The organism is Burkholderia cepacia ATCC 25416 (assembly GCF_001411495.1).
Lineage (GTDB): Bacteria > Pseudomonadota > Gammaproteobacteria > Burkholderiales > Burkholderiaceae > Burkholderia > Burkholderia cepacia.
This window is the reverse complement of sequence record NZ_CP012984.1, coordinates 1-57,671: the sequence shown is the minus strand read 5'-3', so window position 1 is coordinate 57,671 and position 57,671 is coordinate 1. Positions and strand designations below refer to the sequence as shown.

Genomic DNA, 57,671 nt, shown 5'->3' with positions numbered 1-57,671 from the left:
TCTTCGCGATGCTTGGCTGCGCGACGTCGAGCGCGCCGCGTTCAAACAGGTCGCGAAAGCCCGCGACGCCCGACGCGTTCTCGCCCGCCGCGATCGGCACGCCGGCGCCGCGCACACGCGCGATGCCGTCCGCGTCGTCGCAAGGCCACACCGGTTCCTCGATCCAGCCGAGCCGCAGGTCGGCCAGCTCGCTCACATGCCGCAGCGCGTCGCTCGCCGTCCACGGGCAGTTCACGTCGACCATCAGTTCGCTGCCGGCCGGCAGTGCCGCACGCGCGGCCGCGATGGCCGCACGTTGCGTCTCGTGCAGCTTGATGCGCCGAAACCCTTCGTCCGACGCCCGCCGCACGTGGCGCGCGACTTCATCGGGGTCGTTGTCGTAGTTGACCAGGCTCGCATACACGTCGATCTCCCCGCGATGGCCGCCGAGCCAACGATATAGCGGCACACCGGCCGCCTGCGCGGCGAGGTCGTGCAGCGCCGTGTCGATCGCGGACAATGCGTACAGCACCGGTCCGGTGCGGCCGAACGCATGCAGCGCGCGATCGGCCGCGTCACGCAATGCGGCGATCCCGTGCCGCGTCGGCTCGAATTCGGCGCCCTTGAACCAACGGCCAACCGGGCCTTCGAGCGCGGCGAACGTGACGGGATTGATCAGATGACCGAATGCTTCGCCCCAGCCAACGCGCCCTGCGTCATCGGTGAGCCTGACCAGCAGCGACTCCATGCGACGCAGCGAGCGGTCTGCGGCGTTATACGTGTCGGCGACGGTCGGTTCAACAGCGGCGACGGGACGGCGGCCCGCATCGAATGCGAGCGAGATGCGAATGACTTCGATGGTGACGATTTTCACGAACGTATTCCCGGTGCGGCGAGTCGGGGGAAACTATGCGGCCGACGGCCGAAAGTGCGATGTGACGGACGACAGCACTCGTGCGAGATCGTTCGATTGGGCAACGTCGGCCTTCACATTGATCAGTCATCGTATAACTAAAGCCGTCTTTTCGCAAGCCATCTCTCAACACACATCTGCATACTCACTGGGATCTATCACATCCATCACATGTGACATCTTATGACTAATGGTGAACGGAAAAATGGAATCCGATGCTTCGCAAAACTAAGAGCGGCGGCATGGTTTGGCGCATCAGGCGAGACCAAGGCGGAAGCTCTATCGCAACTCGACATTAGGGCGTCCGTCGTCACTCCCCTGGACGTAATAAAAGCGACCCTGCTGCATGCGACCGCCTATTCGGGTATTCCGCATCGTCTCATCGCGTTCAAGGCCGCGCATGAGGTGCTGGTGGCGGAGGGGGTGTTGAAGTAACGACGCGGTTGAAGCCGGGGGTTCCGTCATCGGACACCCCGGCATGGGCGAGCGCTCGCGCCCGCCGTCATCACAGCGCGTTCGGCGCCCCCTTCCCGTCAAGCACCGCCGCGACGTTGTCGAGCGCGGTAAACCCCATCTGGTCGCGCGTCTCGACGGTTGCGCTCGCCATGTGCGGCGACAGAAACACATTGTCGAGCGCGGCAATGCGCGGATCGATGTTGGGTTCGTTCCGGTAAACGTCGAGCCCTGCGGCGAACAGCCGATGCGACGTCAACGCATCGTAAAGCGCATCCTCGTCGACGAGACTGCCGCGTGCCGCATTCACGAATACCGCACCGGCGCACAGCAAGCCGAATTCGCGGCGGGTCATCAACGGCGTGCCGCCGCCGGGCACGTGCAGCGTGAGGATGTCGCACTGCGGGAGCAGCGTGTCGAGATCCGCGCAATAGCGTGCACCGGCCTCGATCTCGGGCGGCGCGGGACGCCGGTCGGTATAGACGATCTTCATCCCGAAGCCGCGAGCGCGCTGCGCGACCGCACGGCCGATCCGCCCGAAACCGACGATTCCGAGCGTCTTGCCGTTCACGCGCGTGCCGAGCATGTCGGTCATGCCGAACGACTTTCCCCACCCCGCGCGCACGATACGCTCGTACTCCGATGCACGCCGGCACGCGGCCAGCACCAGCAGCATCGTGAAATCGGCCGTGCAGTCGGTCAGCGCATCGGGGGCGTTGCTGACCGCAATTCCGCGTGCGCGTGCGGCAGCGACATCCATGTGGTCGTACCCGGCGCTCGCGTTCGCGATGATCTTCACGCTCGGCGGCAATGCTGCGATGTGCTCGGCCTGCAGCCCCGATTTCTTGCCGATCAGCACCGCCGGCGTCTCGTAGCGGTTGCAGAACTCGACGACGGACGGCGCGTCCATGTCGGCGTCGGTTACATAGGCGTTGAATTCGGCCGCCGCACGCGCGGCCACCGCGGCGGGAACGCGTCGCGCAACCAGCAGCTGGGTGCGATTGTTGTCAGGCATGGTCTCGTCCTTGGTTCGGATAACGGAACACAGCCTACGAAGCGCAGTCGGCGCAGGTCAATATTGATTGGTTCGATCAACATGTCCGCGCGGCATTGAGCGACCGGATGATCGACCGATTCCGATCATGTCCTCTGCCATGCGCGATGCCGTGCCGGCGCGCGAACAGCGCAGCCGCGAACTCAGGAAAACCCTGACGCCAGCCTGTCTGGACGGGGCGGTTGATATTGATTGAAAGAATCAAGATTGCTGCGAAATCGTCGCCGCGCAATGCTTTTTGCATGTTCAACGGACTGAAGACGAGGGCGTGAAAATGCAGGCAGAGAAAAAAATCGCGGCGGTGACGGGTGCCGGCACCGGCATCGGACAGGCCGCTGCGGTAGCGCTCGCGCAAGCCGGCTTCAGCGTCGCGCTGCTCGGCCGGCGCATCGATCCGCTACTCGCGACGCAAGAGATCATCGAGCTGGCCGGGGGCGTCGCAGCGGCGATTCCAACCGACGTGTCCGACGAAACGTCGGTCGATGCGAGCTTCACGCGGATTGCGCATGACTTCGGCCGCCTCGACGTGCTGTTCAACAACGCGGGCCGCAACGCAGGCGCCGTGCCGCTCGACGATTATTCGCTTGAGTTCTGGAACGACGTGGTCGCCACCAACCTGACCGGCGTGTTCCTGTGCGCCCGCGCCGCGTGGCGCCAGATGAAGCGCCAGACGCCGCAAGGCGGCCGCATCATCAACAACGGTTCGATCTCCGCGCACACGCCGCGCCCGCACACGATCGCGTACACGGCCACGAAGCACGCGGTCCTCGGCATCACGCGTTCGCTTGCCCTCGACGGTCGACCGTTTAACATCGCCTGCGGCCAGATCGATATCGGCAACGCCGCGACCTCGCTCACGGAGCGCATGGACAGCGGCGTGCTGCAGGCCGACGGCCGCATCGCGCCCGAGCCGCGCGTCGACGTCGTGCATGTCGCGAGCGCGATCGTGCAGATGGCGAGCCTGCCGCTCGAAGCGAACATTCTGAACATGACGATCATGGCAAGCGCGATGCCCTTCGTCGGACGCGGCTGACCGGACGCGCGCCGGCACACGCGGCAGGTGCACCAGCACAACCATCACAAAACAGGAGACGACATTGAAAACCGCTGAAGAACAGGTTTCGGTCATGCGCGGGTTCGACGCGCACGCAGGCGCCGCCAGGCGATCGCGGGTGCGCTACGGCGTGCTGTCGATGCTGCTGGTGGCCACCGTCCTCAACTACGTCGATCGCTCGGCGCTCGGCATCGTCGCTCCGGCGTTGTCGAAGGATCTCGCGCTTACCCGCGTGCAGATGGGCGAGCTGTTCGCGGTGTTCGGCCTCGCATACTCTATCGCGCTGCTGCCGGCAGGCGTGCTCGCCGATATGCTGGGCTCGCGCGTCGCGTATGCGCTGTCGCTCGTCGGATGGTCGCTGGCGACGCTCACGCAAGGGCTCGCGCACGGCTATCACATGCTGCTCGGTTCGCGGCTAGCGATGGGCGCGCTCGAAGCGCCCGCGTTTCCGTCGAACGCGCGCGCCGTGACGATGTGGTTCCCGGTCCAGGAGCGTGGCTTCGCGACGAGCGTGTACGTGATGGGTCAGTACATCGGCACGCCGCTCTTCACCGGGCTGCTGCTGTGGATCTCATCCGCGTTCGGCTGGCGTACCGTGTTCTTCGCGACCGGCGCGTTCGGCATTCTGTTCAGCGTCGTCTGGTACCGGCTCTATCGCGATCCGTCGCGCCATCCACGCGTCAACGCGGCCGAGCTGCAGTACATCACCGAAGGGCAGCCGGTAGTGACCGCGCGCGACCGATTCGACTGGTGCATGGCGCTGCGCCTGCTGGGCTATCGGCAGATCCTCGCGATCTGTCTCGGCAAGTTCTGCAACAACACGCTGCTGGTGTTCTTCACGACCTGGTTCATGACCTACCTTGTCGAGGAACGGCACATGTCGATGATCAAGGTCGGTTTCTTCCAGGCGATGCCGTTCATCGGCGCGACGCTCGGTATCCTTATCGCGGGCTATTTGTCCGATCTCTGCATCCGGCGCGGCGTATCAATGTCGTCGTCGCGCAAGGCGCCCCTCGTGATCGGTACCTTCCTCGGCGCATCGATCGTGCTCGTCAATTTCGTGCAGTCGAACGCGCTGGTGATCGCGATCCTAACCGTCGCGTTCTTCGCACAGGGAATCGGCTCGATGTCGTGGGCGGCGGTGTCCGAGATCGCGCCGAAACGCTATGTCGGGCTCACCAGCAGCATCACGAGCCTCGCCGCGAATATCGCAGCCGTCACCACGCCGCTGATGATCGGCTACGTGACGCAGCACACCGGCAACTTTTTCTGGGCGCTGAACCTGATGGGTGCGATCTGCCTCCTCGGCACGCTGTCGTACTCGGTGCTGCTCGGCAAGCTGTCGCGTATCGAGCTCTGACCCGGTTCGCCCCCTTTTACGCTCCACTGCACGTACCGCACACGACCATGATCGAATTCAAATGGGATCACCTGCAACTCTGCTCGGCTGATGCCGAGGCCACCGCCGCGTGGTTCGCGCGCTGCCTGAACGCCGAAATTGTGCGGCGCCCCGGCCGCGTCGACCTGCGGATCGGGGCGATCAACCTCTTCATCACGGCGCTGCCGGACGCATGTCCGGCGATCGTGCCGGACGGCGCGCGCATGCAAGGGATCGACCACTTGGGCGTGCTTGTCGAGGATCTGGATGCGGCTTACGCGCATCTGGTCGACAACGGCGCGGAGATCGTCCAGCCCGTCACGCGGATCCGCGCCGGCGTGCGCGGCTGTTTCGTGCGCGCGCCCGGCGACATCCTCGTCGAGGTGCTGGAGCGGCGCCCGGCCGAGATGACATTCAACTGAACCCGGTCTATAGTCGGCGCAAGCGGCCGCGCACCGGCCGCATCCTCATCACGACTCCCCATGCAGAACTGGATCACCCTGACGGAAGCGGCGCGGCGGCTCGGCGTGCGGGCGCAGACCGTCTACGCGTACGCGAGCCGCGGCAGCATTGCCGTGATGCAGGATCCCGACGATCCGCGCAAGAGCCTGTATCGGGCCGAGGATGTGGTCGCGCTGTGCCGCAAGAAACAGGTCGGCCGCAAGCGAGCGGCGCTCGCGGCCAGCACGATCTTTGGCGCCGAGCCGTGCATCTACAGCGGCATCACCACGTTCTCGAAAGGACGCGCGTGGTATCGCGGGCGCGACAGCGTTCAGCTCGCAGACACCGCCACGCTCGAGGAGACGGCCGCGCTGCTCTGGCAGGCCACCACGCCCGTGTCGTTCGATCCGCCCGCGTTGGCACTACCGCCCGGCGAGCGAGACCGGCAATGCGCGTTCACCATGCTCGCGACGCTGGCCGCGCACGGGCACTCGACGCTCGGCCGTCTCGACAGCGCACTGCACATCGAGGCCGGGCAGCTCGTTGCGATCGTGTCGCGCGCGTTCGGCGCGCACGACGATGCCGGCGCAAGCCCGCTTCACACCCATCAGCGGCTCGCGGCCGGCTGGGGCCTCGACAGCCATGGCGCAGACCTGTTGCGCCGCGCGATGGTGCTGGTCGCCGATCACGAGATCACGAGTTCGGCATTTGCCGCGCGCATCACCGCATCGACCGGCGCGTCGCTGGCAGGCTGCCTGCTGACGGGGCTCGCGACGTTGTCGGGGCCGCTGCACGGCGACGCGTCGGGACGCGTACGTGCGGTGTTCGACGACGTGCAACGATTGGGTGCCGAGCGCGTCGTCGATCATCACCTGAAGTCCGCGATCCCGATTCCCGGTTTCGGCCATCATCTTTACCCCGACGGCGATCCGCGCGCGGACGCGCTGCTTGCGCGGCTCGATCCGCCGACGGAACTCGCGCACTTCGTCGACAAGGTCACGACGCTCACCGGCCAGCGGCCGACCATCGATGTCGCGCTGGCGATGCTGTCGGTGCAGCTTCAGTTGCCGCGCGATGCGGCGTTCGGGCTGTTCTCGATCGCGCGCAGCGTCGGACTGCTCGCACACTGCATCGAGCAGCTGCGCGTCGGCAAGGTGATCCGGCCGCGCAGCCGCTATACGGGGCCGACGCTCGACGATCGGCATCTGCGGCCCGCCGCTGACGACGACGGCAAACAGACGAAAGTCGGCGTGATCAACAAGAACCGCCTGTTCAAGGTGGTGGAGTAACCTGCCGGACAACCGTAAACCAGATTTAGATTATCTCCGTTTGCGAATAAAAGTTGTCACTGGCCGCGGCTGCGAAGACCGGTGTCAACTCCTCCGCGGCGCCGTCAGTGGCGGTCACGCGTTGTGCCAAACCTGAACTTGAACCGACAATCGTACCGTAGCGATAAGGTTCCCTATCCTGCTTGCGCATGCAGCCCAACGTCAGGAGCTGTACGAGACAGCGAATGGCCATTCTGGCGCGCCGCGAACGACTCTGAACGACCCTGAGCCGCCGTACTGGCTCAGATAACTGTAACGACCGCTTTCAAAGTGCAACTGCCACTGCTCCGCGGAGTGATGGGCGCTTCATCGGCCGGAGCGGTCACCCGCGTAGAGGAACTGACGAGACCGCGCTGGGCCAGTAACTGGGACGTTTGTTCTTAAATCCACTCAATCATCGGGACCGTAATGAACCACCAAATTGATCAATCTGGCTGAGCGCGATAGTGTGGGCTTCTATCACTGTGGGTAGTCGGGTCTTGATGGCTCACTTCAATGAGGGCCGTGAGGCTGAGTAGTTCCGTGCGCGTCGCCCTAATCGAGTAAGGACGCAAGTGATGGGGTTTTGACAATCCACCGAGCGTTCATCCACAGAGCAAGCAAGCCGGGACTCGGAGGGTGCTCTCCAATCGGGGGTAATGAAAGTGTCTCCAACAGATAGCCATCCAGAGCGGTTTCACTGCCCCTCTCGAAGCACGTCATCGCGATCTTCATCTCCACTCCACTTCGCCGACCAGTTTCAAACTCCGCGCGCAACAGTTTGGGTCGGAAGAAGCCGCCGACTAGCCCTGACTGCAATTTTTCTTTCGGCGCGATCACCAACACCGGATACCGCACACTTGCCCCAACGATTGAGGCGGCAGGGTTACTGCGACCTTCTTGCTGTTCGGCGCAGATATCGTGAAGGAAACGAAGAACCCTATAGTCAACATGATTCTCAGCGTCAAGTAGGCTCAGCGGTTTGGGGACTATGCAAATAATGCTGTTACCACCCGCTGTACCGTTTGACATGATGTACCCAGCCGGCAGGTTCGCCTCCAAGCCACCATCGAGCAACCGTCGGTCGCCAACTCGCAGCGATCTAAATAATCCCGGCAACGCAGCCGATGTCATCGCCGCGATACGTGCGTCCAAAGGGGGATGCTCGCCTTGCATCAGTTCTGCATGCCTGTTCCCTTTGGCGATCGAGAACGTAGCTAGTCTCCCCCAATCCCATGCCGGGGGTTGCTCGTTGACCGCCACATCCGCCATGCAGAAATAGCAATACCAGCTCGCACAGGTTTCGACACTTGGCAGCATCCGTGCTGCCCAGCGAATCGGGAAAACTCCAGGGATTCGGTCGATAAGGCGCAGCCGTGCGGTGAATCCCAAAATCGGTAGCAGCAGGAGAAGACACAAAAGCAGATGAAAATACCAGCGTCCAGCAACCGCGATCCAACCAGGGAACGCTAGCCAGCGGCTTGCTACAAGCGCAGCCGCCGTAAGAAACACCCCCCCCAAAAAGCAACTCGCGACAAGCGCAATTCGACGGGCGAACGCCAGCCAGTGGCTCAGCATGTGCGCCGCCACCTTGTCCGTGGGCGCAGTAGATGCCCATAGTGCATTAATCGCACCCGCACTGGTGCCGAACATCGCAGTAGGTTTAATCGCTCCGGACTCGATAAGCTCGGCGAGGACCCCCGCTTCCCAAGCCCCTTTCGCCCCTCCTCCCTGGATACAGATGCAGGACTGCCAGCGGTCTCCATTTATCGCCCCACGTGCCTCATGCTTCCAAAAATCACTCACTTTCTCGCACCCCGATTATTCTTTGTTGCGCAGCAAGCTACGACAGCTCTGCTGAAGCAAAGGGCAGATTGCCCGACGGTCCGGGAATTTTACATATTGCGGACGGACGTTGGCCGAAGACGCACCGGCCACCATCATGGTCGAAATGGCTGGTTGCGGGGCACAGCCGCCGGCCGAACGTCCACGCAGCCGTCCGATCAAACGTCGCTTCCTGGCCGAACGCGGCCGGCCGCCGCCCTGTGACGCACGACCGGCGCAGATCGACCCACAAGCGACCTTCGGACTTCTCCAAAGCAGCCTTTCGACGTCGCTATATGCATGCGTCCGACAAGATGCTGTGTCTCGGCCACGAAGCTTCCTTTGATAAATTCAGTCTGGCTGATCTCCGAGGATCTCAGGAACAAGCGAGTTGCTGGCAACGAATGCCGCTCACGGGATCTGCCTGCCCGGACCGTAGCGATGCGGTCAGGGAGCGGTCAGAGAGCGCGCATACCCTAAACCTCGCGTCATAGAAGGCAGGGCCAGCGTTAAGCGTGCGCAGCATCTCCGATAGAACAAAAGCAGATGACACAGCGCCGACGAACGGAACCGCGACTGACTTGCCTGCGACCAGAACGCGACCGCATTCGTCCGGCGCAAGCGCGCCGTAGCCCTGGTTCGCCTCCGCCCGGCGACGCGCCCGTTCTTCCCTTTCCCGGCGCGCCTGCGCGCTCTCAAGTGGCCACAAGTCAGCCGCAGGCCGCCGGTTCGGCCACGTATGCACAGCTACGGAATCGAAAGTTCCGACTTCGCCGCCCAAGCCCGAATCGAAGATCAACGGAAAGCCCGCTTGGGTTAACCACTGACGCGCCTCGTTGTCGTCGAATCCCGACAGCGCAATCACGGGCTCACGATCACTTCGACGATAATTCCCATCTACGAACCGCTCAATCAGCCGGGTATCGAATCCGCGCTTCATAAGCCATTCCGACACCACACGGGTCTTGGGGTGTCCGAGCGTGTCGCCATTCAATAGAGCGCCCGTTTCCAGATTCGGCGATTCGACCAGGTCGTCGTCGCATAGATAGATTCTTGAGCCTTTGGTGGTAGAAAGCGGCAGACATGCGAGTGCCCAAAGGTAGGCTTGTCCAAGGTGGCCCAACCCGAAGCAGGAAAGCTCCACCGGGGCTTCGTCAATGGCGCCCCCAATCGAGTCGGACGAATCATCCGGCAAGTCCGGTCGCCACAACGAAAATCCGATGGCGCGGCGTGCAGCCGCTACGCTAATACGCGCGAACGAAGCAAACACCTCGCCCACCGCCACGGCTGCAGCGGCAAGCGGTGCCAGCGCACACCATGGACGCTCAGGAAGCCGCGCGACCTGCGCCGCAGGCCCGACACTCACTTTCCAGCCATCAAAGGTAATGCGTAGGGAAAGCCTTCGCGGGTTCGCATCACCCAGCAGGATGTGAACCCGGTCGGGATCGACGCCTTCAAGGTGACGCTGCCCACCGAGTTCCTCCAGCGCGTTCCCCAGCGTCGACTGCAAGCTGACGCGCACGAGTGTCCGTGCCGCCCATACGCTGTCCGGCGCGATCACCTGCACCGGAGCAGCAAAGCACTTTACGGCGAGATTTACCACCGTAAGGAGCGCCACCTGCTTTGCATGGGAATTTGCAACGTCGGCGCCGACTACGATTTGCAATCGGCGACGTTCGTAACAGTTTCGACCTCTGAGCCGTTACTTGAGAACTGCTGCGTTGATACTACAGCGCCGGTGCCATCCGTCATCGTTGCCGAATAGCTGCCATCCGAATTATGTACGTAAGAAATGTTCGATATGACATTCCCGTTCTCGTCCTTGTATAGTGCCGAACTAACTTGACTCCCAGCGAAAGTCATTATTTCAGAATTGCCCGAAGCAAATGAAATTGTGGCCGAAGACAAATTTCCATTCGAATAATTAACCACCAATCCATTGTCTGGATCGGGGGGATTGGTTTTGATTCCATCAAGACTGGCGCGGCCGTATTCATCCTGGAGGGCACCAGGACTTGCTTGGTAAAACTCAGGATAACTCTGTCCACTGACGGCCGGGAAAGTCCCCATCACACTGGAAGCCGCCTGAGTCAGCGCAGAAAAAGCGTCTGCCGAGGAAGCATTTTGTAAGTTTTGACTACTCCAAGCACTATCAAGTGCTTGCTGAATTCGACCGTTTGCGTATCCAGACCCATCGCCATCAATAGTAAAAGCACTTCCGGTCGCCGCCTTGATTTGTTGCTGGACTTGATAACTATAAGCAGCCGACATATTTTCAGTTGCCATACCTACAACTGCGGCTGCATTTCCATAATTTTGATCACCTGGATTTAAGTTCGCAATAGAATTATATAAGCTTTGACCAGTAGTGAAATTTGCATACTTCCCCATTTCCCAGGTAAGAGCGGAGACGTAGTCGGCCGGGCTGGTATCTTGCGGATTAGAAATCTTCAATCCAAGAAGAATTTGCACCTGATTGTTAGGATTAACAATCGTTTCCTTTCCATTGGAAAATGGATTATTCAAATAATTCGCCGGCAAATATGCTCCGATCGGCGCAACGGTTCCTGCCGCAATGTCCGAATCATATTTATTAATCGATCCCACCAGTATCGAACTACTATTTATCATGTTCAAAACGGCCTGAGAGGGAGGATTTCCACCCCAAATCGCCTCAGTTCCATTGATTTGACTCATTTGCAAACCCCTTAAAAATTTTGCTGAAAAAGTATCGTTTCAGTGCACTTTGATGCCATGTTATTCAGGGAGGACAGGAACCAGACATTTACTCCACCCTTTCCGAGATAGCGATATGCAAATCCCGATGGCACATATTCTGAGCTCTTGCTCGACGATTGGAAGTTTTGCACAATGTCTGACTGTGTAATGCAAATCTTCGTCGTATCAATGGAAATTTTTGCGGAAACCGCTTCAATCCGATTGTCATTGCCCAGTTTCTCAACATAGTTTGCAGAACAAGGCAGTCTCCCATTTTTACTCGAATCCAAAAACCATGGCACATCATGGTAAATAAATTGCCGAATAGTCACCGGTCGCTCTGGAGGCGATGCCACTCCACATCGTTCGAAAGAAAATGGAGCAATGATCACTTGCCCACTTTCCATCTTCATGCCGATAATTCGAGAAAAGAGAGATTGATTGGAAAGATCTGCTTGATCAGCCACCTCATGGATTCGAGACAGGGGCGATCTTTCGTCGGCTAAATTTTGACTTCGAGCATCTTGTTGAAACCCGAATATCACAAGCATCACCCCGAAGATTGAAAGGGAAATTTTTATTTGGCTGTATTTCATATTATTCAATAATTTCTGATGATCTTATATAAATTTTCGGAAATTAACGCTTTTAAGCAAGCATCTACACCAACCAAGAATTTAGCGACATTGATTCACGGGAGCGCAATCAGTTTCAATTGCAAAATGAGCCTAAAAATTTCCTCATCAGCTCCGCACTGAGCTCGGAGCCCGTGAATTCATTCTCAACTTCCGCAGGATTCGTCCCGCAGATCAATTTTCAACACCACACCAGAAACAATCACTACTACATTATTGCCAATCGAAGCATTATCAACGACACCAAATATCCTCAAGCGCTACACCATCCATTAATCGAAAGTGAGCGGAACGCCGAATTTTCTACTGATTGATCCGATCAATTTATCAGCAGGCGCCGCCAGCAGCAACGCCTCATACGAAACATCCCGTAACGTTTACGTTACATAATATTTCATTTTGCCTTTCGTTAGAAAAATAGGTGGTATTTGAAAGACATGGTCACGACGTTTAAACCGATTAATTCCTGGTAGTTTTCTATGTTTAAGAATTCGTGATTTTCGAGATACATCGGAATAGAAGGTTATTTGTAATTATTGGACTCGAAGGCAACCTTTGTAATTCAACGGCTCCGGAGGTTGCTGTAGGAGTTCACAATCAATGCTAGCCGTGCTCAACAGAGCGCTAGCAATGTTCACTAATACTGCTAGCGTAGTGTTTTGCTCAACCTAAGCGGTGGGCATCGATAACGTGATATCGCCCGCAGCGCGGCGTCGAAATTCGGAGCTCTGGCGAAAATCGATTGCGGAACAGTCTCGAGCAGGCTGTGGTGCACCCGACAGTAGTCGGCTGACGGATCGAGCCACTCCCTCTTCCACCGTGATGCAGTCTGCCCCCGGTCGCCCTACCCGGCTGCCTTGGCTCTAATGTGCTGGCGACCGGATCTGCGAGGAAACGTCGACGCAGGCGATATACGGTGGTGCAGTGAACGCCTAATAGCTGTGCTGCTCGTTCAGCCTGCTGCCGGGAAAGCACGCCGTTGCCAAGCAGTCGAAGCACGGACGCAATCTTCGCTGCTCGAGCGGCCCGCTCTTCGATCGAAGCGTAAGCCCCCGGTAAAGGCACCGAGGCTCGTGAGGTACCGCTGATCAAGCCGCGGCGAGCGACCAGCGATGCGGAAGCAGCGACGCGATGTCGTCGGCACGATGCGTGGGCAGTCGGGTGAGCACGTCTTTCAGGTAGGCGTACGGATCATGGCCGTTAAGCTGCGCCGACCGGATCAGGCTCATGATCGCGGCTGCACGTTGCCCCGCGCGCAGTGAGCCGGCGAACAGCCAGTTCGAGCGGCCAGTCGCCCATGGTCGAATCTGGTTCTCCAGCCAGTTATTGTCGATGGGCACGTGCCCGTCATCGAGATAGCGCGTGAGCGCTTCCCAACGCTTCAGGCTGTAGTCGAGCGCCTTCGCGATCGCCGATCCTTCGGCAACGAGCTTGCGCTGGGTCACCATCCAGGCGTGCAACGCATCGGCAACGGGCCTGGATCGCTGCTGGCGGATGGCCTGTCTTCGATCAGGCTTCAGTTCGGCGACGTCACGCTCGACGTCGTAGAGTGCGCCGAAGTATTTCAGCGCCTGCTCGGCGATCTGGCTCTGGTGGTTGACGTGCAGCTCGTAGAATTTCCGGCGCGCGTGAGCGACACATCCGATTTCCGTGATGCCCAGTTCGAATCCAGCCTTGTAGCCGCCATAGTCATCGCACATGAGCTTGCCACGCCACACACCCATGAACTTTCGGGCATGTTCGCCGGCACGGCTGCCGGCGAAGTCGTAGACCACGGCCTTCAGATCGGCGAATGGCGTCGTGCTGTACGCCCACAGGTAAGCCCGATGCGTCTTGCCCTTGCCGGGCGACAGCATCTGCACCGGCGTCTCGTCGGCGTGCAGCACGTCGCGCTGCAGGAGCGCTTCGCGAAGCGCATCGACCAGCGGTTGCAGCCGTACGCCGCAGATGCCGACCCACGCGCCGAGCGTCGATTGCGGGATCGCCAGGCCCGCGCGAGCAAAGATGCGTTCCTGCCGATACAGCGGCAGGTGGTCGCCATATTTGGCAACCAGCACCTGCGCCAACAGCCCGGTGGTCGGGATACCCTTGTCGATGACGTGAGGCGGGACCGGTGCCTGGATCAGGGTCCCGCAGTGCCGACAGGCCCACTTGCCGCGGATATGCCGCTCGACTGTGAACACGCCTGGCGCATAGTCCAGCTTCTCGCTGATGTCTTCGCCCACGCGCTCCCGCTGGCAACCGCACTGGCACGTGGTGTCTTCCGGCTCGTGATGGATGTCCGTACGCGGCAGTTTCGATGGCAAGGGCACACGCTTCGGCTGTTGCCCAGGCCCAGCGGCACGCGTGGCCGGTTGAAGCTGTTCGAGCTCGGCTTCCAGTGCCGCCAGGTCTGCATCGATCGCCTCGTCGAGCAGGCTCATCTGTTCGGTATCAAGCTGCTCGCTGCGTTTGCCGAACTGCAGGCGCTTGAGCACGGAGAGTTCGTGCGTCAGTTGATCGATACGCGTTTGACGGTAGTGCAGTTCACGCTGCGTCTCGCCGACCTGGGTCATCAACTGAGCGGCCAGTGTGCGCAGTTGCTCCGGGCTAAGGGCATCGAGGTCGGCGGGCAGGTTCATACGGCCCAGTCTGCCAGAGCCGGCACCGCCACGGAAGCGAAACTGTTTACGGCACCGACGACGCGTTACACCACGCAGATGACGTGATCGTGCGTCAGGGTCTGCCACGGCAGCCCCGTCACGAGCGCCCGCAACTGTTCGGGATTCAACGCGACGGCGATTGCTTCGTGGCCGTTCGTCCAGACGAACCGGCCCTTGTTCAGACGACGCGCAGCCAGCCAGATTCCGAAGCCGTCATAGACGAGTACCTTCATGCGCGTCGAATGCTTGTTGGCGAACAGGTAAGCATGGTGAGGGCGCGCTGCGCCGAACACCTTCACCACACGCGCCAGAATCGTATCGGCGCCGGCACGCATATCCAGCGGTTCGGTCGCCAGCCATATCGCGTCGATGCGGATCACCGCAGCCATCCCTGCAACCAGAGCGCACAATCACTGGCCGACGATAACGGCCAACGCACGGTCACCGTCGCCGCACCCCGACGTACCTCGATCTGGATCTCCGTCGCCCCAGATGCAGCCCCGCACGTCTCAAGCTGTAACGGCACAAACTCTGCCGATGGCGCGCTCATCGACTTGCGGGCAGCTTCGGCCGCATCCCGTTCTTCCTGGGCGGCCACCCAGCTTCGCAGCATGTTGGCATTCAGGCGGTAGTGCAGCGCTACCGCCGCGATCGACACGTTTGGCTGCATCGCCGCACGGATCACCTGTGCCTTGAACTCCTTGCTGTGCCGCCGACGTCGCGTCGGTTGCACAACCTCCTGCATCACCTCGGTCTCATCCATCGTGTACATCTGTCCATTAAAAATTTAGATGGACACGATCCTCGCCTTCGCGCCTAACGCGATCAAGATGACTTCCCCGGGTGCTTACATCGAAGCCATATGGATCCCTATCAATCCACGCGACACGTGCAACGTGCTAGCAACGTTAGTGAACATTGGCCAAGTTTCTGTTGCAGAAACGCAACGGCCAAGCAGCCGCCAGAAAGCTTCAAAAAGTCCCTGTTCGCCGAGGCTTCTTTGAGAATTTCCGCTAGCAACGTTTCTGAACACGGCTAGCGCTAATAATGAACGCCTACAGCAGGCGTCATTTGTACCGCCTCCGCGGCGCCGAGAAGCCAGCTAGCTCAAGCTTTCTCGCCGGAGCAGTATAAGGACCTTCCGGTCGAGCAGCGGCAAACCTACGTTGCTGGAGCACTCGATACCGTCCGCTTTTTCGCGCCAACCCCGGAGTTCAACGAACTCTACAACACCTGTCTGTCCGGTAGGACCGTTGCACAGGTGACATCGGTAGTCGACGCTCGCGCGAGCCATCCCGAGCCGATAGATCAAGGTCTTATGCCATTAATCGTGAATAACTCGCTTGCAGCGGATTGCAATCGCCGCGGATTCAAGCAATAGCCGCGGGCCGGTCGTCAGCGAGATTCCGCGACCGTCGACTGCCGCACGCGGACCGCGGCAAGCCCAGACTTGGCATCGAGGACGGCGACAGCGGCCGCGTGCCCTTACGGACGAATGCCCTACGGGTCGCCCAGCATTCAATTTGTGACACCCGAATGCTGGACTGCTCCGTACAGTGCGAACCGGGCCGGACTTTACTCCCGGTTCCCGCCTCTACCCTCCGCACGCAAACTTTCATTCAAAACGTATCGCTCGGTTTTGTTCCAGCCACTGCAGTCGTCTGTCGACTTCGAGCCGGGGAGATATCGCGACGAGCTTATCGAGTATCGTTGCCAATTCCGTTGAACGGCCGCTGGCCCCCGGACCCAGTAGGATCCAAAGGAACTGCAAACAGGCATGGGCTCCAGTGCCTTCCATCGAGGACTCCTCAAGCTGCGATACTGCGTAACCACCGCCATCCAGTGGCGTTAGAAAATGGCGGATACTCAAGAATGCTTCTTCGAACACCGCTCCGGTGCCGACGCACAGCGCGGCAAGGTCGCTCGAAACTGACGCTCGCTTAAACCGCGCCTCGCGTGGCCAGACCGCATGAAAGATCGGACCGACAAAAGCGCGCCAGGTGCGCTCCGGCGAGTGCCCAATCTGCGCAACATAGATTCGCATGCACTGCGCGGCGCCGGCGAGAACGGTATGCGACGCACTGTATAGGAGGCGGCGAACCTCTTCCGTGGAAATAGGCGGCTTCCCGGTGCCCGGACTCATCCGCCAGCTAACCAGAGGATGCAGAAACCTGGAAGCAACGTGCACGGCGGAATGTCCGGTGGTCGTACCTGCCTCGATCGCCGCCTTGAACAGCGGGCGCTTGTAGGCCCGCGTCGCGGCGAACGACAGCGGGGCGCCACCCAGCAGCACCGATCGTAGCGCAATACCCTCGCTGTCATCACGGGACAGTCGTTCCCTGAGCGGTCCCAACGCAAGCCTCCAATCCGTATGTAGGATAAAGCCCGCGTTGTATGCGCACGCACCACGTCCGAACCATCCGGCCGCTGTGTCGGACCCGATTACCACCGCGAGCCGTTGACGGTCATCCCCGGCAATTGCACCATTCGCGTTGCGGTGGTCGAACCTGAGTAGCAGAAGCTCCGCGAGTCGTCCTGACGCACGATTGATCAGCCGGTCGTAAAACCTACCGGCGTCGTCTTCCGCAAGGGGTTCCTCGTGTTGTTCGCAGAGTCTCCACAATCGGTCCCACCACTGGCCCGCGCAGTATCGTTCCGAAACCTTTGTATATGCCCTGAGCAAATAGCTCAGCGCGGACAACAGGGGAGCTACAAAGTCATCTTCAGCGGCGCAAAGGCGATCAAATGCCCGGCGAACAAGGCCCATTGTGTCCGGCTTCACCTCGGTTCTCACCACCGTTAGCGTCGTGAGCGCCTCCAAAAAATCGTTCCAGAGGTCGAGGTTCTCGTTCGAGAGTGCCGCTGCATTCAGGAGCTCAAACGCCGCGGCCGGTTGTGCTGCGCAGTACGTGGACCAACTCAATCTGGACGAAAAGTCGCGATCGTTACGTAACGTCCGCGCGACGCGAAGTCTGTCATCGGGCTCGGCGTCGATCAGCGGAGCCGGGTCACCCTGTACTGAATGCACTCCGGTTGAATAGCTTCCAAATAGATCGGCTTCCTCATAATCGCCGGTGATGAAAGGGTAACGTAACGCGATAGCGTCCAGTTCTGCGAGCCCCTCAGCTGGCAACACGCCAGCAAGCCGGATCGCGGTTAGCATCAGCCAAACCCGGTAGTCTTTCGCCTGCGGACGCCAGTCGGCACCCTCGACCGGGTAGTCCTGATAAAGTGAGGGCGACTCCCTGAGAATACGCGAGACAATCTTCGCGACCGCCCCTTCTTGGGCTTCGCCGAGTCGTTCTCGCATTGCCAAAACCAGTTCCCGGTTGATATACCAGAAAGCCTTCTCCGGCAGTTCGAGAATCCCGGAAGCCGCTTCATCGGCAGTGAAAAGCGGTGTGAGCCTTAGCGCGTTGACCCACATTCGCAGACCTAGGAGGCCGGGCATACGCTTCCATGATTGCGCCAGCGAGCGAGCGTATTCCGGATCCACCGGTGTGAGTCTCGCGATGAGCGCCGAGAGTACGACGCACAAATGGACGCATCCGTCGTGATACTGGTTCTGGTCGTGCGCCTCGACGGCTGGCACATTCCCATCCAGTGCATCCCATTCGGAATTGACGATATCCAGCTCAACTGCGGCGGCGATAACATCTGACAGCGCGCCATTGCATAGCTCGGCTAGCCTGTGCTCGCGCCCCTTTACCTGAAGTACTGCGCTCACAACTCTGTCCATGTCGGACGGATCGTCGAGGGAAAGCGACACGGTAACAATATCGCGAAGCACCTTTGGCGCCTGCCGAGCACTTTCCCCGGTCGGCCACCACCGCGCCTTGAGCTCGACCTGGGGCGTGATCGCCTTGACCGCATTCCGTAAATCCTGATCGTCATGAATCGGCCCTTCCAGCGCCTGCGCGAGTCTGAAATGATGCATGATCACGTCATGACGCTTTGGCGGCATCTGCGCGAGCACCTTCCACGCCCGCGCCCACGGCTGTGGCACCTTCTGCAGCGCGAGGGCAAGGCGCACGCCGTCGGTAAATAACCGACCGAGTCTGCTTTGCCAGTGAATTGCGGTCTCGAGGCGCTTTCGCTCGGTCAGCGCTTGGAAGCACCAGTTCGCAATGATCTTCGGCGCATCATCAGGCTTCCAGAGTCCGGACGCGTTGAAATACTCGAACCACTCTGGATCCCCGACCGTCGCTGCCACCACATCCCACAAGTCGCTCTTTCCCTTGAGCAGCCATTCGGCCTCCTCGCGTTCAGTTGCGGTAACTGAAGCGAATGATCTGGCGAAAATCTTGGCTCGTTCGCGGCGTGCGAGCCGCGGTCGCTCGACCAGATCGGCCAGTTGGCCAAGATCCTCCCAAAGTGCATTGTGTGCGTTACCATCATCACGCCGCTTCCGGTAGGGGATCGGCACGACCGCGATTGTGTCCCAGCGTGCTTCCGTCTCCGCGGCGTCATGTTGGTAGGAGTCGAGCGCGTAGACCGATCGCAGATCGTCGAACCGGTCCCTGTCGCCTTCCATCAGGTTCAGAAAATATCGAACCGGCGCGTCGTTGGCGCTGTACCCAACAAGGACGAGTGTCTTGCACCGTACAAGGTCAAATAGAAAGCGTGACGCCCAACCCGACCGCATGTAGGCGTCACCGTATTCGGCGCTTGTAAGCACAAGCGGCGTAGCCTCGAGGCCTACAACAGCGTCCCGGATCCGGCCGTGCAGATGAACGATACCGTGACATCCATCCGTGCCGGGCGGAGGCAACGCCTGCCCTGCCAGACTCCAAATCTTCCCGCTCCCAATTCCTTCAACCTCATCTAGCGCGCGCTCGAAAAGACCTTCGAAGTTGGTTGTGACGAGCAGCAATCTGTTATCGCTGGCCCGCGATAGTCGAAGCAACGTCTTGTGGTGCTGCAAATCCGCTTTCGCCGAAGCGAGAATATCTGCTACCTCCTCATGAATTCGCTGCGGATTGACGAGGCGACGCGCCACGGCGCCGAGTGCCTCCTCGTATCGCCAGTGCTCGATAGCGAGCGACTCCGCTTTGGTTGGCACGACGCCGACACGTTCGTAGACCTGGGTGACGAGGCCTCCAAACGTCGGCAACTGAGGTGCGCTGACACCCGCGCCACAAAGAAGCACGACTTCGCCAGCGAGCATGCGGTCCACAAGATCGTTAGGAAACGCGGGGCCGTCGTCAGAGAATCGGAGTGTCAATTCAGTTATTCCTTATTCTTGATTATCGTGGACGCTCCGCGCGGCCCGTCGACGGCGAGCAAAGCAGTCGTCCTATTGTCGATACGAATTTGAGCCGCAGTTGTTCTGCGGTCAAGTAGATCATTGTGGTCTGCAGCGATGCCCGCTGGCACTTCCGCTAAAACGCCCAAATTCACTATCGTGACCTGAATTTATCCCAGCCACGGTAGAAGCCCATGGCCGAGCGCGACGCCGGCGGCCAGTATCGGCGTACCGACCATGTGCAGGAATTTCCTGTTTCGTTCAAAATCCGTATTGGTCGTCTCTCCAGCGCCGAAGCGCCTAGTAGTGGTGCTCAGGTAATACGATCAGGTCCGCCTCGGCCGCCTCGGCCGCCTCGAGCGCGCGCTCTATCTGCCCACGCAGGATCAGGTTGCCATGTAGGCCATAGAAGTACCTGGCGACGCGATGGCCGATGCGCCATCAAACTGCGTCAGCTTCCGGAGAAACAGACGTGCTCGCAGCGAACGCCGCGAACCGTCAAACAGAGAGTGATCTTCTCCGCGTTCGCGGTTACTCGCTCTCTATATCGATTCCCGACGTTGAATTGTGGTCAAACGTGCCAACGTCCTCCACCGGCATTTCGTCTGAAGCGACATTGCGTAGGACTGCAGCGTCATGCGAGCTTAGCCCGTTCAACAACCAAGGTGGCGCGCTGCAATAGAGAATCTGTCCTTTGAACTCTAATGCCGTCGCCTCGGTTCGCGCTCGTGCACACGCATTTTCAATAACGCCAAATAGCAACTCGAGTGCGGCTTCGCCTTGAGCGCGAATTGCTGGTGCGCTCTGCAATGCGTTCTTGGCAGTCTCCGCCAGATTCTCCGGGCAACGCCTATGTCGCGCCAGTCCTCCGATGACAAATTCGGTCACTTCGATCAGAAAGCCAAATTGCCCGCGCCCCGAGTTGGTCAATTTACTGAGAAAATCCAAGGACACGCGGAGCGCAGAACCGAAGTCAATGTCGTCCTCCGCCAGATGTGTTCGAAGCGAAGTGACTGTGGCGCGGGCCCATTCCGTGCCTTGGTAGAGTGCACTGATCAAGTCGTCGGCCGTCAACGAGATGAAGTTACGACCACTCCAGAACATTTTCATGCATGCCGCCGAGTATTCCCGATCACGCATTCGGCCTGACGCTCTGCACGATGCAAGGAGCGCTTGCGGCCATACGCCCGCGAGTCCGAAACTTGCCCCAATCAACCGCAGTCTCGCGTCCAGACACAGCAAAGTTGCGTCCAGCTCCATGCCCAGCGCTAATGTTGCCGCCTCCTCGGTCGAAATGACGTCGCGAAACCCCTGTGGGGCTCGGTGCCAATCTGCCGGGCCGTATGACGGTCGAACTTCACAGTACGTATCGATCGCGTCAACCACGTCCTGCAACATTGCGGTGCGTCGACCCCAGTCTTGCTCAGTCACTTCGACGATCGCCAGTTCGCCATTGTGTTCGATCGCGGTACCTGAGGCGCGCACGCGCTGTGACTCCTCAAGCTCATCACGTAGAAGCCCATAGGTCTTCGTCGAACAATATAGCTTCGGGAGGCTCGACAATGCGTGTAGGCAGTCGAGCCGCCCCAGTTCGATCAAAGTCGCGGCATCAATGACATAACCCGCATCGCTCCGAGACAACAAACTTTCCGCTTCGGCACGATGTGCCTCCGAGCCACCGCCGACATCCAACTTTGCTTCTTGGTTGGGCCATCCACAGACTGCGTCGACAACGCCGCGCCCCATCATTCGGCACACCCCTCCGATAGTAAAAGGAGCCTTTCGATACCCCTCCATGATTTGTCGACCGACTTCCGAGCTTCGGTGGAGCTGCGCCTTCAACTGGGAAAAATCCAGAGCCCCGTGTTCGTCTTCGGGCAGGTTGATTACCGAAACGTAGGATGACTGGGTAATTGAGCCCTTCAGCATTTCATGGGTGGTGTCGAGCAGGCGACGATACGCCGATCCGATCGTCACTACCTTGAACACCTTCGGCTCATCGAATGTTTGAGCAACGGCGACCTCGCTTCCAACAATTGCGCCAATAAAAGGGGCAACGTCCGTTGATGACGCGGAACGGAATTCGTCGGCATCTGGAAGTCCGTCGAACCCGATAGGATCGACAGCTCGGGTAAAGGGTCGCCCCGCATTGTCGACCACCGTAAAGTAAGTCCCCTCCTCGATCACGGGTCGACTAACTTCGAGGTGCGGCAGCGCTTTGTGTACGGCGAGATGGCCGGCCAAGTGCGCTGCCGCCACATCGACGTCCGCCATATTCAACCGGCGCATGCGATAGAGACGTCGGAGGCCGCGTTCCTCGAATCCATGACTCATTTCACATGTGGCAATTTGTGTCAACTCTCGAGAGGTGCCTTCGAGCAACTCGGGAATTTGATCCAGCACGGACAAAAGCTCCCCATCCGAGTCCCGAGCGGCCGTGGTCAGCCGAAACAACCAACTCATCGCTTGGCCGGGGTAGTGCCTCAGTTGAACCAATGAGAGCTGCTTGAGCAACGCCCAATCGCCGACTTCCTGACCGAGTTCCATGGCCAAGTGCCGCGCACCGTCGTTTTCGATCCAGCTCTCGTGAAGGGAGTCGAGAAGTTGCCGGGCCTTCGCATACGCACCGAGGCGCATGTAGCAAAATAGCAGATCGCTATGAAGCTCACTGTGCACCCCGGACCTTAGCATCGCAGCGTATATCTCGGCACATTCCTCAAATCGTCCAGCTTGGAAATAGGCCATCGCTAACATATAGCGCTCCTGCTCTACGCCCGTTTGGTTCACGAGTGTGGCCGCGCGGGCGAGCAGACTATCTGCCCGCTCCAAGCGGCCGGCGCGACGAAGCATGTCCGATCCGACCGCAATCGCAGCAATAGACGTCGATGTCGATAGGTCCTGGGCTTCTAGCTGTTTCATAACCTCATCGTGACGTCCGTCCTTCGCAAGCGCTTGCCACAGCAATACTCTGATCGATTCGACCGCGCGTTCGCAATCGGTCGGCAAGTTAGCCGCAGCCTCGATTGCTCGCTCAATCGGTTCGAGTTTTCCTACATTTGCACATGTCTGAGCGAATGTGACCAGGGCATCGGCGGGCATCGCGTGGAGTGAGGACAGCCCAACCTCCAAAGCGCGGTCGATATCACCACCGCCGCGATGGGCCTCGATCTCCAAACGGATAAATTCCGACCCGTCTATCGATCTCGCGCGCGCCTCACGCAGCAGATCTAAGGCGTCGTTGGTCCGCTTCAAAAGGACATAGACGTAGCCAAGGTTGACCACCGTCGCTTTCAGTGTCGCTGTTGACTGGACCGTCCACAGCTTTTCGTGCCGCGGCTCGAACGCCGCTGCTACGTCGCCCAGCGCATTCAACTCCGCCGTGTCAAGCATGCGAAAGGCGATGTTGAGCGGACTAGCCGCCACCCACTCAAGCGTATATCCCAGCGCCCTATCCCTGTTGAAGAAGCTTACGTCTTGAAGGTCCAACGCCTTTCGAGCTGCCGCGGCTGCTCCATTGATATCTCCGGCTCGGTAGCGGCTAAAGGCAACCAGTTGAAACGCGTCGGCCTCTTGGCGGTACTCACAAGGAATCGCGTCCTCCGCTAGCGACCCGCCTCGCACCAATTCCGCGTTTTTGGCGATTAACCAGACCGAAAGCGACTGCGGGAATCGCTCGAGCGCCTCGTGGCCAGCCTTTTCCGCCGCCGCGAAATCGTTCGCTAGCAACAAACCGCGCACCCGTGCAGCGGCGAGCTTGTCGTCGTCATCGCACAAGGCAGCTGCCTTTAGAAAATCAGCCGCGGCGTCCTGGTCACGGTCGAGATTGAAGCGGCATGTCCCGCGCATGAGGTACCAACGCGCGCGCTGATGCGCATCGAACGGTTCCAGATCCTCGCCGAGCTTTCCGAGGTCATTCAGCGCATCTCGGTACCGGCCTTCCCGAATTCGAGTATTGAGTTGATCGAGCTGTCGGGAGATGAGCTTGTTTTCGGATGATTCGCGCGAGGCAGGAATCGCACTTTGACCTCCCGTATTGCCCGTCGGTAGCGTCGCCGTTGAGATACCGACTGCCACGCCAACGGGAGAAGTGCCGTGATTCCACGCACCAGCATGCGCGCCGAGAGTGTATTGTTGAGCGCTTGCGTCGCGGATGATCTTGAACGCGCGAGCGAGGTCATCGCCAATCACCTCGGCCAAGGAATCGAGCGCTATCCCGCCTGCGCTCGCATTGAGTGACATACACGATGTCACAAACTTCGACCAGACGTGATTGGGATCGGCAGTGTAGCCACTGGACAGCAAACTCGAGCGAATCAGGTTGACGAGTTGCACGTGCTCGGGAGTGCCGTCTTCCTTTAAGTCATGCGCGAGGAAGCTCACATGTTGAAGGAACGTGTAGAGTTCCTCGTCGTCAATCGGTCTTCGCGCAAAACTCGCGACAACGGTTTTGAATGCAGAGACGGCGTTTCGCTTCAGTGCATTGCTAACCCCGACCGCATCGATTTTTTCGAGCCACTCTCGACTCGACAGCGACAGGCTTGCCGCCTTCGCAACTGCGGTCGCACCGCTCATGTGATGACGCCCGTCGGCATCATGAACGATAACGATGCGATCCTTGCCTCTTGAGAACAGCTCCGGTTGCTGATAGTCAAGCCAAGCCCCCCCGACTGCATCTTGGAAAGCTTTGGTCGACCGTCTTGCGGTCAGTCCTGATTTCATTTGGAAGAACACGCGATGCCGGTGACCCGCCGAGTTCTCGACTGTGCAAACCAGATCGTCCGTTTGCGGTCCATGCGCGCGTGCCTGGAAGCGCAGTTCTGCGATGACCCACCCTTCAGCAATTCCCGGGGAAGGCGCACCTAAACACATGTGGATCAGCTTGACAGCCTGGGCACGATTTTCGAATGTGACTCCCTGCCCTCCAGTCGACGCTGAACTCGCGGCCGATTTGGCCATTCCTTCGGTAGAGGACTTGCGTTGTGAAGACTTTCCCGGTCGACGTGTCTGTTTTTTCGTATTCGTATTCGTTTTCATGTTTTGATCTCTGCCCGCATTGCTTTGCCGCTACTCGCCGCGTCGCGCTGCCAGTCACGCGTGATACTTCGCCGCCTCCTGGCACATCCGTTGCTGTTCGACGAGCACCGGCGAGCCCTCGCGCAGCGCGATCGACACCAGGTCGTCACGCATGGTGCGCAACAGGCGCTCGACCTCGAGCGGTTCGTGCTCGTCCAGGTCGAAGTAGAGCCGCGCGATCGCGGCGATCGGCAGACTTTTCACGCGCGCGCAGCACGGTGAACTCGGTACGCGTGTAGGTGCGCGGCACTGGTAGGTCGAGCTGCTGGGGGCGATTGGCCACGGGATCGTGACTCCTCAGAAATTGCTAGCGCCGGGCGATGGTTGATCGGCGGGATACAGGATGTCATCCGTGATGCGGCCGGCGACCCCGTCGAGGTCCGGGAACAACACGCCGCGATTGATGCCGGCCCGCTGAAGCTGCCCGCGGATAGTGCCAAATGCCTCGCCTGGAATGCGGATGTATCGCAGTCGGTCACGAAACCCGGGGTTGGTGTCGAGCGCGAAGTATCTCGTGTCGAGGCCACTTTGCTTCCCGCGATGCACCGTGAACCAGCCGTCCTGGGCAGCGATACGGCGAGAGACATGGCGCGGCTTCAGCAACCGCGTTCGGCCGAGTCGGAGCGGATCTTTGCTCTCCTCGGGCGAGATCAGGTCGTCGTGCACGACGGGCAACATCCACACGGCGCCCGGCCACACGCCACGGCCCTCCTCGCTTTCACACGAACGGTACTCGCACGGTTGCTCGACGGCCGGTTTTTTTACTGCGAACCAGAGGGCCGACAACGCACTCCCCGACCAATCCAGCAAGCGGGTGGGCATCGCGTGGTGTTGCGCGATCGCAAGCCAGTCGGCGTTCGTCAAGTCCACGGTCGATTCGACGTGAGGCAGGGCACGCTGCTTGAACTCGTCGAGCATGCGTTGCTCGGTGTTGGGCCGCAACCGCAGTTGGTATGGTGCGCGTCCAATTGCGGGCACAAGCCGCCACGACTCCACCTCCTGGCCGCGAAACAGTGGGAAATCGAGGCTGATCACGTCGACGCTGGCAAGCCACTTGTCGACGTGTTGTAGAAAGCTCACGAGGTCAGTCGCTTCCCCGACACATTGGGCATCGCGGAGATTCGGATCGAGACTGGATGAGGTGCTCATCGGTGAGTCCTTTGTTCGTGGGTCAGGGTACCGTCATCCTAATGCCCTTTTATTCCACTAGATCCCGCCACGGAATAGAACCACTTAGACAAAGAGTATCGCGGTGCCCTTTGACGACACAACTACACACGCCCTGACTCACTTGCTAGAGTTTCTACGTAGAAACTGTCGACTACGAGGTCCACACACGGATCACGCATTGGCTGCGCCAACTCACAGATTTACCCGTGCATATCAACCGCCGGCGTATTCGCCACGACAGGCAGAAAACGTTCAGCATCAGTCCGATTCGATCGGCAAGTTAAAGGAAGGCGTGCCAACATGCTGCACCTGCTCCAGTGCTTCAAGATAGCGATGGACCGGCACCGCAGCAAGTTGCTTATCATGAACACGAAGCAACGCTTCGAGTGCAGTCCGTTCCGCGTCTGTAAAAGTCCACTTGCCACCCCGCTCTGCCCGCGCAATGCATTGGTTGAGTGCGAAATCCGCGGAGCGATACAGTTCCGCTTCGCCGTCGGAACGCAAATAGAGCGCGAGCGCGAGTATATTGGACAGCGTGGCGATCGACTCGATATCACCACTGCCGCCGCAAAGCAGCGCAAGTGCGAGGTGGTGCTTGAGAGAAAGACGACGGACTTGGTCAACCGGAAGAGGTAGTAGTTGCGCCTTCGTCAGTGGCCGTCGGCGCACGGTAGAGTGTTTTCGCATAGCTTGATTGCCGTGCCAGCAACATCAAATTTTATCGGGCGACCGCTTCATCGTATTCGCCGATCCGCGCGTGTTTAAGCACTTCGGAACCTCGGACGGGAAGTCACGCCTTGCGGCCCCGGCGCTCTAGTTCGATCCTGGTACGTTCCAATTCTCGCGCGAATGTGGCCTCATCCGGGAGGACCGTCTGATACTCCGCTGCGAGTATCTTGTTCGGTAAGTTGTCGAGTGCATAATGCGCCTCGGCCGCGCCTTTTTCAGCACACAGAATCAAGCCAACCGGGGGGTTTTCGCCGGGCTTCATCCAATGTTCACGCGCGTAGTTGAGGTAGAGATGCATCTGCCCCGCGTCCGCATAGCTGAAGCGCCCGACCTTCAAATCGATAATGAGCAGGCATCGCAAGCGCCGGTGAAAAAACACGAGATCGACTCGAAACCAGGTGTCATCGATCCGTAGACGCCGTTGCCGACCTATGAACGCAAAGTCATCGCCGAGCTCGAGGAGGAAATCCGCCAAGTGCTGGATCAAGGCCGCTTCGAGATCCGACTCCGAATATTCGTCCTTCATGTCAAGAAATTCGAGGACGAACGGATCGCGGATCGCTTCCTCAGGCGATAGAAGATCGCCGGGTTGCGCTACAGCCACCTTTCCGAGCAAGGACGCCTTGTTGCGTGACAGCACCAGCCGCTCATAGAGCTGACTGCTGATCTGACGGTCAAGCTGTCGCACAGACCAGCCCTCACGCAACGCTTCAGCCTCGTAAAAGTCGCGAGCAGCTTGCGTTTTCACCGCGAGGAGGCGAACGTAGGCGGACCAGGGCAACGGAAAAGCCTGAGCGATAGAATTTAGCTCAAACGCCACGCCCGGCGGCGCCTTCACCGCCGCCTTGGTTGATTTTGCAGACGCTGTCGGGACAATCCGGGCGGGCGTGGATTGTGCAGACAGTGTCTGCACAATCCGATCCGCAGGCCACGTCAAGTAAAAGGCGCGCATCTGTGCGAGATTGCGCCATCCGAAGCCGCGACCGAATCGCTCTGACAGATCGGCGCCCAAACGGCGGATCACCGCCTCGCCATAAGCGGCCCGTTCCTCCCCGCCCTGCTCGAACTCAACGATTCGTCGCCCGATCTCCCAATATGTCGCCGTCATCAGGGCGTTCACCGTGCGAGCCGTCGCTTCGCGCGCCGACGCGACTATATCGGCAATTTCACGGTGTAGTCCCGCATAAGCGGCCTGCCCGACATCACGCTGCGTCACAGTGCGTTCACCACGTCCTTGAACGCCTTGCCAGCGGTGAACTTCACAGTATTCGCGGCCGGGATGGCAATCTCCGCGCCCGTCGTCGGATTACGTCCCGTGCGGGCGGCTCGCTGCCCCTGCGAAAACGCGCCGAAACCGATCAGCTGTACCGATTCGCCGCGACTCACCACGTCCGTGATCGCGTCCAGGACCGCCTGGACGGTTTTGCTCGCGTCGGTTTTGCTGACGCCCGCGCCCGCTGCGACCGCGTCAATGAGTTCCTGCTTGTTCATGAACAGCCTCGGCAACAAAGTCAAAGCTGCACCCTACCTCATCCCGCTGCACACACGCAAATCGCTGGCGATCAGTGCAGCAATACCCTCCAACTCACTGGCATCCGTCCCCACCACTGCCTGCGGCGGGCAGCCCACCAATAAACTCCGGCTTACACCTGTCGCAGCCACGCTCGCCAAGAGCAATCGCGAACGTTTTTCGCCCGGCCAGCGCTCACACAACTAGCGGGCCGGTGCGGGTGTCATCACTCGCGCAGACTACATGGTCCGGCTTCCGGTGTCACACAACCTGACTGTTTCTCCAGCCGAATCTGCCCGGCCGACCTGCGCGGACCACGGCATCGGTTCGTGCCGCGTCTCCTGCCTCCCGTCTGCCCGCCACCGGCAGCCGGGCCTAGACTCAACTTCAGTTGTGTGAGCGATGGATTCAGCGACATGAATGCAGGGGTCCCGAAATAAAGGGTAACATAGCCCTTACTATGTTACCCTTCACTTTATTGGCCGATTCGCCCCATTTCCGAGCGAACCTGGCGCTCACGCTTGTCCGGCAAGGCTCACCGGCCGGTAACCGGGGATTGGGGACGGCTCGTCGCACGGCGCGCCCAGCCGCGGTCGAGGCCGAGCTGACGCGGCCGCGCCATAGGACTCGTATCAAACAACACGCTTTCCGTATTCCCTCGAAGCCGCCCATGACGACCACCGACGATCCCGACGTGCTCGATGTCGAGTTCCGCGAGCTGCCAGCGGCGCCGCGCCGCGCGACCACGCCGGCCGCGCGCCGCAAGTCGCGCTCGCGCGCCGCACGCCGCGATGCCGCCGCCCAGCGCCGGATCGGCCTGCAGCACCTCGCCTTCTTCCGTGGCTATCTGGAAGGACTGGATCTGGCCGAGCTGGCCGACCAGTACCTCGAATTCGGCCACGACGCGCGCAAGGCCGCGGCCACGCGCACCTGGCTGGTGACCGCGTTCGTCGCCGCCGCGCGCAAGCGGCAGGATTTTGCGACCGCCCGGCTGCTCGCGATCCGGCCGGCCGCGCTCGCCGCGACGCCGGCGGCCGACGCCCCGGCGCAGGCCGCGCCGTCGCTGGAGGACTTCGCCGCCGAGCACGATCCGGAGGGCTTTTACACCGAGAAAGAGCTGCTCGACCTGTTCGCCGCCCGGCATGCCGGCACGGACACCGACGCCGGCGCGGCCCTGCGTCGGCAGCAGCGCAACGCCCGCCTGCGCGCGCGCCAGATGGCGGCGCTCGAGGCGCTCGCGCGCCTGGTGGTCGAGGACCCGCGCCCCGAGCATCACGTGCTCGGCTGGTTCGACACCGCCGTCGCGCTCCGTCTGGCCGACGTCGGCCTTACCACGATCGGCAAGCTGGTCGAGACGATCAACGCGCTTGGCTACCGCTGGTACCGCCGCGTGCCACGCTTGGGCGAAGTCGGCGCGCGCCGCATCACCGCATGGCTCGCCCACTACGGCGACGTCGCCGGCCTGCAACTGGCCCCCGGCGTGCACACCCACCCGTCAGAATCCACCCTGCCCGGGCAACGGCTTGCCGCGGCCGGCCCCGTCACCGCGATCGTGCCGCTCGAGCGCTTCTTGCTGCCGCCCGAGCTGGACGGCTCGCACGGCACCCACCGCAATCTGGTCAAGAACAACAGCCGCGCCAACAACGACCGCGAGGCGATCGAATTCTGGCTCGCCGACTACGAGAACCCGCATACGCGCCAGCGCTATCGCACCGAAGCCGAGCGGCTGCTGCTCTGGGCGATCTTCGTGAAGCGCAAGGCCCTGTCGAGCCTCGACACGGACGATGCGCGCGACTACATCAACGGCTTCCTGACCGATCCTCAGCCTGCGAGCCAATGGGTCATGACCGGCACCGCGCATCGCGGTGATCTGGGCTGGAGGCCGTTCCGCGGGCCGTTATCGGTCAAGAGCCGGCAGGACGCGCTGTCCGCGCTCAAGAAATTCTTCGGTGAGCTGGTCGACGCGCAGTACCTGGATCACAACGCGTTCGCGAAGGTTCGCGTGTTCACGGGGTCGACGCACGACGACGCCGGCAACGAACGACGCGTGGCCGCGAAGTCGCGCCTGCAGATCGAGCGCGGCTTGACATCCGACGCCTGGCGCTTCGCGATGCGCGTGCTCGACGCGATGCCGGACACGGCTGCGGCAACGCGCATGCGCTTCGTCCTGAGCTTCGCGTACAGCACGGGGCTGCGACGCGCCGAGTTATGCGGCGCCTTCACGGACGATGTGCAGGAGCGCTACGCCGGGCCGGAATTGGGGACGATCCGTTTGCTGCGCGTGGTCGGCAAGCGCGCAAAGGAACGCTTCGTGCCGCTGGTGCCGGCGGTGTTGGACTTGATGGGCGACTATCTGGAGTCCCGCAGCCTGCCGCGCGACCCCCTCGCCTGCCCTGCCACCACTCCGTTGATCCCGGCGCTGCTGTCGAATGCCGAGATCGGCAAAATCCGGCGCGCGGCGCAGGCTAGCAAAACCGATCCGGCGCCTGAGCTCGCCGCGCGCGCTCGGCAAACCGGCCCGATCCATCCGATTCAACTTTATAAGGCGGTTAGGCAGTTTTTCGCGATGGCGACTACCGCGGCCCTGCGCGAGGACTCGCCCCATGCGCGGGCCTTCAGCGCGGCCAGCCCGCACTGGCTGCGTCACACGTTCGTATCGCATGCACTGGCCAATGGCATGAGCCTCGAGAGTGCGCGAAATTTTGCCGGTCACGATTCGCTCGACACCACATCGATCTACGCAACTGCGGAGCTTGGCCGCCAATACCGAGAGGCCGAGACCTTCCTTAGATTGGCTACAGCTTAGCGCGGCTCCAGTCATCAGAATCGACTGATGGCAAATCGCCCAAGAATCGGAAGTATCTGCGAGACCAACATTGCTGTTATGACCGCCAGTCTGAAAGTGTTCGCCGACACATCATCAACGGTGCCGATGACGAACCATCTTCGACTTCTCCTAGATTAAATCGGAGTTAACTCCATGGGAGTTATCGAACTACCAGATGATCTACGACTTCCGTCCTTACAGGCCAATGATCTCCCAGATAATCCTGGACATTGCGACGGAGTGTACGCTGCGGCCATCTGCGGGCGCGTACCGAAAAGTCAGTATATAAGGAAAAAATCGAAGGTTTGCCTCCCAATCCGAAAACGACGAGATATCAGTCGGCGTTCCATCCTCTCCGCCGGCGAAACGGGTTGTGATTGCGTCCGTCGTGCAAGCTGGTCGCAGTTTCAACGTAGAAACTGGATTTGACCGCTTACGCTATCACGCTCCGCATGCGCGCTTTGTCGGTTGACCAATGTCAGTAACCGCTTGGCCCATTCAGTTTCTATGTAGAAACTGCCCCCACGAGCATCAGATTAGAAGTTTCCGAGGGGTAGCACCGACGACATCGATCGCAGTTTCAACGTAGAAACTGGATCCGCGAACATTCGGCGTCACGCTCAGTATGCGCGCATTGAAGATTGATCCCGACGTCTGCAATTGCGTGGACGACTCAGTTTCAATATAGAAACCGAACGCCTTCTGAGCATCCAAAAATAACGCTCCGATGCGCCGCTCCGAGGGTACCGACCGCAAAAAGTTGCCTACGAGCCCGCAGTACGCGACCGCAGTTTCTACGTATAAACTGCCCATTGCAGCGCCAGGACGTAAGGCCAAAAACTGCGCACGATTCAAAGAGGTCGCACAAGGGAATGGCAACTGTCCCGTTTGCGTTCGATTCACGACCCGTCTGCCGCACCGTTAAGCCGCCAAAGGTGCTGCTGGCAATACCCCAAGTTTCTACGTAGAAACTACCCCCTGGGAAGTACGCCACTCTACAAGTTTCGGTTGATCTGTCTCTCCGGAGCCAAGAATTTCTCATAATCGCGTCGTTTTTCTTGATGTTTTTCGGGTGGCATCCTAATATCCCTGGCAGCCCGCTGGGCGAGCAGTTTCTACGTAGAAACTGCTCCTGTCCGAGCACCGAGTGCATAAGGAGAACGCATGGCCGCGAAAATTATTGCCGTCTTCAACCAGAAGGGAGGGTCGGGGAAAACAACGACCTCGACCAATATCGCAGGTGCCTTCGGCCTGCGAGGCTACCGAACTATGCTCGTCGACTTGGACGAGCAGGGCACCGCGACACTCTCAGTCGGCGCAGCTCCAGATGATCGACCGTACCCAGCGGCAATTTCGAACCTGGCGCTAAGTCCTAGGCCGGATCGGGAGATTGCAAAGTACGTGAATGACTATGATTTTATTGTCATCGACTGTCCGCCCGCCATCAAATCGGCTGCGCCTTCTGTGGCCCTTCTTATTTCCGATCTGGGACTGATTCCCATCGCAGCCTCGGGCGGCAACCTCTGGGCGGTTCAAGAGGCAAAGAAATTAGGTATGGAGGCCCAGATCCGCAACCCCGATCTCAAGCTTCGTTCATTCGCAAACATGAACCAGAACGTCACGATCGTGAAGCAGATCTTCGAAGCTGCAGCTGGAGACGATGAGCTTCCCATGCTGAAAACGAAGCTCGGCTTCCGCACCGCTTACAAGGAAGCAGAGGTATCTGGCGCTACTGTCCTTCAACTCCGCTCGGCCAAGGCCGCCCACAAAGAACTGAATGATCTTGTCGACGAAATTCTTGAAGTTCTGGAGGTGCGAGCATGAGCAAGAAAGACTTCTCTGCGGCGCTTAATGCCGGTGTAAAGCGCGACCAGACAATGCGAGAGACGGCGACACCTTCGAGGTTCGACCGCGTTGATGAAGCATTGAGCGGCCGAAGCAGCCTATTGGATCAGCCCAATGAGAATGTCGCAGCCCCGACAAGATCGGCTGCAGAAGCGTATTTGGCAAGCCTGGAGCAAGCAGGGAAGGTACAGGCGCGGTATATAACAATGCCAATAAGCCATATCGACGATAACCCGCTCAACAGTCGCACTATCTACAAAGAAGAGCTCATCGCCGCTCGCGCAGCCTCAATGGCCCGAGATGGCCAACTCGTCCCCGTGCTCGCCGGACGCCACCCTGACTTTCCGGATCGCGCAATCTTGATCGACGGCCAGTTCCGAAAGCTTGGTGCGCTCCGAAATCGCTCCGAGACGTTGGATGTGAAGCTTCTCGAAGGCCTGGACCCGATAGATTTCTACCGTCTTGCTCGAGCCGCAAACAACGAGCGCGAGCAGGAAACGATTTTGGACGTCGCACTCGGGTACAAGAAACTTCTCGATCAGGGTCATGCAAAATCGAATGACGATCTGGCGGCCTTGGTGGAGGAGGGCAAATCCAAGGTCAGCAAAATTCTCGCGCTTCTGGATCTGCCGCAGTCAGTCCTGGACGTGATCGGTTCGCACCCCAAACAATTCGGCCTATCAACTAGCTACGAGCTCACCCTGTTCCTCAAGGCATCGGACGAGAAGCGCACCTTAGGATTTGCCGAGCGCATTCGTGACGAGGAATTGCCGTTTCAGAAGGTGAAGGCTATACGCGAAAGTCTAGAGAATGGCCGGGCACCACGGAAGTCCCTTTCGCGACAGTACAAGGTGTCAACTGTTGAAGGGGGCGAGATCGGTACGATCAAGGAATGGGGCGACGGGAAGGTTCGTCTGGACCTCGCTCTAGGTTCAGCCGAAAAAGCCGAGGCATACGTTGCGGCCTTCAAAAAGCTCCTTGCCGAAGACGGCCACCAACTGAAGTAGGCATGTGCGACACCCACGTATGTCCGCCGGTTAGGCAACGCAGCTAGATTGGCATTCATCCCGTGCCGTACTACAAGCAATATAGCGCGACGGAGTTACTGCGAGACCGTCGCGCTTCAGTTTCCGGCAGTTGCCGCTGCACTTGATTCTTCAAAGGGCAACTCGCCATCCAGCGCTAGGCGGCTTTGCGGATTCTGGATGAACTTAAAATCGAGCGAATTCACAGCGCGCCCGAGCTTCACCGGTGTCCAGGAAATTACAAGGTCCGCTTTTGCGTTCAGCTCGTTCACAGCGGTTTCAATCACGCGGCGCTTGATGTCGGCAAAGCGGTACGTCGCCGGGATTTCAAGCACGTGCCGGAAATCTTCCAACGTGATCAGGAGCCTGCCCCGATCCCGCTCTCGCATCAACAGTTCGAGTAGCCGCCATGAGTAAAGTGACTGTAACCCTCGGGCAAACTCAAGTTGATACGAGACGAAACGCCGCTGCAACATGAAGATATGGGGGGTTAAATCCGGAGAGAAGGAAACTTCTGCCCATCCTTCTCGTTCGTGGTAAACCGCCTTCCACACCCAATTCAGTACCACCTTCCTCGGGCCATCCATATACGTCAGTTGACGCTTTTGAAGACTCGCACAGCCTTCCTTCAGTCCCTCATACGCAGCGGTTGCTTGCTTTTCGCCCGACCGCGGAGCAAGTGCTGCAAGGGCGGCAAACTCGTCGGCTCGAACACGAACACTCACATAGCCGTTACCCTTACCATGCAAGTACGGTGACTTCTTGCTGTCTATGCATCGCAGCGCCGCCATCATGACTCGCTTCTCGTTAAGGGTCAGGCCTTGCTGAGCATTGACCAGGGCTCGGCTCATGGCAACAGTCCCCCGCACTCGGCCATCACCGTCCAGAGGAGGTTCGTCCAAGGGCGCGATCTGGAAAGGTTCAAGCTCAACGATCTCGACCTGGGCAGGCTCGGACTGGTTTTTTGCCTTTTTGTTCACAAAGGTGACCTTCAGCGGAGAGTGTCACAATTATAAGGTGACATGCTCAGGGTGCAAGTCACCGTTGTGGATAACGGTCGAAATTTGTCACTGCCAGCCCGCTTTGCGTCTCCTTAGGGTCGGATTGCGTCACCACCAGGCCGGTAAACGTCACAGTTTCTCGACTGTGACGCCCCGCAAAGCCATAACTGACAAGCCTGTGCGAGACAGGGCACAGCGTTTACAAAAGGTTTTACAAACGGTTCTACAAACTGTCTTACAAAGAGCCCCGATTGAAAGTTGTTCCTATACAACAAAATCCCCCCACACCGACTTGCAGCGTATGCCACACCGCTGAAAAGTGACATTTTCCGACCTCAAAGCCTCTGCAGCGCCTCCAAACCACAGCCGATTCGCCACAGGGAAGGGTTTGCTAGCGCAAAAGGTGACGCTTTCCGACCCGACCAGCCAAAACGTACTAAGTACTCACTCACCTTTTGCCGAGTTGGTCCGCTTCCCAACGATGGGTCAGACTGCCAGGTCGGAAAACGTCACCTTTGCAGCAGATCATGAGGGTCAGTCTGACGACCCGGGACGGTTCATCGTCGAAGAAACCATCACGGCAGGTCGGAAAAAGTCATCGAAAGCACGGGACCTTGGGTCGGAAAACGTCACTCTTCGCGCGAATGCTAGCGGACGAAATAGGATTAAAGCTGCGACCGTAGGTCGAAATATGTCACTTCTCAAAACAACTAGCGGGTCGGAATTTGTCACCATCAGTTTCGACCTCAGGTCGGATCGTGTCACCTTTTCGAACAACGTGCCGGGTCGGGAAACGTCACTTTTGAGGTTTGGGCTCAGAAGGTCGGAAAATGTCACTGTTCGCGGTAAGTCAGCGGGTCGGAATTCGTCACCTTTAGGGACTGTAGCGGTGGGCCGGAATATGTCACCTCTCGATAGACCGCGGGTCGGAAAACGTCACCATTGCATTGCGAAGACTAATTTCGACCTCGCAGTCTGCCGAAAGGACCAGGTCGGAAAATGTCACCGATCGTGTGGCAACTACCTCGAGGTCGGAATTTGTCACCCGATCGGCAAGTACCGTCAGCGTCTGCGAGGAAGGACCGACGGAAGGAGAGCGTTCAGCAGATCCTGCAGTAGGGGAAGATGGGGAACTACGAGATCGATTTGAGGCACATCGATTCTGAGATGCCTGCCGTTTGGCCCAAGCGACAATCGAAGTTCAACACCGTCTCCGGCTTGGACTACGCCCGTAGACAGTATCGATATCACTTTCGATGGAGCAATGTTGGCCGGCACGGATAGAGCCCTTCGCGTGACAAGATCCTTACCGACTTCCCGGATCAGTTTCGTAGCGATTTCTGCTGTCCGGTACGAGACTTGACATGGCCCGCCGAACGAGGCGACCACTTCGGGTGGAAGCAAAGAGGCTTGGATAGACCGTGTGACAATTGCCTTCGACACGTTGAAGTCCACAGCCAGCGTTGCTTGACTCGGCCAGAGCCGCCGATCCAACTGCACCCGATAGAACGTGCCCAGCACAACGGGTGGAGAGCCAGCCCTGCGGAGATCCTCATGTCGCGCGATCGCGGCCAGGCGATCGCGCGGGATGCCTGCTTTCTCAGCGGCCGAACTATTACACGAATTGGAACAGGTCATAGGAGTCGACGATCGTTGATCGTCATTGTTGTTGTTTCTAAGAAATGTCCCTCAACCGGTTGAGGGGCGCATCTGGATTCCTCGAACGAGGACTGGGTCGAGAATCGTGCAAAAACAATGATTTGCGAATGCCTGCCGTCTCGTCACCACCAGAGTGCTGCGTGCAACGCGTGCAACAACGGCGAACTAATTCTATCGGCGTGTTCATAAACGCAAGACCCAAAAGCTCGTGATTTTCATAGGGCTTTTTTCCCTACGCCCCTCAACCAGTTACGCGCTGTGGCTCCGATTGCCAGCGTTTCCTGGTGTCGCGAAAAGGTCCCTGAAATCACAGCTCTTTTCCCACGTGCCGTTGTCGCCCCGGCTGTTCCAATTGATCCGTCCCAATTGGAACTCCGTGATGCGACTCCCCCGACTCTTTCCCCGTAGCAAGAAGCAGGTCGCCCTGTCGCCGGCGCCCGGCCACTACTCGAACGACGATCCCGAAAAGATCATCTTCGATCAGGGGACACGTCTGCGCGTCGAAGCCAATCATTGGAAGACCTTCTGTTTCGTCCTCGCCATTATCGCGGGCGGTGCGGTGTACACCCGGCAGCCGCCACCGTCGGTTGTGAGGGCCTATGGTGTCTCGTCGGATGCTGGCGGTAATCCGTTGGTCAAGCAACTGGCCGCGTACAACCCCGACGATCAGGCGAAACGCACGGCGATCAAACAGGACGTCGAGCACTGGTTCACGATCGAGCCGGTTCTCACCGACGATATTCGCACCTCCCGCCTCGCCAAGAACATCAACGCCGTCAAAGCCAAGATGGTCGGCAACGCGAAGAACCAATTCGCGTCGTGGATCAGCGACGACAAGCCGTTCGACCAGATCACGACCAATCCGAAGCTGGTCCGTGAGCCGAAGGTCACCAACGTCTCGCTGCTCGAGGATTCGACCGTCGTCGTCGAATTCACGACCTCGACCCGGCAATCGCCCACCGACAAGCCTGTCGATGTCCGCTTCGCGCTGACGATGCGTTACCAAATCATTCCTCCGACCGCGGAAGACGTCCTTGGCACGAATCCGTACGGCCTCTACTACCCGTTCTTCACTCTGCAAAAAACAGGCGCATGAAACGACCACGTTCCCTCTTGACCTGGGGCACGCTCGCGTTGATCGCGGCGTCGGCCAATGCGTTCGCCGCAAAGACTGCCGCGAGTCCTGTTTCGCCGATTCCCGGTTTCGATGTCGGCAGCATCATCGGCGACGCGATGAGCCCGGTGAATCCGTACAACTCCGGCGCTGATCCCATCACGATGCCCGGTGACGCGCGCATGGCTGTCTTTCCGTACAGCCGTGATCAGATCTACCGCGTGATGACGGCGCCGCTGAAGCTCACGACGATCGAGCTGGAGCGCGGCGAGAGCCTGATCAGTGAGCCGGCGATGGGCGATTCGGTCCAGTGGGTCATCGATACGGACGGCGCAAACCACGTGTACGTCAAGCCGACGAAGCCCGGTCTCGTCAACACCCTGCATCTGAGCACGAACAAGCGCGAGTACGAGCTGACCCTCGTATCGTCGCCGCTCGGAGGCCTGTTCTATCAGAACGTCCGCTTCAACTACCCGAATTCGCTGATGGCGAAAGTGCGCACGCGCGGGAATGCCGCCGGCAACGATCGCGATGCCGACCACGCTGGTCAATCGGATTCTGGGCCGATCGGTGTGCCGCCCGACAAGCTGAACTTCGAATACACCGTCTCCGGCACGAGCTCGCTCAAACCGGAGACCGTCTTCGACGATGGCACGTTCATCTGGATTCGGATGCCGCCGCGTACCCCGTATGCCGTGCCGACCATCAACGATGGTGGCGATATCGTCAGCCCGAACTTCATCCGCCGTGGGCCGTATATCGTCATCCAGCGACTGGCTGACGAAGTGAAGCTCACGCGACCAGGCGAAGAAGTGACGATCACCCGCGGTCGTCGCGGTCTCTTCGGTTTCTGAGGTCGGTATGGCAAAGCAGATCGATCCGAGCAGCCCGGAAGAGAAAGCCTTGTTCAAGGGCAAGGTGCCGCGCAACATCATGATTGCGATCGGCGCGATTGCTGCTCTTGGCATTGGCTCGTTGGGCTTCTACACGCAGACGGTTGAGGCAAACAAGGCGGAGGCCGACGCGCTGAAGGCCAAGCGTGAACGTGCGGCCGAGGCGGTCGACAAGGGCGACCGCGACAAAGCTGACGTCGACAAGATCATCGAGCAGCAGCAGGCCGAAGCACGTCGACGCGCTGCTGAAGCAGCGGCGGCTGCAAGCGCGGCAGCCGCCGCGAGTGCGAAGAAGCCGACCCTCTCGGCCGACGCTGTCCTGCCAAGTGCTGGCACCAGCGAACTCAAGGCGGAGAACGACCAGGACACCATCTACGTGTCGCCGATCTTCCGTCCGGGCGTCAAGGTCAAGGACGCCCAGCCGCAGCAGCCGCAACTACCGAACGGCATGATCTCGCCGCAACAGATGCTGCTCCAGCAGGCGGCCGCTCAAGACGCTGCCATGAAAGAAGCGACGGCGCAGGCTGCACTCGCATCACGCGGAGGGCAGGCGGCAGGACCGATGACGACGCAACAACGCGACAACGCATTCATGCACGACGTCGCGCAGCTGAGCGAGGGCGACAAGGATTTCGCGCGAACTGGATTTGTCGGCCAGTCGCACGGCTGCACGCTGTCGCCGCCGGCAAAGATTCCGGTTCTCTCGAACGAAGCGCTCAACTCGGATCGCCCTGGCACCGCGTCGCTGATCGTCGAAAGCGATGTGTACGCGAACAACGGTGACGGGCGTTGCCTCGTTATTCCGTGGGGCACCACGATCGTTGCGCCCTATAGCTCGGACATTCAGCCTGGGCAGGAGTCGATTCTCGTCGCCGGCGCGGAGATGCGGCTGCCGAACGGCAAGCACGTCCCGTTGTACGGCGCACAAGGTGCCGACGGCGATGGCACGGCCGGCTTCAGTGGTGACGTGAACAACCACTTCTTCAAGATTTACTCGACCTCGTTCCTGACTGCCATTCTGGTTCGCGCCTTCAGCAATAGCGATCAGAGCACGACGTCTGGCCCGCTTGGCGTCACCACTGTGGGCAGCACGGGCGGTCAGATCGCGGCGCAAACCGCACAGTCGGTGCTCGATCGGTACAAGAACATTCCGCCGACTATTTCGTCGAAGCCGGGCAAACGACACTTCATGATGAAGATCAATCGCGACATGGTGCTCGAGCCGTACCGGGAGCCACGATGATCAAGCGCATGGCTTTCGCGGCCGTAGTGGCATTGGCGAGCGCATACGCGCATTCGGCGGTGATCGCGCAGGTGATCAGCCCGGTGAGCGTCGTCATTCAGGATGGCGCGGTGCGCCGCGTGGCGATGCTGCCGGGCAAGCCGGTCTATTACTGCGGACTCGATGCGTTCGTCGAATGGGCATCGCCGTTGATCGGCCAGCCCGTACGAAGCTCGGGCGAAGCGGGCATCACGGTCGCGATCGACGGCCACGATGTCGCACTGGACGACCTTTTCATCGACCGCGGTTGGCTCCAGCCGCTCGTGCTGGATGACGGTGCGCAGGCAGCGGTTGCGGAGCGGCGAGGTGGGTGGGCCTGCTCCCGTGCGGTCGTCCCGTTCGAGCTGCTGCACACCAACGTCGATCCCAAGATCCTCGCCGGCATCGCGCTGAATGAATCGAACTACCGCGGCCGCGCGTGGCCGTGGACGCTGAATGTCGCCGGGCAGGGCTTCTTTTTCAAGTCGCGTGAAGAGGCGTACAAGGCCATCGAGGCGCTGCTCGCTGGCGGTCGAATGGATTTTGACGTCGGCCTCATGCAGGTGAACTGGCGGTATCACGGCAAGCGTTTCGCGTCGGCGTGGGACGCACTCGCCCCGGCCACCAACGTCGCGGTGGCCGAGGCGATTTTGACCGAGAACTTTGCGCGGACTGACTCTGTGGCGAAGGCCGTCGCTTATTACCACAGCGCGAATCCCAATCCCGGTCGGTCATACCTTGCACGGTTCGTTCGACACCTTTCCCTGATCGAGGCAGGCCTGTGAAGCACACGACCAAGATTCTCGCGTGCGCCGCGTCGGCGATCGTGTGTGCCGCCGCATCGGCGGCGAACACCGATCCGTTCGACTTCGACTACGACATCCTCGGCGGCATTTCCGAGCGACCGGCGCTGATCTTCAACGACGGAGCGAAGACCTATATTCAGCCACGCGCGGGACAAATTATCGTTGCTGAAGGGGGCCATACCGAAGGCCCGTACGTGGTCGTCGAAGGGACGCCGGCGTCGATCACCTACAAGGTCGGCGCCCATTCGGCTACCGCACGCTGGAAGAAGGCGAACACCTTCATCGGCGGGACCGGCGCACTCGCCGCGATGAAGGACGATCAACCGGCCGGATTCGATGGCTTCACGAACCGCCTGGTGTTGATCGGTACGCGCTCGGCGCTCGCGCCGGTTCGCGCGCTTCATGCGTCGATGCCGGTCGGCAACGTGGTCAAGTCGCTCGTTCCGCAGGGGTGGACGGGCTCGGCGCAGAAGGACGTCGACCTGACGACCTCGGAGTTGTTCGCGACGCGCGATGGCGAGAACTGGATGCAGGCGCTCGATCGTTTGATGACGCAAACCGGGCTGTACGCGGACGTCGATTTCGGTGGGCGGCATGTGCGGCTGCATCGCGATGCGCCGAAGTCGGCGGCGTTGAACTATGCGTCGTCCGGCGGCGATGCCGACGAAGCCGGCATGAATCGCGTCGTCGCGCGTGTCACAGCCGAACCGCCGCCAGTGTCGCGGCTCGCCGAGCGCTTTGGCGCGCAGGCGATCCGTGATGGCGACGACACGCATACGCAGATCCGCTTCACGGCGAAACCGGCGAAGACCGTCACGTTCAAGACGCCGGACGGGAAGGCGTTGCGCACCAGCTGGGATGAGGTCAAGAGCGTGATGACGATCGACCGCGCGGAACGTTTCATCGTGGCCGACGCGACAAACCGCGTCGAGGTGACGCGCGACGCGAAGACGGTCTACGACTTCGATCAACCGAACGCGGCAAAGCTCGAAGCCGTGTTCGACCGCGAGGGACGCACGTACTTCAAGTTCGCGGAATCGGTCGTGCGGGTCGGCGTGACGGACGCGCGGAACCTGGGCATCGGCGAGCAGAAGGGCCGCTACTTCATGTTCGAAGGCACGTCCGACCTGTTCACCGTGACGGCCGACGGCAACACGATCCGCGTCAAGCGCCGCAAGGAAGTCACGTATCGCGAAGCGCCTGACGCGACGCTGCAGGCGAGCGGGGGGGCGACGCCATGAAGCACATCGTATCGATCGTCGCTGCCGTGATGGTGATCGCCGCGTCGCCCGCCCACGCAGATTGCCTTGATGACGCGGCCGCGTTTCACCGCGTTAATCCGCGGCTGCTGCGCGTTATCGCGCAACACGAATCGGGCATGCGGCCCAACGCCGTCAACCGGAACACCAACGGCAGCGAAGACATCGGCCTCATGCAGATCAACACGTCGTGGCTGCCGACGTTGTCCCGCTACGGCATCCGTCGCGAGCACCTCTTCAACAGCTGCGTGAGCGCGTATGTCGGGGCGTGGATCCTCGCGTCGAACGTGCGTCGCTTTGGGCCGAACTGGAAGGCGGTGGGGGCCTACAACGCGGTCACGCCGTCCAAGCAGCTCGTCTACGCCAGTGCGATCTATCGCCGCTTTATGCAACAGGGTCGGTAAACATGCAGAAGACACATTCGAAGCAGGCGCGAGCACGCGCGATCGTAGCGGTAACGCTGGCCGCCCTGAGCGCCGCGGCGACTGCGACACCCCAAGCAGCGACGAGCTCGATCGACGCGGATGGCTGGCAGGTACTCGCATCGGCGCCGAAAGCGGCACCGGCCGCGGCCGACAGCATAAAGCGGGAGCAGTCGCTGCAGGCGCCGCCGAGCACCAGCCCGCCCGCGCTGTCGACAGACGTCGCGGCTGTCGAGTCGCCGGGCGCGGGTGCAACTGCCGCGAGCGGCACGCTGACCTTCTCTGTGACGCCGGCGGACGTGAATCTGCGCGACGCCCTCGACCGCTGGCTGCAGCAGCAGGGCTGGCAACTGGCGTGGAAGATCGACGATGACCTGCCGCTCGAATTCAACGCGTCTTTCACTGGCGACTTCACCTCCGTCCTGCAGCAGGTGATGAAGGCGACGAACCACATGCGCACGCCGACGCGCGCGTGCCGCCACTCGAACAACGTCATCCGCGTGATCGCACGCGCGGGCAACTGCCAGGACTGAGAACCATGCGTGTTCACCTTATGAAATCCGCGGTCGCGATGGCAGCCGCCCTGATGGCCGCCGGCTGCGCCGTGACACAGCAGGACGTCAACGACAGCTACGACGCGGCACACCGGACGATCTCCGACGCGCTTGGCAAGGGGCCGGCGCCGATGGCGCTCGTCGAAGACGTGCCGACCGCGTTCCTGGGCGACCGGCTGGTGCCGCTCGCCTACGAGGCGACGCTGCCGGCGGTGTTCCGCGACAAGACGGTCACGCTTCCTGCGAACCTCGGCATCAAGCAGATCGCCACACTGATTTCGACGGCGACCGGCTATCCGGTTCACCTGAGCCCGGACGTGTTCGTTCCGCGCGACTCGCTGGTACCGGGCCAAACGGAGTCGAAAGGGCAGAACAACGCCGCGCGAACCGAAGAGCCGATTTACCGCCAGGCGTTCTCCGGCAAGACCGGCATGTACATGAGGAACATGACGACCGACCTGGGGCTCGACTGGTCGTTCGACGGCAGCACGATCAACGTGAGTCGGTTCGTCACTCGCATGTACCAGATCGCCGCGATCCCGGGCAAGGTGTCGATCAAGTCGACGATGAGCAAGGGCATGGACACGTCGACCGGCAATCAGTCGGGTAGCGGCGGTGGCGGTAGCTCCGGCGGCAACACGGGTTCGTTCTCGGCGCAGACGTCGACGGGTCGCGAAGGCGACTTCGATCAGATCGCTGCGATCACGGCGGAAATCGAGAAGCTGAAGTCGCCAATGGGGCGCGTGAGCGTCAACCCGCAGAGCCGACTCGTGATGGTGTACGACACCAAGGACGCGGCCGACAACATTGGCAGGCTGCTCAAGCACGAGAACGCAATCTCCACGCGCCAGGTGGCGATTACGGTTCGGACGCTCCAGATTGCATTGAACAACGGCAGTCAGGCGGGTATGAATGCTGACGTCGTGTTCAACGCGATGCACGCAGGCCTCGCGCGCTACGCGATTAGTTTCACATCCCCGACGTCGCTCGCGACGGGCGGCGGCTCGGTCGGCGTGTCGGTGCTGCGCCCGGACGCGCCGTTCTCCGGCACGAACGCGGTCGTGAACGCGCTGAACCAGTACGGCCGCACGGTGCAGGACAACACGATGACCAAGATGACCCTCAATGGGTTGCCGGTCTCGATCGCATCGTTCAAGAGCGATGACTACCTGCGATCGACCACGCCGTCGTCCGGCTCGCTGACAGCCACGTCCGGCGGTGTGCCAGGGCTGACGCCAGGCACGATCACGACGGGCGACTTCGTGAACGTACTGCCGGCCGTCAACGATCACAACCAGATCGTGCTTGCGTACTGGGCCGATGCGACGACCTACACCGGGTTCTCCCGGCTGGCGTCGACTCCGAAGGCTATCCGCCGCCAGTACGCCGACCTGGCACTGGCGTTTCGAATTCTCACTCACCTTGACCGGCTTCTTGCGCTGGTGAGTCAACCCACTTAAAGGAGTGTGTTATGTCTGGTATCTCGGCCGGAAGAACCGGTTCGGATGTCGCGTTGTCGCAAGCGTTGTTGCTCTATACGAGCAAGGACGGTGCGCATTTTGCGACAGCCCACGCTGTCATCGCTGACCGCAAAAGCGGTCGACCCGTCATTGGCGCCGGTCGGCCGCTCGACCGGAAGGTGCTTGTTCAAACGCTTCAGCAGCTCGCCGAGCACGTCGCACCGCGGGCGGAGTTTCTACCAGCGACAGTGCTCGGGGTGTCGCCTGAAGCAGTCACGTGGTGGTGTCCGCCAGCGATGCGCCGGGTGTTCTTCGAATGCGAGAACCTTGGTAAGCGAAGCGCCGTTGTGCCGCATCCGGGGCTGGTGTTCCAAGCCTCGAATCTTGGCTTTCGCGTGTTCGCGGTGGCATGCAGCGATCGCCCCGTTCGCGAGACGCCGTTGTTCGAACCGCCGTACTTCAACACCTGGGACATGGGCCGGATCTGCATCGGCAGCGCGCAGGTTCCTAAGCGTGTGGATGTGGCGTCGATCGATGGCTGGGAAGCCGGGTTCTTCGATTCGGCCTTCACGCATCCGAACGCCGGTGGCAAACGGATCGAGTACAAGGACGGCGAGTACGCGTTCTGGCGCGACATGCTCGACGGCAAGTTCGGCGAGACGTTTCCTCTCAACGCGCTGGTGCCGATGAGACGGACGCTCGAGCAGCTGGTCAACGGCCAAGTCGGGAGGGGCGCATGAATCCGCTCGATACCGTTCTCCAACAGTCCTTCCCGTCGGTGATGGTTCCGTCGCGGGAGGCCGTTGTCCCGATGACGCGTTCGGGGGAACGCCTGCTCATCACATCGGATGGCGTCTATCTCGAAGTCCTGCGTCCATGGGTGCGCGTGGTGCGTCGCATCGCGCAGTACGCAGTCTCGACAGCTGTCCCGTACGGGAAGGTCGAAGAGACGACGGCGCTCTTGTGCGGGCAGATTCCTGCCGCGCTCGTCGCGGAGTTTCATGCGATGGCCCGGGCGGCGCTGCCAAACGAGGTCGGCGCGTGGATTGTCTGGAACAGCGAGACCGGTGCGTTCCGCATCGTTGCGTTGCCGTCGCTGTCGCACGGGCCGGGGCATCTGGTCTATGAGCGGCCGCGACTGGCAGACGGTGAATGGCTGGTAGTAGATTGCCATTCCCATGGCACGGGCCGGGCGTTTTTCTCACGCACGGACAATGAGGATGACCAGCACGACGTGAAGTTTGCATTCGTGCTGGGCCATTGCGATCGTACGCCGTCGGTCGCGCTGCGGCTTTGCGCGAAAGGCATCTTCGAGAAGTTCGAACGCGTGCCCGAGTCATGGGCGGCCACGCTGACGACGGTGGTGGTGTGATGAGCGAGTTGATCATTCACAGTATTCCGGCCGACATGATCCGCCGGCCGTGGCGCGTCGTGGTTGTTGGAGCAGGCGGGACTGGGAGCGCGTTTCTTCCCAGTCTTGCGCGGCTGCATCACGCCATGATCGAGCTCGGCCACCCTGGCGGGATCGAGTGCACGGTGTACGACGACGACACGGTTAGCGACACCAATGTCGGGCGGCAGGGGTTCTATCCCAATGACGTCGGGCATTACAAGGCGCTGCTGCTCGTGAATCGGCTCAACAACCTGATGGGAACAAACTGGGTTGCGGAGCCGCGTCGTGTCGACTCATCGGTGCGTATTGTGGCCGATATCGTGGTGGGTTGCGTCGACTCACGCCGCGCGCGGCACGCCATTATGCAGGCCGCGAAGCGGGGGAGCTGTCATTACTACCTCGACTGCGGCAATGAGACGGATCGCGGCCAGGTCATTCTTGGCGAACTCGGCCGGGCCCGGCACGACAGATTGCCCCACGTGGGTGATCTGTTCCCGGACCTGCTGAACGCGCGGAACGACAAGGACGACGACACGCCATCGTGCTCGATGGCCGACGCGCTGCGCAAGCAGTCGTTGGTCATCAATCAGGCGATTTCGGTCCAGGCATTCAACCTGCTCTGGACGCTCTATCGGAGGGGGTCGTTGGCGTACTCCGCAGTGTTTGTGAATCTGGCAACGGGAAGAACGAATCCAGTGCCCATCGATCCGGTGGCTTGGGCGCGCTTCGGGTATGACGCGCCAAAGCCGAAGAAGGCGAGGCGTCGGAAGGGCGTGGACCCGATGGATCCGCATATGCCGTGGTAACTTGCCAACACAACTTCAACCAGCGCCTCCCGAGTAATCGGGCAGGCGCTTTTTTTTCGTCCAGAGGAAAGCGGGGCGGTTTTCCCGACGATTCCGGCCGCTGCTGGTGGCGCGCGAGCCTACACTGATCCTGTTTCTCGCGCGTCTGCGCATCGACCCCTTCGCATCGGCTCTGCGGTGCGTATTTCTCTCGCCGACCATGTGTTGGCTTCCCTGTCAGGGCAATTTCCCTGACGGGCGATTGCCCTCTTTTTTTGAGGCAATCGTCATGTTCAAGCTTCTCATCTCCGTTCTGCTCCTCGCTTCGTTGACCGCGTGCGCTTCGTACGACTTCGGTTCTCCAGACGTCTACCAGCGCTACGACGTACAGCGCGCGGGAGAAATCGAGGCGGCCACGGTCGTCAGCGTGCGCGGTGTCACGATCAGCAGCGAGTCCGACCGTTCCGGGCTGGCATCGTTGTTGAGCGCGGGCGTTAGCGCATTTCTCGGTTCGCGCACGATCGGCGGTGGCAACGGCCGATATATCGCTGGCGCGCTCGCCGGCGCCGGCGCTGCCTACGTGTCGCAGAGGCTGTCGGAATCGCTCGCGCGTCACGCCGGATTTGAGGTTGTCGTGCGCACGGTGTCCGGACGCACGTTGGTAGTCGTTCAGTCCGACGAGCAGCGCTTCGCCCCTGGCGATCGCGTGATGCTCGTCAGCAGTTCTTCCGGCATGCGCATCACGCGCTGAGCCGTTCAATCGCCGGCCTGGCCGGATTCTTCCTGGATAGCGAGGTTCCCGTTAGGGGCCTCGCTTTTTTCTTTTCGAGGGCAAGATGTTCAAGGTACCGAAAGTTCTGTACGCGGATCGACGCGCAGCGGGCGTCGCGTCCGATGCTGCGCTGACCCACTATGCGACGCGAATGCTGCGTCATGTTGCGCGCGATCTGCGGTTGCGCGCGGGTGAGCACGAGGTGGTGGCCGAACCGGCGAAGGCAGGCCGCGGCTGCCGTGTGACGCTGCGCACCTGCCGGATGATGCTCGAAGTTGCGGATTCGGCGTCGCGTCAGCATGTCGCAGTGTCGTTCCGCACGCGACGGGGGCACCGCGACCTGTCGGGCGGCGGCGACAACATCGTGCCGCTCGCCCAACTCGACACGGACGAGGGCTACCAGGCGTTGCTTGGCGGCCTGCGGCTCGTGGACGGTCTCGATAGCGACCGGCGATAGGAGGCGCGATGGAATTCGTTGATGTTCGTGTCGAATTTCCTTCGGGCTTATCGGTGGTTGATCGCGGATCCTACGATCCGGATGAACAGATCGTTTTCATCTCAGTCCCTATGCGTGAGTTGCTGGTCGCGGTCAAGGAAATGGAGCCTCCTCCGGCGATCACGGCTAGCTGGGATGGGTTTGAGGCGATGCTAGTTCAGGCGACGTCCGATAGCTTCGATGTGGTGTCGGTGACCGAGCTTGTGCCAAAGCCGCGCTCGAGACTGGGCGCGCGGCTGGTTCGTGCATCCTGGTCGAAGGACCAGCGGCAGCAGTTCGGACGGTTCTGCCATACGCTGACGGTCTCGTCGATCGTCGGTGTTGTCGGCTACGTGCATGCTATCTCGGAGTTCTCGATCTGGGCGGCGATGAACGTCGCTGCGCTGGTCGTGATCGGTGTGGTAACTTATGTCGTTGGCATGGATTCCATGAACGGAGAATGAATATGTACTTCGGTCCTGTTGCACTGCTTCTGACGCTGGTGTTCTGCGGCTACGGCATCGTCGCATGTGAACGCGGTCGTAAGGCGGAGCGCGACCAACGTCGTTCTCTGCGTCACCACACGCATTAATTCGAACTGACGGTCGCCCATCTGGGCGGCCGCCTTCCTATCTAGGGCTACACCTTTCGGTGTGGCCCTTTTTATTTAAGGTTTCCATGTCTGAAGTGCTGGAGCGACCGGTATCGCGGTCGCAGGATGCGTTCCAACTCGAAGGTAAGACGGTCGAAGAGGTCGCTCGATACATCGAGGACTCACTTCGTGCTACCGAGCTCGAGCCGGAATGGGTGACCGTTGCCAATCGCGCGATGTATGCGAACGAGGCTGTTTTTGGCAGGAAGCCATTTTCCAAATGGCCGGTCGCTGATGAGCATAAGCGGCGTTGTTCCGTGTCGATCGAGCGTGGTCAGTCGGAAGGGTGGATCGTGCGTCTCGACACTGTCTGGCGCGATGCAGATTTGGGCTTCGGCCACTGGCGAACGCAACCGCTCATTCGCATCAAGACGCTGACGCGTTCCCATGCCTGGGCCGTCGCAGCGGTCGTGTCGAACCTGCTCGATATCGACTGACGCATCACCCTCTCTTTCTCCCAATTCGGGGCAACTGCCCGGATGGGGTGGTTGCCCCTTTTTGCAAGGACAACCACTGATGTACACGATCCATACTCCCGACGCATCAATCCACGTCGATACGCTTGCACACGTATTCCACGTGTTTTTTCACGACGCAACGCTGTCCGCCTACGAAACGACCGAGATTTCGCTCACGCGCGGTGGCGTCGAAATGCCGATCCTCCGCTACAACGGGATCTTGACCGTACGACAACCTGGCACGGCTGAAGCGATCTTCACCTCGCTTTTCGAAGAAATCCGCAACCGCTGGTTTAGCCTGGGCGGGCGGCAACTGGAGCCTTGGCAAACCACTGCAGGTCGTACTGGAAGCGCTTCGCGTCGCTGCGGTAGTCCGCCAGCACCGAGTCAGGAATCGGCAGATCCAGAAACAGCGCATAGGCCACATGAACCTCGTGCCGGCCGTTTACCTGGCCCGAGAGCGAGAGACGTGGCCCTTGCGACGTGAAGCCGAAGAGCGCATTCGCGACGTGGTCGCAGACATCCGGCAGATCAAAATGGCCGCCGGCACCGCGCGCCGCCTCAACTTCAGCCTCGAGCTGCCCACCGGATAGCAGCCATGCCGGCTTCGTCGCCAGCTCGAACACGAACTGGAAGACCTCCCAGCGCTTGCGCGTGACTTATCGCCGCAAAGCGCCGCGGCGTTGACGTCGCGGTGAGCGTCGACGCGCGCAGCAACCTCGAAGAGGATCGAAGCGGCCGGGGACGCGCGGCGCTCGGCGCTCTCGCTTACGCCGGGATCCCCGTCCGTGTTGTGAGCGCCTTTCCGGCGCAGCACTCGAAGTATGTCGTTGTCGACGGCACGACCGTCGAGACCGGAAGCTACAACTATTCGCAGCAAGCGGCCCGGTACAACGCGGAGAACGTCGTCGTGTTGCGGGGTGACACTCGTGTTGCCGATGCGTACCTGAAGAACTGGGAAGCGGTGTCCGCGCGCGGCGAGTTGTATCGCGCGCCCTGATTGTTATCTTCCTCTCAACCCACGCGGGACAGATCCCGCGTGGGGCTGTTCCTGCGCTACTGGAGCAGCACATGTTTTCGGAAATTCTGGTGAAGATGGAGTCCGCGATCGACTCGCTCGTCGCGCTGATTCGGAAGGGGTACACGGTCTCCAACGCGCTGAGCGGCGGCAAGGATTCGACGTGTACGGCGATCCTCATGCTCGAGGCGGTGCGACGCGCCGGCGCAGAGGTGTCGCGCGAGCACTTCGTGACGAGTGCGGATACGACAATCGAAAATCCGAGTATGCACTGGCACCTTCAGGCCATGCTGGATGAGATCCGCGACGCTTATGCGGACGCTGGCTCGCCGGTATCGGTGCACGTGGCGAAGCCATCTTTGGCGTCGCAGTTTGTCGTCGCAACGATCGGGCGCGGCACGCTTCCCCGCACCCCGGAAAATGGGGTGAAAAACGGGAAGCGGATACGTGCGTGTGCGGCTGACTGGAAGGTCGACCCGCAAACCCGGTTGCGCGTCGCGCTCGAGCGATCGGCGGCCGCCGGCGGCAGTGGCGAAGTTGTCACCATACTCGGCAACAGGTTCGACGAAAGCGGCAGTCGTGCGGCGGCGATGACGGCCCGCAGTGAGAATGCGTTGAGACCCGTCCGGAACGCGGATGGCTTCCTCACGTTCTCGCCGATCGCTGAATGGTCCACCGACTGCGTCTGGTCGATGCTCTCGCTCTTCGCGGACGATGCCGCCCGACCGTTTCCGTCGCCGATCTCCACCGCGTCGATTCAGCGCTTGTCGGATCTCTACAGGGCGGGAAACGAGGGAACTTGCGGCGTGATTCTCGGGGAAGGCGGCGCGCGCGCCGCGTGCGGCTCCCGATTCGGGTGCGCGTTCTGTTGCGTGTCGGGCGAGCGAGATCGCTCGATGGAGTCGATGGTGAAGGAGCCGGCACACCAGCATCTGGAAGGGCTAAATCGCTTCCGGAACTATCTGGTCGCGGTGCAATGGGATCTCGGTCGACGGGAGCTGGTCGGCCGGAAGCTGAGCGACGCTGGGTACCTGGCGGTCAAGCCGGACGTCCTTTCCTATCGAGAGAGGCTCCGGTTGCTGCAGTACCTACTGACCCTCGACGTGCTTGAGGTCGAGCGCGCAGAGCGGCATGAGGCGGCGTTGGCTACCGGCGAGATCCCTGATACCCCGGAAAACAGGGCGCTCTGCGACGTGCAGTTCGAGATGATCACGCCAGCGCAGCTGGTGGCGATCGATTTTTATCTCTTCATGCACCACTATGCGCCGCACGCGTTTCCAGCGCTTTCGGTCTGGTTTGACGTGCATAGGCACGGACGGCGCTACCATGTACCGGTTCTCGACCCGTTGCCGAAGATCGACATCCCGCATCACGGGTGGTTCTTTGTCGGCGCGTACGACGCCGAGGTGCCCACGGATGGACTTCGGGATTACGCCGCGGAACAGTGGAATCGCTACCGCCATCCGGAGCGACCGAGCCGATATGCACGCACGAGGTCCGGTGAGCAGATCGTCTACTTCGAAGAGAGTGACCAGTTCGAGGTAGACGTCGAGGCAGCGTGTGCGTTCGTGACGTGCAGCTTCGATGCTGGATGGTCAGTGAAGGCGCAGCAGCACTCGGGGATGGAGTCGGCGCGGTTCTGGCTGAACGAGGGCATTCTTCGGCTTCCGGAAGGTATGGCGGGCCGGTATCAGGAGATGGCCAAGCGTGGACAGTACTTCGCGAATCTAGCCGAGCGATGCAACCTGACGCCGGCGGAGCTTGATCGATTTCTGGTCGACCGCGCGATATCGAACACCGAGCACCTCACGATGCTGAACCTGGCGCCTGTCGATCTGTTCTCACAGGCGGCCTGAAGCCCGACACTTTGGAACCCAACCCGGTGCGCCTGCACCGGGTTTTTTTCTGCCTGTCGCCTTCGTTGTTGTTGGCGATCGGGCTCAGTACGCGATGCCCAGCCGAGGCTACACGCCCGCGTATTAGGCGCTTACGCGGACGTCTGCCGGTCGAGGATGGCCGCGAGACTGTCGGCTGCGAGCGTAGGAGTTGCATGCGCGGTCTGCAGGCGGGACCGGCCGACCACCAGGTCACGAGAATTGATCGAGAAGCGCTCAATATGCCGGCCACGTGCGGCCGGCTGTGCGGATCGCTCATACGGATATCCGCGATGAATGTAGTCCTCGAGATCGGCTTCGACGAAGACGGTGTGATGTTGGCCGGCTTCGGTCAACGCAACGCAAAGCAGGTCGAACGGGATGCCCGTCAGTTCGCGATCGGCGATTCGGTTGAGGATTCCGTCGCGGACGATGTGATCGGTGATCAGGATGTCCTTGTTGCAGCCGTGGTTCTCGACCTGAATGATGAGCTGCGTCGGTTCGGACGCGAGCGCGAGCAGCCGGTAGCTGCAGACGGCGATGCCGCCGTTGGCGGAGTAGACGAGATCCGTGTAGCGCGATACGTAGTCCATATTGAATGCTCCAATAGCGAAAAGCCAGCGAACTTGCTGGCTTTTTCAGGCTATCGAGGGGGAGATGAAGTCAAGTCTGGAGTGCCGTTTGAGGCTGGGTCGGGATCGTTGCCCGAATGCGGATCACAGTGCGCTGGCTCGTCAGGCCCAAGAGGTGCATGACGTCATTGTTGCTTCTGCCGGCGAGCAGCAGGCGCCTGGCGAACGTGTTCCGCAGCGTGCGCGGACTCATATCGGGGAGCCGAACGCCGATCGCGAGGAGTTCGTCTCGAACGATGCGGCCGAGCATCTCGTCGGTCATCGGTCCACCAGCACGGGGTGACGGGAACAGCAGTGAGCTGTCGGCGGCCGCAGACAGGTTGCGCCATCGCGTGAGCGCCGGTACCGCGAATTCGGCTACGTGGACCCGGCGTGCTTCGCGCGGGCCACGCTTCGAGATTTGGAGGTGTGGCCGCGCAGCCGACAGGTCGAGGTCGACGGCGGCCGCCTGTCGGATTTCCTGCGCGGTAATGCCGGTTGAGAGCAATAGTCCAACGATGGCGCGGTTCCGCAGCGCGCGATCGTCGAGTTCGTCGATTGCTCGGATCGATGCCTGCAGTCGATGATCATCGGCCTCGAGCAAGTACACCGGGACCGGTTCGTCCTCCGGCCACTTCTGCGTCAACGCATAGGCGGCCGCTGGATTGGTCTTGCGCACGCCGACGTCGACCAGGTGTCGGCCAAGCCTGTCGAGAAGCTTCTCGTAGCGCAGGCGCGTCGTGGTGCCGGGTTTGCACCGGCGATCGAGATCAGCGAAGAACGATTCGAGGTGGTCGGGCCCGAAGGTGGCCAGCGACCGATGAGCGGCGGCGAGGTGGCGCATGAAGCGTTCAAACATCGCTTCGTGCTGGACGATCGACCTCGGCGAGAACGCACGCCGATCAGCGCCGGCGGCTTCCGTGCGCTGCCACTGCTGATAGGCCTCGGTCGGTGCCGACAGCCAGAGAGTCGGTTCGTCCATTCGATCTTATATACTGATTATTGGATACCCCAAGCATAACGCGAATCTGCGATTCGCGTCCCTCGTCTCCAAGGGGAGGGGGGCGTCCGGCAGCAGTGCTGACCCGGCCGCCGGCGCGTCGTGAGAGCATTGCGGACGCATCGCCGGTGGCTCTGCGCCATGGCTACGGTCACGAGACCCGTGGCGGGCCATACCGATCTGTTGGGGCAACGTTCGCCTCACACTTCGTCGTCGCGTTGTGCCGCCGGACGCGCGGTCAACAGGTAGTCCCGGACACATTCGTAAGCGATCGGCAGCCACCGTGCGGACAGGCGCCAGTCGATCAGCCCGTTCAGATCGATGCCCGGCAGCGTAGTAGGCCCGATCCGGGGAAGCGCGGCGACGACTGCGGCTTCGTTGCGGCTTTGGAATGCAAGGTCCGAAAAGGCTTCCTCTTCAATCTCGAGCAGCGCAGGCCAGGTGATCGAGGGCACCAAACCTGAATTGAAATGGCGCTCCGTTATCGACATCACGATTCGGCGCAAGTCTTCCGTGACTCGTTCAAGCGCGTGTTCGAACAGCACCGGGTCCGTTTCCAGATCCATGATTGCGGGATTATCGGAGGGTTTCATGGGGAGTCGTTGAATGGTACGCGGCGGGCTGGATTGCGTATCCCCGCCGCGAGCGAGATAGGTTGAATGTATCGAGTGTCGCCGCGCTGTTCAAGCGTGCGTGGCCGGCGCCTCGATCCGGTACTGCGAGCGGTCCTTGCCGTCAATCCACTTCGGCGGCCGGCCGCGACCGCTCCACGTCGCGCCAGTCGCGGGATCGCGATACCGAGGCTGAACGGTCTGGCGCTTCCGAATCTTGCTCGTGCCGAAAATCTCCCGCGTCGAGAAGTCGAACTCGTCCACGAGTCGTTTGACTTCCTTCAGCGCATTCGAGCGCTCTCCTGCCTTGGCGGTCTGAATTTCCGTTTCAAGGGCAGCTCGCCGTGCGAGCAGTTCTTGGAAGGTCGACATCATTTCTCCAGTCGTGGTTAGGAAATCGATATCGACCAGCATACGGAGCGATCTGGTAAGTCAAGTTTCACAATTCACTCCGCTGGGCGGCCCATACGGCTCCGGCCAATTAAAATCAGCGAAACTCCCTCGCCGTCGTGGGCAGTGCCCCGAGAAGTTCGGTCCGGTCGACGAGCTTGCTCGCGATCAGATGCCGAACTTTACCTTCAGCCTGCCACACGCCGTACACGGCGAGCAGCGCGGCGCCGAGCGCTTCCTTCCGAAACTGCTCCAGCAGGCCGGGCCAGAGGATCACGTTGACCTGGCCCGTCTCGTCCTCCAGCGTCATGAACAGCACGCCGTTGGCCGTGCCCGGCCGCTGCCGCACCGTGACCAATCCGCACGCGCGCGCGAGCTGGCCGCTGCGCAACGTTGCCAGCTGCTCGGCCGACTGCAGGCGATCGAGCGCGAGGCGCTCACGCAGCAGCGCCAGCGGATGACGGCCGAGCGTAAAGCCCATCGCGCGATAGTCCGTCACGATCTCGTGGCCCTCCGATGCTTGAGGCAACGCCGGCACCGCGTCGTCGCGCTCGGTACCGCGCAGCAAATCGCGATCAGGGACTGCGGCGGCCGCCAACCAAAGCGCCGCGCGTCGATTGCCGCCGGCCAGTGAGCGAAGAGCGTTCGCACGCGCGAGCACCTGCAGGTCGTGCCGATCGAGCCGCGCGCGGCGCGCGAGATCCGCGACGTCGACGAATGGTCGCGCTGCGCGTGCGAGCTCGATGCGGCCGGCGACATCTTCGCGCATGCCGCGCAACAGCGAGAAGCCAAGCCGCACGGGCGCCGACGTCGTCGGCCCTTCGAGCGCTGAATCCCATGTGCTCACGTTGACGTCGACGGGCAGCACCTCAACGCCGCGGCGTCGCGCGTCCTGCAGTAGCTGCGACGGCGTATAGAAGCCCATCGGCTGGCTGTTGAGCAGCGCGGCCAGAAACACGGCCGGTTCGTGGCGACGCAACCATGCGCTCGAGTAGACGAGTAGCGCGAAGCTGGCCGCGTGGCTTTCCGGGAAGCCGTAGTCGCCGAAACCCTTGATCTGCGCGAAGATCGCCTCGGCGAACTCGTGATCGTAGCCGCGCGCGAGCATGCCGCTGACCAGGCGCTCGTGATACGGCTCCAAGCCGCCCTTGCGTTTCCAGGCCGCCATCGCGCGCCGGAGCTGGTCAGCCTCACCGGCGGAGAAGCCGGCCGCGAGCATCGCGACCTGCATGACTTGCTCCTGGAAGATCGGCACGCCGAGCGTGCGCTTCAGCGCCTTCTCGACGTCGGGCGAAGGATAGGTGACCGGTTCGAGCCCCTGACGCCGGCGCAGAAACGGATGGACCATGCCGCCCTGAACCGGGCCCGGCCGGACGATCGCCACTTCGATCACCAGGTCGTAGAAGCATTGCGGTCGCAGGCGCGGCAGCATCGACATCTGCGCGCGCGATTCCACCTGGAACACGCCCATGCTGTCGCCGTCGCACAGCATGTCGTAGGTCGGTTTGTCCTCTGCCGGGATGTCCTGCAACTCGAAAGTCTCGCCGCGCTTTTCCGAGATCATGTCGAGCGCGCGTCGCACCATCGACAGCATGCCGAGCGCCAGGACGTCGATCTTCAGGATGCCGAGCGCCTCGATGTCGTCCTTGTCCCACTGGATGATCGAGCGATCGTCCATCGCTGCGTTCTCGACCGGCACGAGCCGGGTGAGCTTGCTGCGGCTGATCACGAAGCCGCCCGAGTGCTGCGACAGGTGACGTGGATAGCCGAGCAACTGAGCGGCAAACGCGGCCCACTGCTGATTCAGCGGCGCTTCGGGATCGAGACCGGCCTCTGCAAACCGCTGCAGCAGATCGGCGCGCGAGTCGAACCAGTGATGCTGCTTCGCCACGCGTTCGACGATCGCCGGATCCACGCCGAGTGCTTTGCCGGCTTCGCGCAACGCGCTGCGCGGCCGGTATGTCGTGACGGCGGCCGTCAGCGCTGCGCGATCGCGGCCGTACTTGCCGTAGATGTACTGCATGACGATTTCCCTACGGTCATGTTCGAAGTCCACGTCGATATCTGGGGGGTCGGCCCTATTTGTTGAGACAAAACGCTCAAACAGCATGTTGGAGCGGGACGGGTCCACCTCGGTCACGCCAAGGCAATAGCACACCGCCGAATTCGCCGCCGATCCGCGCCCTTGGCACAAGATTCCCTGTCCCCGTGCGAATTGCACAATGTCGTAGACGGTCAGGAAGTACGGCTCATAGTGCAGCTCCGCTATCAGTTGCAGCTCGTGCTCGATCTGCGCCTGGACGTCAACCGGGATGCCGGCAGGGAAGCGCCGGCGTGCGCCGATGTAGGTCTGCTCGCGCAGGTACGTCGCCGGGTCGGTGCCGGCCGGTACCAGTTCATCCGGATACTCGTACTTCAGGTCGTCGAGCGAGAACGTGCAGCGTCGCGCGACACGCACGGTTTCCTCGAGCGCGCCGGCGGGATAGAGGTTGGCGAGCCGCAGGCGCGATCGCAGGTGACGCTCCGCATTCGGCGCGAGCTCGTACCCGCACTCCGTTACCGGTCGGCCGACGCGAATTCCCGTCAGCACGTCCTGCAGCGGCTTGCGCGACCGCACGTGCATCAGCGGCCAGCTGGTGGCCACCACCGGCACGCCGTGGCGCGCTGCGACGCGCTCGACCACGCCGCGGTGGATGTCGTCCATCGCGCGTGCGTGCAGCGTCAGCGCGACCCATGCGCGATCGCCGAACACGCGTGCGAACCATTCGACCTGCGCGTCGAGGCGCTGCTCGTTTGCCGGGAAGTCCGGCGACAGGATCGCGATGCAGTCGGGCAGGCTGCGGAGGTGGGTGTACGGCGCTTCCGGATGCTCTAGATCAAGCGGCGCTAGGCGGTACGTGCCTTTCTTGCTGCGCATCCGACCGAGCGAAATGAATTCGCAGAGGTTGCCGTAACCGTCGCGATTCATCGCGAGTGCGGTGAACGCGATCGCCAGCGCGCCGTCGGCGGCCGTCAGCCGGAAGTGCGAGCCGATGATCAGCGGCATGTTCGCCGCCTTCGCTTCGACGTGCGCGCGCACGACGCCGGCCAGCGAGCATTCGTCGGTGATCGCGATCGCGCTGTAGCCGAGCTGCGCCGCGCGGCCGACGTATTCCTCCGCGCGCGACGCGCCGTGCAGGAATGAAAAATCGGAGGCGACCTGCAGTTCCGCGTAGGCGGGCAGGGCGCCGAAACTGCCGGCGTCCATGAAGGATCAGCCGAACAGGCCGTGCAGGAAGAAGCGCGCTTCGCTCTCGTCGCTGGCTGTCGGCCGCTCCTTGTAGATCCAGTAGCAGACGCCGTGGTCGTCCTCGGCAACGAAGTAGTCGCGCGTCACGGTCT

General features: G+C 60.9%; 46 protein-coding genes and 2 pseudogenes (1 of these 48 running past the window's edge). 25 read left to right on the top strand and 23 right to left on the bottom strand.

The window, feature by feature from the left end; genetic code table 11:
• A protein-coding gene (locus APZ15_RS37770; RefSeq protein ID WP_011548566.1) for a mandelate racemase/muconate lactonizing enzyme family protein crosses the window boundary here: on the bottom strand, positions 1 to 853 show its 5' portion. It extends 293 nt beyond the left edge of the window; only the first 853 of its 1,146 coding nucleotides appear in the window; it begins with the start codon at positions 851 to 853; its stop codon lies beyond the left edge, outside the window.
• A gap of 360 nt (positions 854 to 1,213) precedes the next feature.
• On the opposite strand from APZ15_RS37770, the pseudogene APZ15_RS40525 reads away from it, so the two are divergent.
• Positions 1,214 to 1,327, top strand: a pseudogene (locus tag APZ15_RS40525) (carboxymuconolactone decarboxylase family protein); the annotation flags it as partial.
• Between the two features lie 70 nt (positions 1,328 to 1,397).
• Here APZ15_RS40525 and APZ15_RS37765 read toward each other — a convergent pair.
• Entirely contained in the window at positions 1,398 to 2,360 is a 963-nt protein-coding gene (locus tag APZ15_RS37765; protein ID WP_011548567.1) for a 2-hydroxyacid dehydrogenase, read from the bottom strand.
• 313 nt (positions 2,361 to 2,673) lie between these two features.
• On the opposite strand from APZ15_RS37765, the gene APZ15_RS37760 reads away from it, so the two are divergent.
• The 4 genes from APZ15_RS37760 (at position 2,674) to APZ15_RS37745 (ending at position 6,561) form a co-directional block, all read left to right on the top strand.
• The gene (locus APZ15_RS37760) at positions 2,674 to 3,432 is read left to right on the top strand and encodes an SDR family oxidoreductase (RefSeq protein ID WP_011548568.1); all 759 of its coding nucleotides are present in this window, start codon (positions 2,674 to 2,676) and stop codon (positions 3,430 to 3,432) included.
• Between the two features lie 94 nt (positions 3,433 to 3,526).
• Positions 3,527 to 4,813 carry an MFS transporter gene (locus APZ15_RS37755; RefSeq protein WP_011548569.1) on the top strand — a complete coding sequence of 429 codons (1,287 nt, stop codon included), beginning with the start codon at positions 3,527 to 3,529 and terminating at the stop codon, positions 4,811 to 4,813.
• A 47-nt stretch (positions 4,814 to 4,860) separates the two neighbouring features.
• Positions 4,861 to 5,253: a VOC family protein gene (locus APZ15_RS37750; RefSeq protein ID WP_011548570.1), complete on the top strand. Its 393-nt coding sequence runs from the start codon at positions 4,861 to 4,863 to the stop codon at positions 5,251 to 5,253.
• A 60-nt stretch (positions 5,254 to 5,313) separates the two neighbouring features.
• Entirely contained in the window at positions 5,314 to 6,561 is a 1,248-nt protein-coding gene (locus APZ15_RS37745; protein WP_011548571.1) for a citrate synthase family protein, read from the top strand.
• Between the two features lie 573 nt (positions 6,562 to 7,134).
• On the opposite strand, the gene APZ15_RS40520 is transcribed toward APZ15_RS37745, so the two are convergent.
• The 14 genes and pseudogenes from APZ15_RS40520 to APZ15_RS37680 form a co-directional block, all read right to left on the bottom strand.
• Positions 7,135 to 8,385, bottom strand: a complete 1,251-nt coding sequence (locus APZ15_RS40520; RefSeq protein ID WP_080982014.1) for a patatin-like phospholipase family protein — start codon at positions 8,383 to 8,385, stop codon at positions 7,135 to 7,137.
• 394 nt (positions 8,386 to 8,779) lie between these two features.
• Positions 8,780 to 10,069: a hypothetical protein gene (locus APZ15_RS37735; RefSeq protein WP_054928398.1), complete on the bottom strand. Its 1,290-nt coding sequence runs from the start codon at positions 10,067 to 10,069 to the stop codon at positions 8,780 to 8,782.
• The gene (locus APZ15_RS41595) at positions 10,057 to 11,100 is read right to left on the bottom strand and encodes a hypothetical protein (protein ID WP_138143325.1); all 1,044 of its coding nucleotides are present in this window, start codon (positions 11,098 to 11,100) and stop codon (positions 10,057 to 10,059) included. Before APZ15_RS41595 ends, APZ15_RS37735 begins: the two co-directional genes overlap by 13 nt.
• Positions 11,101 to 11,111: 11 nt before the next feature.
• Positions 11,112 to 11,717: a hypothetical protein gene (locus tag APZ15_RS41590; RefSeq protein WP_124919379.1), complete on the bottom strand. Its 606-nt coding sequence runs from the start codon at positions 11,715 to 11,717 to the stop codon at positions 11,112 to 11,114.
• 1,127 nt (positions 11,718 to 12,844) lie between these two features.
• Entirely contained in the window at positions 12,845 to 14,377 is a 1,533-nt protein-coding gene (gene tnpC / locus APZ15_RS37730) for an IS66 family transposase (RefSeq protein WP_034195837.1), read from the bottom strand.
• 65 nt (positions 14,378 to 14,442) lie between these two features.
• Positions 14,443 to 14,787, bottom strand: coding sequence for an IS66 family insertion sequence element accessory protein TnpB (gene tnpB / locus APZ15_RS37725; protein ID WP_133372528.1), 345 nt, complete (start codon positions 14,785 to 14,787; stop codon positions 14,443 to 14,445).
• Positions 14,775 to 15,161 carry a transposase gene (locus APZ15_RS37720; RefSeq protein ID WP_226129905.1) on the bottom strand — a complete coding sequence of 129 codons (387 nt, stop codon included), beginning with the start codon at positions 15,159 to 15,161 and terminating at the stop codon, positions 14,775 to 14,777. The genes tnpB and APZ15_RS37720 overlap by 13 nt, the downstream gene beginning before the upstream one ends.
• 852 nt (positions 15,162 to 16,013) lie before the next feature.
• Positions 16,014 to 19,622 carry an SIR2 family protein gene (locus tag APZ15_RS37715; RefSeq protein WP_124919378.1) on the bottom strand — a complete coding sequence of 1,203 codons (3,609 nt, stop codon included), beginning with the start codon at positions 19,620 to 19,622 and terminating at the stop codon, positions 16,014 to 16,016.
• A 552-nt stretch (positions 19,623 to 20,174) separates the two neighbouring features.
• Positions 20,175 to 24,677 carry a tetratricopeptide repeat protein gene (locus tag APZ15_RS37705; RefSeq protein ID WP_124919377.1) on the bottom strand — a complete coding sequence of 1,501 codons (4,503 nt, stop codon included), beginning with the start codon at positions 24,675 to 24,677 and terminating at the stop codon, positions 20,175 to 20,177.
• A gap of 96 nt (positions 24,678 to 24,773) precedes the next feature.
• Positions 24,774 to 24,999: pseudogene (locus APZ15_RS40510) on the bottom strand (integrase); the annotation flags it as partial.
• A 14-nt stretch (positions 25,000 to 25,013) separates the two neighbouring features.
• The gene (locus APZ15_RS37695) at positions 25,014 to 25,865 is read right to left on the bottom strand and encodes an FRG domain-containing protein (RefSeq protein WP_049098169.1); all 852 of its coding nucleotides are present in this window, start codon (positions 25,863 to 25,865) and stop codon (positions 25,014 to 25,016) included.
• 279 nt (positions 25,866 to 26,144) lie between these two features.
• Positions 26,145 to 26,573 (bottom strand): hypothetical protein, encoded by a 429-nt coding sequence (locus APZ15_RS40505; RefSeq protein WP_080982102.1) that lies wholly within the window; start codon positions 26,571 to 26,573, stop codon positions 26,145 to 26,147.
• A 103-nt stretch (positions 26,574 to 26,676) separates the two neighbouring features.
• Entirely contained in the window at positions 26,677 to 27,831 is a 1,155-nt protein-coding gene (locus APZ15_RS37685) for a PDDEXK nuclease domain-containing protein (RefSeq protein WP_027791978.1), read from the bottom strand.
• Complete coding sequence (locus tag APZ15_RS37680; protein WP_027791979.1) at positions 27,828 to 28,106, bottom strand: HU family DNA-binding protein; 279 nt, start codon at positions 28,104 to 28,106, stop codon at positions 27,828 to 27,830. Before APZ15_RS37680 ends, APZ15_RS37685 begins: the two co-directional genes overlap by 4 nt.
• Before the next feature lie 689 nt (positions 28,107 to 28,795).
• Between APZ15_RS37680 and APZ15_RS37675 the strand changes: the two genes are divergently transcribed.
• The 3 genes from APZ15_RS37675 to APZ15_RS37665 all read left to right on the top strand — a co-directional run bounded on the left by APZ15_RS37675 (position 28,796) and on the right by APZ15_RS37665 (position 33,804).
• Positions 28,796 to 30,931 (top strand): phage integrase family protein, encoded by a 2,136-nt coding sequence (locus APZ15_RS37675; protein ID WP_027791980.1) that lies wholly within the window; start codon positions 28,796 to 28,798, stop codon positions 30,929 to 30,931.
• Positions 30,932 to 32,116: 1,185 nt separating this feature from the next.
• A complete protein-coding gene (locus tag APZ15_RS37670) occupies positions 32,117 to 32,776 on the top strand; it encodes an AAA family ATPase (protein WP_027791981.1) in 660 nt (219 codons plus the stop codon).
• Positions 32,773 to 33,804: a ParB/RepB/Spo0J family partition protein gene (locus tag APZ15_RS37665; RefSeq protein WP_027791982.1), complete on the top strand. Its 1,032-nt coding sequence runs from the start codon at positions 32,773 to 32,775 to the stop codon at positions 33,802 to 33,804. Before APZ15_RS37670 ends, APZ15_RS37665 begins: the two co-directional genes overlap by 4 nt.
• Positions 33,805 to 33,920: 116 nt before the next feature.
• Here the strand turns inward: APZ15_RS37665 and APZ15_RS37660 are convergent, their stop codons facing one another.
• Complete coding sequence (locus tag APZ15_RS37660; protein WP_049098168.1) at positions 33,921 to 34,802, bottom strand: replication initiation protein; 882 nt, start codon at positions 34,800 to 34,802, stop codon at positions 33,921 to 33,923.
• Positions 34,803 to 36,861: 2,059 nt separating this feature from the next.
• Between APZ15_RS37660 and APZ15_RS37655 the strand changes: the two genes are divergently transcribed.
• From APZ15_RS37655 to APZ15_RS37585, 15 genes are all read left to right on the top strand, one after another.
• Positions 36,862 to 37,578: a VirB8 family type IV secretion system protein gene (locus tag APZ15_RS37655; RefSeq protein WP_027791983.1), complete on the top strand. Its 717-nt coding sequence runs from the start codon at positions 36,862 to 36,864 to the stop codon at positions 37,576 to 37,578.
• Positions 37,575 to 38,450: a TrbG/VirB9 family P-type conjugative transfer protein gene (locus APZ15_RS37650; RefSeq protein WP_027791984.1), complete on the top strand. Its 876-nt coding sequence runs from the start codon at positions 37,575 to 37,577 to the stop codon at positions 38,448 to 38,450. The genes APZ15_RS37655 and APZ15_RS37650 overlap by 4 nt, the downstream gene beginning before the upstream one ends.
• A 7-nt stretch (positions 38,451 to 38,457) precedes the next feature.
• The gene (locus APZ15_RS37645) at positions 38,458 to 39,732 is read left to right on the top strand and encodes a TraB/TrbI/VirB10 family type IV secretion system protein (protein WP_027791985.1); all 1,275 of its coding nucleotides are present in this window, start codon (positions 38,458 to 38,460) and stop codon (positions 39,730 to 39,732) included.
• Positions 39,729 to 40,535 carry a transglycosylase SLT domain-containing protein gene (locus tag APZ15_RS37640; protein ID WP_027791986.1) on the top strand — a complete coding sequence of 269 codons (807 nt, stop codon included), beginning with the start codon at positions 39,729 to 39,731 and terminating at the stop codon, positions 40,533 to 40,535. Before APZ15_RS37645 ends, APZ15_RS37640 begins: the two co-directional genes overlap by 4 nt.
• Complete coding sequence (locus APZ15_RS37635) at positions 40,532 to 41,797, top strand: TrbG/VirB9 family P-type conjugative transfer protein (protein ID WP_027791987.1); 1,266 nt, start codon at positions 40,532 to 40,534, stop codon at positions 41,795 to 41,797. The genes APZ15_RS37640 and APZ15_RS37635 overlap by 4 nt, the downstream gene beginning before the upstream one ends.
• Positions 41,794 to 42,219, top strand: a complete 426-nt coding sequence (locus APZ15_RS37630; protein ID WP_027791988.1) for a lytic transglycosylase domain-containing protein — start codon at positions 41,794 to 41,796, stop codon at positions 42,217 to 42,219. The genes APZ15_RS37635 and APZ15_RS37630 overlap by 4 nt, the downstream gene beginning before the upstream one ends.
• 2 nt (positions 42,220 to 42,221) lie before the next feature.
• Positions 42,222 to 42,770 carry a toxin co-regulated pilus biosynthesis Q family protein gene (locus APZ15_RS37625; protein ID WP_027791989.1) on the top strand — a complete coding sequence of 183 codons (549 nt, stop codon included), beginning with the start codon at positions 42,222 to 42,224 and terminating at the stop codon, positions 42,768 to 42,770.
• Positions 42,771 to 42,775: 5 nt separating this feature from the next.
• Complete coding sequence (locus APZ15_RS37620) at positions 42,776 to 44,251, top strand: type II secretory pathway protein (protein WP_080982100.1); 1,476 nt, start codon at positions 42,776 to 42,778, stop codon at positions 44,249 to 44,251.
• 11 nt (positions 44,252 to 44,262) lie between these two features.
• A complete protein-coding gene (locus tag APZ15_RS37615) occupies positions 44,263 to 44,991 on the top strand; it encodes a PRTRC system protein B (RefSeq protein ID WP_027791990.1) in 729 nt (242 codons plus the stop codon).
• Entirely contained in the window at positions 44,988 to 45,623 is a 636-nt protein-coding gene (locus tag APZ15_RS37610) for a PRTRC system protein A (protein WP_027791991.1), read from the top strand. The genes APZ15_RS37615 and APZ15_RS37610 overlap by 4 nt, the downstream gene beginning before the upstream one ends.
• Positions 45,623 to 46,450 (top strand): PRTRC system ThiF family protein, encoded by an 828-nt coding sequence (locus APZ15_RS37605; protein WP_027791992.1) that lies wholly within the window; start codon positions 45,623 to 45,625, stop codon positions 46,448 to 46,450. Before APZ15_RS37610 ends, APZ15_RS37605 begins: the two co-directional genes overlap by 1 nt.
• A gap of 268 nt (positions 46,451 to 46,718) precedes the next feature.
• On the top strand, positions 46,719 to 47,180 hold the full coding sequence (locus tag APZ15_RS37600) for an outer membrane lipoprotein (protein WP_027791993.1): 462 nt from the start codon (positions 46,719 to 46,721) through the stop codon (positions 47,178 to 47,180).
• A gap of 85 nt (positions 47,181 to 47,265) precedes the next feature.
• Positions 47,266 to 47,658 (top strand): hypothetical protein, encoded by a 393-nt coding sequence (locus APZ15_RS37595; protein ID WP_027791994.1) that lies wholly within the window; start codon positions 47,266 to 47,268, stop codon positions 47,656 to 47,658.
• An 8-nt stretch (positions 47,659 to 47,666) separates the two neighbouring features.
• Entirely contained in the window at positions 47,667 to 48,140 is a 474-nt protein-coding gene (locus tag APZ15_RS37590) for a hypothetical protein (RefSeq protein WP_027791995.1), read from the top strand.
• A 214-nt stretch (positions 48,141 to 48,354) separates the two neighbouring features.
• Positions 48,355 to 48,765 (top strand): hypothetical protein, encoded by a 411-nt coding sequence (locus tag APZ15_RS37585; RefSeq protein WP_027791996.1) that lies wholly within the window; start codon positions 48,355 to 48,357, stop codon positions 48,763 to 48,765.
• 314 nt (positions 48,766 to 49,079) lie between these two features.
• Here APZ15_RS37585 and APZ15_RS40490 read toward each other — a convergent pair whose 3' ends face one another.
• Complete coding sequence (locus APZ15_RS40490) at positions 49,080 to 49,412, bottom strand: hypothetical protein (RefSeq protein ID WP_027791997.1); 333 nt, start codon at positions 49,410 to 49,412, stop codon at positions 49,080 to 49,082.
• A gap of 68 nt (positions 49,413 to 49,480) precedes the next feature.
• Between APZ15_RS40490 and APZ15_RS37580 the strand changes: the two genes are divergently transcribed.
• Entirely contained in the window at positions 49,481 to 49,786 is a 306-nt protein-coding gene (locus APZ15_RS37580; RefSeq protein WP_236849602.1) for a phospholipase D-like domain-containing protein, read from the top strand.
• 71 nt (positions 49,787 to 49,857) lie between these two features.
• The gene (locus APZ15_RS37575) at positions 49,858 to 51,660 is read left to right on the top strand and encodes a phosphoadenosine phosphosulfate reductase domain-containing protein (RefSeq protein WP_027791998.1); all 1,803 of its coding nucleotides are present in this window, start codon (positions 49,858 to 49,860) and stop codon (positions 51,658 to 51,660) included.
• A gap of 131 nt (positions 51,661 to 51,791) precedes the next feature.
• On the opposite strand, the gene APZ15_RS37570 is transcribed toward APZ15_RS37575, so the two are convergent.
• The 5 genes from APZ15_RS37570 to APZ15_RS37550 form a co-directional block, all read right to left on the bottom strand.
• Positions 51,792 to 52,271 carry a hypothetical protein gene (locus tag APZ15_RS37570; RefSeq protein WP_027791999.1) on the bottom strand — a complete coding sequence of 160 codons (480 nt, stop codon included), beginning with the start codon at positions 52,269 to 52,271 and terminating at the stop codon, positions 51,792 to 51,794.
• Between the two features lie 70 nt (positions 52,272 to 52,341).
• Positions 52,342 to 53,271, bottom strand: coding sequence for a tyrosine-type recombinase/integrase (locus tag APZ15_RS37565; RefSeq protein ID WP_027792000.1), 930 nt, complete (start codon positions 53,269 to 53,271; stop codon positions 52,342 to 52,344).
• 218 nt (positions 53,272 to 53,489) lie between these two features.
• Positions 53,490 to 53,882 (bottom strand): DUF2471 family protein, encoded by a 393-nt coding sequence (locus APZ15_RS37560; RefSeq protein ID WP_027792001.1) that lies wholly within the window; start codon positions 53,880 to 53,882, stop codon positions 53,490 to 53,492.
• Positions 53,883 to 53,972: 90 nt separating this feature from the next.
• A complete protein-coding gene (locus APZ15_RS37555; RefSeq protein ID WP_226113879.1) occupies positions 53,973 to 54,314 on the bottom strand; it encodes an H-NS histone family protein in 342 nt (113 codons plus the stop codon).
• A gap of 73 nt (positions 54,315 to 54,387) precedes the next feature.
• On the bottom strand, positions 54,388 to 57,537 hold the full coding sequence (locus APZ15_RS37550; protein WP_027792003.1) for an error-prone DNA polymerase: 3,150 nt from the start codon (positions 57,535 to 57,537) through the stop codon (positions 54,388 to 54,390).
• Positions 57,538 to 57,671: the final 134 nt, after the last annotated feature.

Excerpts from the sequence above, each read along its gene's own strand:
- APZ15_RS37765 (WP_011548567.1), bottom strand. The coding sequence starts at position 2,360 with ATGCCTGACAACAATCGCACCCAGCTGCTGGTTGCGCGACGCGTTCCC.
- APZ15_RS37760 (WP_011548568.1), top strand. The coding sequence starts at position 2,674 with ATGCAGGCAGAGAAAAAAATCGCGGCGGTGACGGGTGCCGGCACCGGC.
- APZ15_RS37755 (WP_011548569.1), top strand. The coding sequence starts at position 3,527 with ATGCGCGGGTTCGACGCGCACGCAGGCGCCGCCAGGCGATCGCGGGTG.
- APZ15_RS37750 (WP_011548570.1), top strand. The coding sequence starts at position 4,861 with ATGATCGAATTCAAATGGGATCACCTGCAACTCTGCTCGGCTGATGCC.
- APZ15_RS37745 (WP_011548571.1), top strand. The coding sequence starts at position 5,314 with ATGCAGAACTGGATCACCCTGACGGAAGCGGCGCGGCGGCTCGGCGTG.
- APZ15_RS41595 (WP_138143325.1), bottom strand. The coding sequence starts at position 11,100 with ATGAGTCAAATCAATGGAACTGAGGCGATTTGGGGTGGAAATCCTCCC.
- APZ15_RS41590 (WP_124919379.1), bottom strand. The coding sequence starts at position 11,717 with ATGAAATACAGCCAAATAAAAATTTCCCTTTCAATCTTCGGGGTGATG.
- tnpC (WP_034195837.1), bottom strand. The coding sequence starts at position 14,377 with ATGAACCTGCCCGCCGACCTCGATGCCCTTAGCCCGGAGCAACTGCGC.
- tnpB (WP_133372528.1), bottom strand. The coding sequence starts at position 14,787 with ATGGCTGCGGTGATCCGCATCGACGCGATATGGCTGGCGACCGAACCG.
- APZ15_RS37720 (WP_226129905.1), bottom strand. The coding sequence starts at position 15,161 with ATGGATGAGACCGAGGTGATGCAGGAGGTTGTGCAACCGACGCGACGT.
- APZ15_RS37705 (WP_124919377.1), bottom strand. The coding sequence starts at position 24,677 with ATGAAAACGAATACGAATACGAAAAAACAGACACGTCGACCGGGAAAG.
- APZ15_RS37695 (WP_049098169.1), bottom strand. The coding sequence starts at position 25,865 with ATGAGCACCTCATCCAGTCTCGATCCGAATCTCCGCGATGCCCAATGT.
- APZ15_RS40505 (WP_080982102.1), bottom strand. The coding sequence starts at position 26,573 with ATGCGAAAACACTCTACCGTGCGCCGACGGCCACTGACGAAGGCGCAA.
- APZ15_RS37680 (WP_027791979.1), bottom strand. The coding sequence starts at position 28,106 with ATGAACAAGCAGGAACTCATTGACGCGGTCGCAGCGGGCGCGGGCGTC.
- APZ15_RS37675 (WP_027791980.1), top strand. The coding sequence starts at position 28,796 with ATGACGACCACCGACGATCCCGACGTGCTCGATGTCGAGTTCCGCGAG.
- APZ15_RS37670 (WP_027791981.1), top strand. The coding sequence starts at position 32,117 with ATGGCCGCGAAAATTATTGCCGTCTTCAACCAGAAGGGAGGGTCGGGG.
- APZ15_RS37665 (WP_027791982.1), top strand. The coding sequence starts at position 32,773 with ATGAGCAAGAAAGACTTCTCTGCGGCGCTTAATGCCGGTGTAAAGCGC.
- APZ15_RS37655 (WP_027791983.1), top strand. The coding sequence starts at position 36,862 with ATGCGACTCCCCCGACTCTTTCCCCGTAGCAAGAAGCAGGTCGCCCTG.
- APZ15_RS37650 (WP_027791984.1), top strand. The coding sequence starts at position 37,575 with ATGAAACGACCACGTTCCCTCTTGACCTGGGGCACGCTCGCGTTGATC.
- APZ15_RS37645 (WP_027791985.1), top strand. The coding sequence starts at position 38,458 with ATGGCAAAGCAGATCGATCCGAGCAGCCCGGAAGAGAAAGCCTTGTTC.
- APZ15_RS37640 (WP_027791986.1), top strand. The coding sequence starts at position 39,729 with ATGATCAAGCGCATGGCTTTCGCGGCCGTAGTGGCATTGGCGAGCGCA.
- APZ15_RS37630 (WP_027791988.1), top strand. The coding sequence starts at position 41,794 with ATGAAGCACATCGTATCGATCGTCGCTGCCGTGATGGTGATCGCCGCG.
- APZ15_RS37625 (WP_027791989.1), top strand. The coding sequence starts at position 42,222 with ATGCAGAAGACACATTCGAAGCAGGCGCGAGCACGCGCGATCGTAGCG.
- APZ15_RS37620 (WP_080982100.1), top strand. The coding sequence starts at position 42,776 with ATGCGTGTTCACCTTATGAAATCCGCGGTCGCGATGGCAGCCGCCCTG.
- APZ15_RS37615 (WP_027791990.1), top strand. The coding sequence starts at position 44,263 with ATGTCTGGTATCTCGGCCGGAAGAACCGGTTCGGATGTCGCGTTGTCG.
- APZ15_RS37610 (WP_027791991.1), top strand. The coding sequence starts at position 44,988 with ATGAATCCGCTCGATACCGTTCTCCAACAGTCCTTCCCGTCGGTGATG.
- APZ15_RS37605 (WP_027791992.1), top strand. The coding sequence starts at position 45,623 with ATGAGCGAGTTGATCATTCACAGTATTCCGGCCGACATGATCCGCCGG.
- APZ15_RS37600 (WP_027791993.1), top strand. The coding sequence starts at position 46,719 with ATGTTCAAGCTTCTCATCTCCGTTCTGCTCCTCGCTTCGTTGACCGCG.
- APZ15_RS37595 (WP_027791994.1), top strand. The coding sequence starts at position 47,266 with ATGTTCAAGGTACCGAAAGTTCTGTACGCGGATCGACGCGCAGCGGGC.
- APZ15_RS37590 (WP_027791995.1), top strand. The coding sequence starts at position 47,667 with ATGGAATTCGTTGATGTTCGTGTCGAATTTCCTTCGGGCTTATCGGTG.
- APZ15_RS37585 (WP_027791996.1), top strand. The coding sequence starts at position 48,355 with ATGTCTGAAGTGCTGGAGCGACCGGTATCGCGGTCGCAGGATGCGTTC.
- APZ15_RS37575 (WP_027791998.1), top strand. The coding sequence starts at position 49,858 with ATGTTTTCGGAAATTCTGGTGAAGATGGAGTCCGCGATCGACTCGCTC.
- APZ15_RS37570 (WP_027791999.1), bottom strand. The coding sequence starts at position 52,271 with ATGGACTACGTATCGCGCTACACGGATCTCGTCTACTCCGCCAACGGC.
- APZ15_RS37565 (WP_027792000.1), bottom strand. The coding sequence starts at position 53,271 with ATGGACGAACCGACTCTCTGGCTGTCGGCACCGACCGAGGCCTATCAG.
- APZ15_RS37560 (WP_027792001.1), bottom strand. The coding sequence starts at position 53,882 with ATGAAACCCTCCGATAATCCCGCAATCATGGATCTGGAAACGGACCCG.
- APZ15_RS37555 (WP_226113879.1), bottom strand. The coding sequence starts at position 54,314 with ATGCTGGTCGATATCGATTTCCTAACCACGACTGGAGAAATGATGTCG.
- APZ15_RS37550 (WP_027792003.1), bottom strand. The coding sequence starts at position 57,537 with ATGGACGCCGGCAGTTTCGGCGCCCTGCCCGCCTACGCGGAACTGCAG.